This is a genomic window from Olsenella uli, assembly GCF_901212655.1.
GTDB lineage: Bacteria > Actinomycetota > Coriobacteriia > Coriobacteriales > Atopobiaceae > Parolsenella > Parolsenella uli_A.
This window is the reverse complement of record NZ_CAAKON010000025.1, coordinates 30-47805: the sequence shown is the minus strand read 5'-3', so window position 1 is coordinate 47805 and position 47776 is coordinate 30. Positions and strand designations below refer to the sequence as shown.

The window sequence follows — 47776 nt, the reverse complement described above, 5'->3', positions numbered from 1 at the left end:
GTGTTCGGTTGGGATCGGAAATCAACCAGCAGTCGCGAGAGGCCGCAGCCACGCCCTCTTCCTGCGGTATGATACCGACCCGTGCGAACGTTCGCGCTGTTTACGCGACCGCTCGCCGGCTGGGACTTGCCACCCGCACCGGCACGGGGTGGCGCAGACGAAAGGAATAGAGCCGCATGTCAGATAGCACCAGCGCAGAGCAGCGCGTCGAGGCCGAGGCCTCGGAGGCCACGTTCACCAGCGCCGCCGAGCTCGCGCCCATGCACGAGCACTCCATGCATACCAAGACCGCGGGCGAGCTTCGTCGCGAGAACATCGGCGAGGAGGTTACGCTCACTGGCTGGGTCTGGCGTCGCCGCGACCACGGTGGCCTCATCTTCGTTGACCTCCGTGACCGTACGGGCATGACGCAGTGCACCTTCGACCCCGAGCACTCCGGCGGCACCGCCTTCCACGCTGCCGAGGTCATCCGCCCCGAGTGGCCCATCCTCGTCAAGGGTGTCGTGCGCGGCCGTGACGAGGCCACCGTCAACCCCAAGCTCCCCACCGGTGAGGTTGAGGTTCGCGTCGACACCATCGAGGTGCTCAACCGCTCCAAGACCCCTCCGTTCCAGATCGAGGATGGCATCGATACCTCCGAGGACACGCGTCTGCGCTATCGCTACCTCGACATTCGCCGCCCGGAGATGATGGGCCACCTCAAGCTGCGCTCAGACTTCACCTTTGCCATTCGCGAGGCGCTCCACAGCCGCTCCTTCATGGAGGTCGAGACGCCGAGCCTCTTCAAGTCCACGCCCGAGGGCGCGCGTGACTTCCTGGTGCCCTGCCGCATCCAGCCGGGTCACTTCTACGCCCTGCCTCAGTCCCCGCAGCTCCTGAAGCAGCTGCTCATGGTGGGCGGCGTCGAGCGCTACTACCAGGTTGCCAAGTGCTTCCGCGACGAGGACCTTCGTGCCGACCGTCAGCCCGAGTTCACGCAGGTGGACATCGAGATGAGCTTCGTCGAGCAGGACGACGTCATGGGCGCGCTCGAGGACGTGCTCCACGACGCCTTCGCCAAGATGGGCGTCGACATGCCCACGCCGCTGCGTCGCATCTCCTACTGGGACGCGATGGACACCTACGGCGTCGACAAGCCCGACACGCGCTACGGCATGCACCTCGTTGACGTCACCGACGTCTTCAAGAATTCCAAGTTCAAGGTGTTCTCCGGTGCCGCCAACACCGAGGGCTCCGTCGTCAAGTGCATCAACGCCAAGGGCGCAGGCTCCTGGCCGCGCGCGCAGATCGACAAGCTCGAGCCCATTGCTGAGACCTTCGGCGCCAAGGGCCTGGCCTGGATCGCCTTCCGCGAGGACGGCTCCATCAACAGCCCGATCGTGAAGTTCTTCTCCGACGAGGAGATGGCCGAGCTCCGTAAGCGTGCCGACGCCCAGCCCGGCGACCTCGTGATGTTCGCCGCCGGCCCGCGCCTGACCTCAGACGAGATCCTCGGCGGCATGCGCTGCCACATGGCTGACGCGCTCGACGTGCCGCGCGAGGGTCACGACTTCCTGTGGGTCGTGGACTTCCCACTGTTCCACTGGGACGAGGACCGCAAGGCCTACGCCTCCGAGCACCAGCCCTTCACGCAGCCGGTCGAGGCCGACATCGACAAGCTCGACTCCGACCCGCTGGCCGTGGGCTCCCACACCTACGACTTCGTCATGGACGGCTACGAGGCCGGCGGTGGCGGCATGCGCATCCACAATGCCGAGCTGCAGGAGAAGATCCTGGAGAAGCTGGGCTTCACGCCCGAGCGCGCCCGCGAGCAGTTTGGCTTCGTCATGGAGGCCCTCGAGTTTGGCGCGCCTCCCATGGGCGGCTTCGCGCTTGGCCTCGACCGCGTGTGCATGCTGCTCACCGGCTCCGACTCCATCCGAGACGTCATGGCGTTCCCCAAGACGGCGAGCGGCTCGGACCTCATGAGCGACGCGCCGAGCGAGGTCTCCGCCAAGCAGCTCAAGGAGGTCAACATCCGCCCGCTCTAGGTTGTTCTAGCTTGCGGATGAGTCGCCCCGGTTTGAGTCTGCCATCCAATCTGGCTCATTAAGGCGCCGCCTTCGGGCGGCGCCTTTTTTGGATTGAGGTGAGTCGGTTCGCCATTCCGTCCGACTCGTGGCGCTGGGGCCAATGAGCCAATCGGGGCGGCGACGTGGCTCATCCGTGCTCCCTTGCTAGCCAATGCCGCGGGCAATCTCCGGGCGGGCGTCATGCCCATGCGGGTGGTATTCTTTTGCGCTAGATAAACGTCAGGCGAAAGGGCGTGCCATGGGCGAGGACAAGTACGTCGTCAACTCCATCCTGTCGAACTATGGGAGCCTTTCGGATGCCGAGCGTCGCATCGCGGACTTCATCCTGCAGGGAGGGGGCACGATTTCCTCGCTCACGGCGGGCGAGATCGCGCGTGGTTCGAACACCTCGAACACGACCGTCTCGCGCTTCGTGCGCGCGCTCGGCTACGACTCGTTCGCCCAGCTTCGCCTTGCCCTCGCGCGCGAGGAGGTCTCGAAGGAGCGCCCGTTCGACTCCTCCGACGGCATCTCGTTCGACGACGTCGAGGGCTCGGTGCGCTACGTGCTCGCCCGCAAGGTCGAGGAGCTCAACGACACCGTCTCGATGCTGAGCGACGCCGCTCTCGTGGATGCGTGCCGGCTCATCCAGCGCGCGCAGACCGTCATGTTCGTGGGAGCGGGCACCTCGCTCTCCTATGCCCAGATGGTGGCCACCAAGTTCTCGCACGTGGGGGTCAAGGCCATCGCGCCCTCCACGACCGATGCGGCGGCCATTCTGGCGCAGCTGCTCGGCAAGGACGACTGCATCGTGTTCATCTCGAACTCGGCGATGTCGCGCCGCCTCAACATCATCATGGACAACGCCCAAGACTCGGCGATCCCGACGGTGATCATCACGGCGGACCCCACGACGCACCTTGCCTCGCGCGCCGACCACATCCTGTCTGTGGCGAACCGCGACCAGCTGCTCGCAAACAACTTCGCCGTATCCCACAACTCGATCAACTTCGTGGTCGAGTGCATGATCTTGCTGCTGTTCCACGACTCGCCCGACGCCCAGGAGTACCTGCGGATGTTCCAGAAGGCGTTCACGGTCGAGAAGTCCGGTGGCTCCGTGCCTGTCGACTAGCCTGGCATGTCCAATTGGCTCGGCGTGTCCGATTCGGCTTGACAACATACCCAATCAACCCGATGTGCCTGATCAGTCAGGCCACCTCATCAGCAGGGCACGCCCAATCAGGCTGGCCGATCACGTCCAATCAGACGTGCCGAGCACGCCCAATCGTAGCGGCGGAAGAGTTTTCCGTCCTTAATTTCAATCATGCAAACAAATACCGCTCGCCCTCGTATACAGACCACTCGCAGAATGGGGAAGAGCGATAGCGATTCAATAATAGACGTCAACAGCCGAATATAAGCACTGGTATGTAGCCATATCCTCGAAGTACCAGAGTAAGAAAAAGCTTTTCATATCCAATAATCAAATGAAAAACAAATCCCGGTTCGACGTACACTTCCTCTCGAAAAAACGAAAGGGCGGACGTCGAAGGGACGGACGGATGGCAAAGCGCACGAGGATTGTCTGCACGCTGGGGCCGGCGGTCGACAGCGAGTCTACGCTGAGGAACCTCATTGTCGCGGGTATGGACGTGGCGCGCGTCGATGCGTCCATGGGATCGTCTGAGCAGATCGTGGCCCGCATCCAGCGCCTCAAGAAGGTGCGTCAGGAGCTCGATGCCTGCGTCGCGGTCATGCTCGACACGCGCGGGCCCGAGATTCGCACCGGGTCGCTTGCGGGTGGTCACTCGCAGGTTCTGCGTGCAGGCGACCACTTCACGCTGACGGAGCGCGAGGTCGCCGGCACCGACCGGATCGTCTCGCAGTCGTGCGCGGGCCTGGCGGGCTACGTGCGTCCGGGAACCACGATTCTGCTTGACGCCGGCCGCATCGAGCTGGCCGTCGACGAGGCCCATGCCGGCGAGATCGAATGCACCGTCCAGACCTCCGGCGTGCTGCGCGAGAACGTGCTCGTGAACCTGCCGGGCACCACGGTGCCGCTGCCGATCCTCACCGACGGCGACCGTCGCGACATCATCGCCGCGCTGCGCGAGGGCGTCGACTTCGTGGCCGCCTCGTTCGTGCGTACGGCCGAGGACGTGCGTCGCGTGCGCATGTTCCTCGACGCCAACGAGGGCACCACCGTGCGCATCGTCGCGAAGATCGAGACCGCCGATGCCTTTGAGAACCTCGAGGAGGTCGTCGACGCGGCGGATGCCGTGATGGTCTCACGTGGCATCCTGGGCCTCGAGATGACGCCATACGACATCCCGCACGTCCAGAAGCAGATCATCCGCGAGTGCAACCACCGCCACAAGCCGGTGGTCATCGCCACGCAGATGCTCGACTCCATGTGTCGCAGCCCTACGCCCACCCGCGCCGAGGTCGGCGACGTCGCGAACGCCATCTATGACGGCGCCGACGCGCTCATGCTCACCGACGAGACGGCGACGGGCCTCTACCCGGTGCCCGCCGTGCAGACCATGGCCCGCATCGCCGAGGCCACCGAGCAGCATCTCTACCTTGACGGCGCTCCTGTGCCTCGCTCCGAGGGCGGCCCGCTCGTAGCCCCCTCCGTGGTCATGAGCGCCGTGCGCACCGCCGAGAGCGTGGGTGCCGCCTGCATCATCACGCCCACGACCACCGGCCGCACCGCGCGCCTGGTCTCGAAGCTGCGTCCGCGTGTGCCCATCTTCGCCGTGGCCTCCACGCCCGAGGTGATGCGCTCCATGCAGCTCTACTGGGGCGTCATCCCGGCCCTGGGCAATGCGGGTGGCGACATCGGGGCCATCGTGGCAGATGCCGAGCGTCGCGTGCTTCGTGCGGGCCTGGCTGCCGTGGGGGACATCGCCGTCGTCACCGGCGGCGATCGCGCCACGAGCCCGCACCTCGACCGTCGCTTCGCCGGCGAGCAGACGATACGCGCCGAGGCGGACCCCTCGACCTTTGCGCCTACGAACGTGATGTATGTGGTTGAGCTGGCCGACGCCGGCTCCGAGAGGGGGAACGAGTAATGGGAGAGCGCACTTACGCTGCCGTTGACCTGGGGGCCTCGAGCGGGCGCGTGCTGCTCGGCCGCGTCGAGGACGGGGTCATCAAGCTCGAGGAGGTCCACCGCTTCGATAACCTCCAGCACCGGGCCTGCGGCCACGACTGCTGGGACGTCGAGGGACTCTTCGACGAGATCGTCACCGGCCTTGCGAAGTGCAAGTCCGACTTTGGCGCCGAGCCGGTGAGCGTGGGCATCGACACCTGGGGCGTCGACTTCGTCCTGCTCGACGGCGCCGATTGCATGCTCGGTGACTCAGTTGCCTATCGCGACGCCCGCACCCAGGGCATGTACGCCGTCTCCGACGCCATGGTCGACCCGGAGACGGTCTACCGCGCTACGGGTATCCAGCGCCAGCCGTTCAACACGCTCTACCAGCTCATCGCACTCTCGCGCGAGCATCCCGAGCAGCTCGAGGCCGCGCGCACCTTCCTCATGATTCCCGACTACCTCAACTGGCGTCTCTGCGGCGTGAAGGCCAACGAGTACACCAACGCCACCACCACGGGTATGCTCAACGCGCGCACGCTCCAGTGGGATCCTGAGATTCTTGCCTCCTGCGGCATCCCCTCCGGCATCTTTCAGCCGGTGACCATTCCTGGCGCGGTCCTCGGGCGCCTCACCCCCGAGGTCTCGGAGCGCGTGGGCTACGAGTGCGAGGTCGTGCTTCCTGCCACGCACGACACGGGCTCCGCGTTCCTTGCGGTGCCGGTGCGCGACAAGAACTCCGTGATCATCTCCTCGGGCACCTGGAGCCTGCTGGGCGTGGAGCACGAGGGCCCGGTCACCAGCGACGCGAGCCGCCTGCAGAACTTCACGAACGAGGGTGGCTTCCAGAAGCGCTTCCGCTTCCTCAAGAACATCATGGGCCTCTGGATGATGCAGTCGGTCCGTCGCGAGCTCAATGGCGTGGACTACGTGGCGGGCAAGACCTCCCACAAGGCCCAGAGCGACCACCAGTACAGCTTTCCCGAGCTCATCGGCCTTGCTCGCGAGGCCTCGGACTTCGAGGCCTACGTAAACGTCGATGACGACCGCTTCCTCGCGCCCGATTCCATGATCGACGAGGTCGTGGCCACGTGCCGCGAGACGGGCCAGCCCGTCCCCAGCACCGTTGGCGAGATCATGCGGACCGTCTACTGCAGCCTCTCGCGGCGCTACGCCGAGGCCGTCGACGACCTGCGCGCGCTCACCGGGCGCGACTACGACGCCATCAACATCGTGGGTGGCGGCTGCCAGGACATGTACCTCAACGAGCTCACCTCCAAGGCGTGCGGACTCCCGGTCTTTGCCGGCCCCGTCGAGGGAACCGGCCTGGGCAACCTCGTGGTGCAGTTCATCCACTCGGGCGAATTCGCCGACGTGACCGAGGCGCGAGCGGCGATCGCAAAGTCGTTCGATGTGAAGCGCGTCGACCCGAGCGAGTAACCAATAGGTCATAACGTGCGGTTTTCCAGGCTCGCGCACCGGCTGTGGCTCAGATTGCCAGAGCTCCGCGCCCAAGAGACGGCCTGGGGCTGCCAGCAGAAAGGATATGGACATGCTCGTCAACACCAAGGCTAAGGTGGGCGTCTTCTCCATTGCGCTCAAGGCTTACCTGCCTCAGTTCCCGCAGCTCGTTCCCGAGTTCGAAGGCCAGTATGCCGCATTCAAGAAGACGCTCCCCGATACGGTCGAGCTCGTTGACGGTGGCCTCGTAACCACCAAGGAGCAGGCCGCCGAGGCGGGCGACAAGTTCCGTGCCGCCGACGTCGACCTCGTCATCCTTCAGCTGCTCACCTACTGCACCAGCTACAACATGCTGCCTGCGGTCTGCGACCTTAACGTCCCCGTGGTCGTCGTGAACCTGCAGAAGGTCCGCTGCCTCGACTTCAAGACCGCCGGCACCGCCGACTGGCTGGGCATCGCCTACGCCGGTGGCGCCGTGGGCGAGATGGTCGCCGACCTCAATCGCGCCGGCAAGCGTCACGCCGTCATCACGGGCGTCGTCGAGGGTGGCGACGAGGCCGCCCAGAAGGAGATCGAGGACTGGTGCCTCGCCGCGCAGGTGCGTCGTCGCTTCCGCACCACCAACCTCGCGCAGATCGGCCGCCCGTACCCCGGCATGATGGACCTCTACATCGACGAGACCAACCTCTACAACCGCATGGGCGTCTACACCAAGCAGTTCGACTGGGAGAAGATGTGGGCCATCGCCGATGGCGTCACCGACGAGGAGGCCATCTCCGAGGAGGTCGCCAAGATTCACGACACCTTCGACATCCTCGGTGAGTATGACGAGAAGCTCGTCCACGAGATGGCCCGCTACGTGCTCGCCTTCGAGCGGTGGGTCAAGGACGAGAACCTCGGCTTCATCGCGAGCCACTACGACGGCTTCGCGCAGGGCAAGGCCGGCGTGCTCGACTCCATGCTGATCCCGGCATTCTCCATGCTCATCAAGCAGGGCACCGCGTGCGCCGTCGAGGGCGACATCAAGGTCTCCCTGGGCATGAGCATCATGAAGACCATCTCGGGCTCCACGCAGCTTTCCGAGTTCTACACCTTCGACTTCAACGATGACGTCATGCTGATCGGCCACTCCGGCTCCGGCGACGCGGACTTCTCCACGGCGCGCAAGGCGTCGATGGAAATGGTGCCGGTGTTCCACGGCAAGACGGGCGGCGGCTTCACCACGCGCTTCTACCCCAAGCCCGGCCCTGTCACGTTCCTCGCCACCACGCAGGATGCCGACGGTCACTTCAAGTTCGTGGTCTCCGAGGGAACCATCGAGGCTGGTCCCGAGCTGGAGAACGGCGATACCACGTGGCGCACGCGCTTCCCGATGGGCGCCCGCGAGTGGAACAACCGCTGGTGCTCTGAGGGCCCGACGCACCACTTCGCGGCTGCTCAGGGTAGCTGGACTCACACGATTCTCAAGGTCGCCGAGATCATCGACGTTCCCTGTGTGGTCGTCCGCTAGTACGATTCCCTCCCTCCGGGACGCCCGGTAACCCGTGGTCGGGCGCCCCGCTTCTCATTGCGTACGGATACATGAGAAAAGGGATCCGTAACATGTAGTTAAAGCGAAAGGAATTACCACATGTCCATGACCGATCTTGAGTTCGTCAAGGGCTTCGCCCGCCTGTGTGACGACGGCTTCAAGCAGGGTTGGCACGAGCGCAACGGCGGCAACCTCACGTACCGCCTCACCGATGAGGAGGTCGAGGCAGCTCGCTCGTTCTTTGACGAGACGCCGCACGATTGGGTGAAGATGGGCATCAAGGCCCCGTCCATGGCTGGCAAGTTCTTTATGGCCAAGGGCTCTGGCTGCTACATGCGCAACATGCTCTCCGACACCGAGGTCAACGCCGGCATCGTGGAGATTGGCCCCGAGGGCGACACCTACCGCATCCGCTGGGGCCTCACGCTCTACGGAAAGCCCACGAGCGAGTTCGAGAGCCACTTCATGAACCAGGCCGTGCGCTGCGAGCACGACGGCGGCAAGACGCGCGTCTGCTACCACATGCACACTCCGGGCATCATCGAGATGAGCTTCATCGTGCCGCTCGAGGACCGTGCGTTCTCCCGCATCCTGTGGCAGATGATGACCGAGTGCGTCGTCGTGTTCCCGCAGGGCGTTGGCGTCGTGCCCTGGATGGTGCCGGGCGGCCCCGCCATCGCCGATGCGACGAGCGAGAAGATGAAGACCTACACCGCCGCCGTCTGGGCGCACCACGGTCTGTTCGCCACCGGCGCCGAGTTCGACGAGACGTTCGGCCTCGCGCACACGATCGAGAAGGCCGCGCAGCTCTACATTGCCACGCGCGCCGCGAACGGTGGCTCCGACAAGTTCCTGAACGTGATCAGCGACAAGGGCCTCAAGGATACGTGCCACGACTTCGGCATCAAAATCAACGAGGACTTCGTCGACTAGGGTCGGCGGGTGCGGGCCGAGAGGTTGGCACGCGGACGTCGTGTAACTAGTCGAAAACGCTTGATACGAGAGGACGTACCATGGTTGGCACGGTTCGCAAGACGGCGGGGGGACGCACGATCTCGGGCTTCAAGATGAAGCTGTACCCCGGCTTCGCCGAGGAGTACGAGAGGCGCCACAACGAGCTGTGGCCCGAGATGGCCGACATGTTGCACGAGTACGGCGGCCACAACTACAGCATCTTCATCGACGAGGAGACGAACATCCTGTTCGGCTACATCGAGCTCGACGACCCGGAACGCTACGCCGAGAGCGCCAGCACCGAGGTCTGCCGCCGCTGGTGGGACTTCATGGCGTCGGTCATGGAGACGAACGAGGACAACTCGCCGGTCTCGGTCGACCTGCCCTGCGCCTTCCACCTGGATTAGGGCGTGTCGGCCACAGCCGATCGGCCCAGCGTGGACGCCGGCGCCTGTCGGCGAAGTCCGCGGACGAGCCGAGACGTGCCACGCCGGCGTTCGGAATCTACCGGCCGTGCCTCCGTCGACGGTAGCGCCCGGGGTCATGCCGTTGTTTTGCTTGAATATGCCCGAGAAGTGATTCGGGCTCTCATAGCCCACTACCGCCGCGATGCGGTCGAAGGGACCCGTCGTCTCTCCCAGGAGGTGGCGGGCCTCCTTTATGCGCGCTGTCGTCACGAGCTCAGTGACGGTGAGCCCGGTGTGGTGCTTCACGTACTGCGACACGTAGCTTTCGTTGCGGCCGGACTCGCGGGCGACCGCGCGCGCGGACGCCCCGGCGCTCGCCGTGCACGGGCACCGACTATGCCATGAGGCCGATTGTCGTCCCGTGCTCCGGCATCGGCAGAGGCGAACGGTCGATTGCCGTCCTGATCCGGTACCGGCAGAGGCAAACGGTCGAATAGTGCGGGTGAGCGGCATCGGGCGAGGTGCCGCTCACCCGCGCGTTCGTTTGGGGCGATGGGCTTCCCGTAGGACCGATACGGGGCGCTTTGTGCATGCAGGTGAGAAATATCACGTTTACCTGCAGATATGGCGATGAGAAAAGGCCTCGGACGGATAACGGATTTCTCCGCCTTGGCAGTATTGCGATAATGGCATCGGTTCCAATCCCGGCCATGGTGCCGGTTCGCGCACTCGGCGACTCCCCCTCGGTGTCGCAATCGCCTCGCGTAATCATGCAAGGCGTCAACCGGTTTGCCACCCCCCCCTTAGGGGCACCGGGCCACAGAGGCCCGGCATGAGGGTCGCCACGACCCGGCGCACGGCAACGGAGGCCTGCGCGGATGGCAAGCGAAGGAAGGGGACGTCATGGCAAGTTCTGGAACGAAGGCAGTGGAGGCGCAGGCCGACAAGCTGCCGCTTCGCGCAAAGCTCGGATATGGTTCCATCGGCCTGGCGAGCATCGGCTTCGCCATGGTCTCGACGTGGGAGATGTTCTTCTTCACCACGTTTGCGGGCATCGATGTGGCGACCGCCGGCGTGCTTGTCTCGCTCGGCGACATCTGCGCCGCGTTCCTCGCGCCGGTGTGGGGCTATCTCTCCGACCGCATGTATCGTACGGCCCTCGGGCGCAAGGTGGGACGTCGTCGCCTCACGCTCGCGCTCACGATCCCCGGCCTGTTCGCCTTCATGATCCTGCTGTTCACGCCTGGCCTGCCGTTGTGGGCATACGCGGCGTCGAACTTCCTGTACTGGTCGTTCAACGCCGGCTTCCAGACCATCCAGTACGTGCTGCCCTCCGAGATGACCTCCAACAGCAACCAGCGCGCTCAGCTCGCCGGCATGAACCAGATCACGGTCGCCGTGGCTACGATCTCGCTCTCCATCGTCAACGCGTTCCTGTTCACGCTCTGGGGTGACAAGGTGGCGCTCACCTACACGCAGATGGCAGTCATCTACGCCGTCGTCACCGCCGCGTTCACGTTGATTGCCGTCGTGAGCGTGCGGGAGCACCCCTACGACGAGACGACCGACTTCTCCGACGCCGATGCTAGCTTCGAGTCTGCGAAGGTCTCTCCGCTCAAGCGCGTGGCCCTCGTGGTCTGGAACTACTTCTCTGCCTGGAGCCTGCGCGAGTTCCGCAACTACCTCGGCATGTACCTCTCCCAGATCCTGTTCCGCTCGGTGCGCTTCGCGACCCTCACGTACTTCCTGCTCTTCGCGCTCGGCCTCACCTCTGCCGACGTGTCCGTCTCGCAGGGCGTGAGCTTTGGCTTCGGCATCGCGTTCGTGGTGCTGTTCATGTGGGTTAACCAGAAGATTGGCGCCTACAAGGCCTACCAGCTCTCCGCCGTCCAGGCCGCCCTCACGTTCCTTGTGATCTTCGGCCTCGTTCAGGTGCACGACCAGATTGGCCGCGCAGCGACCATCACCGCCTGGATCGTGCTCTCGATTGTGCTGAACTTTGGCCTCACCGGCGTGTTCAACGCCTGTGACTTCGCCTACTCGTTCATTCCCGACGTGGACGAAATCCTCACCGGCAAGCGTCGCGAGGGCCAGTACGCCTCAATCAACTCGACGATCGACAACGTCTTCAAGGCCATCGAGGCCATCGTGATCACCGGCGTCCTTGGGGCTATGGGCTTCGTGACCGGAGCCACCGAACAGCCGCAGTCGGTCACCGACGGCCTGACGTTCATCTTCTGCTTCGTCCCGATCATCTTCGCCGTCATGGGCATCTACTTCTCGAGCCGCGTCAAGCTCAACCCGACGACGCACAAGATTCTGCTCGCAGAGATTGCCCGCCTGCGTGACGGTGGCTCCAAGGCCGACGTGGACCCCGAGACCAAGGAGCTCGTCGAGCAGCTCACCGGCTACAAGTACGAGCACTGCTGGGGCAACAACCGCGTCATGAACTTCGAGCACAAGCCCGAGGTCGAGGACGTGGCGAGCGCAGCGGAGACGGTGTCTGCGAACTAGCGCGTCGAACGCCAGCGCTTGCGGCCCCGGCGTGGCATGTGCCACGTCGGGGCCTTCTTGTTGCGTTGCCGGACGACTCCCTTGGACGTCGAGCCGCCGCCTCTTGCCCGGAAGCGCCCGTGAACGGTCGGTTTTGCCTGGCGAGCGGCAGGAGCGGCGCTCCTGGCGGTCTGAGAAGAGTTTCGATGGCGACAAGTCTGAACTCCGTACGGCGCAGACAGCGTGCGGAGGACACCTTTCGTCTGAAGCTTGATGTGGGCTTTACCTGCGGGTTTGTAGATCACGGCCAACTCGGGTAGAAAAACGGTTTTCGACGAGGCGGCTGCCGTGAAAATGGTACCGGTACCATTTCCGTCAAACGCATCCTGCGCGTACGCCTGTCGAGACTACGCGGTCCCGTGCGATGGCGCTGAGTACCCTCTAAGTGGAAGAGAGGGCAGTCTGCAGGTGGGCTGTGGCTGACGAGGGGCCGTGGAGGCGGCCCATCGCACGGTCGCCAAGAAGAGGAGAGTCTCACATGGCATGGGTCAAGACGGACGGAATGTCCTGCTCGCTTGGCAACGGGCGCATCTCGGTCACCTTCTCCGAGGACGGCAAGGCCACGTCGGTCGTGGTCGACGGCCGGGAGCTGCTCGTGAACCTCTCTGGCGCAGACGCTGATCCGGACCGCGAGCACAGCTTCTACTGCGACTACCACGTGGGCGGCAAGACCCGCAACCTCGTGCCGACCCGCCTCGAGGTCGTCGCCAGCACGCCCGAGCTCGCGCACGTTGCCTACGTGGACGACGAGAGCCCGCTCAAGCTCGCCTACCATCTGGTGATTGCGGACGAGACGCCCGCCGTCTACGGCTACGTCGTGGCGGGCACCGACGAGCCGGACGTGGTGATCAACGAGCTGCGCACGGTCTATCGCTTCGACTCGAGCTTGCTCACAACCGGCTACACCGATGCGCGCGAGGGCCTGCAGCCGCGCGCCCAGTACATGGCCAAGGAGGGGGAGTGGCTCCAGGACGAGACCTATCGCCTCGCCGACGGCACGCGCTACTCCAACTCGAGTGTGTATTCCAAGTACGACTACGCAGGCTACTTCGCCGAGAACGAGCTGTGGGGTCAGTGGAGCGGCGGCCGTGGAGACGACGAGTGGGGCGCGTGGTTCATCCCGCTCGACAAGAGCTGCTATCCCACGGGGCCGCTCAAGCAGGAGCTGCTCGTCCACTATGACTGCATCATCCTCAACTACCTCACGGGCGCCCACTTTGGTACCGGAGACTTCGTGGTGCCCGAGGGCTGGCTCAAGGCCTACGGCCCCTGGTGCCTCTACATCAACCACGGGCCCGACCCGGTGGCGGACGCCCATGCGCGCGCGGCGGCGGAGCGTGCGGCCCTGCCGGCGGCCTGGCTCGACGAGCCCGGCCTCTACAGCGGCGACTACGCGAGCCTCTCCGGCGTGCTGGAGCTCGCGCATCCGGTTGACCATTCGCGTGGTTGGACCGTGGTGGCCACCGACGCTCCGGGAGACTACTTCGACCAGAAGGCGGGCCGCATCTACTACGCAAGAACGGATGGCGCGTCTGTGCCAGACGTCGATCGCTTCGAGCTCACGGGCCTGCAGCCGGGGCGCTACTGGCTCCGGGCTCGCCTCAACGCCACGACCGATGCACAGGAGCATGACCTCGGCACCTTCGACCTCGCCCCGGGCGAGGCGCTCGATGCCGGCGCGATTGCGGTGCCGAACGTGGTGCGTCCGCTCGCGTGGAACCTCGGGCTTCACACCGGCACCACCGAGGGCTTCAAGTTCTCCGACCAGCCGCGCAACTACGTGTGGATGGGCCTCACGCCCAAGAACCACACATATCGCGTTGGGACAGATGACGACTGGTACTACCTGCAGCGCAATGACGGGGCGTGGTCGATTGAGTTTGCGCGGCCAGAGCTGGCGGTCGACCGCTACCTGCTCACGGTGTGCCTCGCCGCGACGACGGCGAGCTCGATGACGGGCGGCTGCCTTGACGTGGCGTTCGTGGCGAGTCTGAACGGGCGTGAGCTCGTGCGCGAGACGTTTGGGACCGACCGCGCCGCCTACCGATCGAGCGTGACGGGTGGCAAGCCCCAGACCATTACCGTGGAGGTTCCGGCATCGGCGTTTGCCGAGCAGAACGTGCTTGCGTTCACCACGAGCGGCATGGTCATGTACGACATGGTCAAGCTTGAGGCCCTGGGGGTCGAGGCGTGATGTCCGATCCGCGAGGCTCTCAGGGTGTGGGCGAGAGGGCGCTGGAGAACGGAGCGCGTGGCGTGGACGAGGTTGCCGGGTCGGGACGTGCGCCGGCGCGGCTTCCCGCAGGCATGCAGGTGCTCGAGCGCGGCTACGAGGGCCCGTGCGCATGGGAGGGCGGCATCTTCCGCGATCGCGAGGAGGTCCTTTCCGTGCGTGCTGCCGAGCGAGGTGCCCGTGGCGGCATCGTGCTCAGGACGCGTCGCGTCGTCGAGGACAGCCCTTCGCTCGACGGGGCGCGCGCCACGGTCGGCACGTTCGATCGTCTCTATGGCCGGCTCGTGCGCGTGCCCTCCCGCTCCGTGAACCTCCGGGTGTCGCTCGGGCTCGCCTCTGTGGACGGCACGGCCTGCCGGGTGCGTCTCGTCGCGGACGGGGCGCTGCGTCAGGTGGTGGACGTGCCGGCGGAGGGCCTCGTCGAGGCTTCGATCGAGGTGGCGCTCACGAGGCGCGGTCTCGACGTCTCGGCTGCGCCCGAGCTCGTGGTGCCGGCGTCTGCCGAGGCGGCATCCGAGCCCGTCGTGCGTGCCGAGGGGACCTGTGCGGTCGAGCTCGTCTCGCTCGAGGCGGCGCCGGTAGCGCAGGCGCCGAGTGTGCCCGCGGCGGCCGGACGCCCGTCTGCTTGCCCAGACGCCGCCTCCTCGGCCCCCGTATCTCTCGCGCGTCCCACCATCTACATCGCCTCCGACTCGCTTGCCCAGACCTACGGCGCCGCCGTGCGTCCCCAGACCGGCTGGGGAGAGGCGCTCGCTCGCTACCTCGGTCAGGGCGCCTGCGTGGTCGAGCATGACGCGCGCTTCGACTACGAGCAGGCCACCCGCTACGTGCCCGCGTCCGGCGCCCTCGTTGTGAACGCGGCCATGGCCGGGCGCAGCGCGCGCTCGTTCATCGCCGAGGGCAAGCTCGCCCAGGTGCTCGCCTGCGTGCGTCCCGGCGACGTGCTCGTCTTCCAGTTTGGTGCCAACGACGCCACGCGCGCGCGACCCCTGCGCTACGCGACGCCCTCCGCGTTCGAGGGGCTGCTCGACCGCTATGTCACCGCGGCGCGCGACCGTGGGGCCACGCCCGTGGCCGTGACGCCCCCGCCGCGCCACAACTTCGACGCTGCGGGACGGCTGACGATCGACTTCGCCGAATACGCCGACGTCGAGCGCGCCTATTGCGCACGCGAGGACGTGGCGCTTGTCGACCTCTCCGCACGTGCGGGGGAGATGGTGGCCGGGCTCGGCCCGGAGCGCTCGCGGGCCCTCTACATGAAGCTCTCAGCCGGCCAGTACGCGAGCCATCCAGACGGCATCGACGACTCGACGCATCTCTCGCCGCTCGGCGCGCGCACCTTCGGGCGCATCGTGGCCCAGGGCCTGGCTGCGGTTGTGCCGGGCCTCTCGTTCACGGACGATGCGCCGTCTGGCGAACCCGTGGCGCCGGCACATCTCCAGGCGCGCGTCGACGACGCGGGTGCCCGTCCCGGCGTGAGGCTCTTCTGGGATGCCGACCCGGCCGCGACCTACTACACCATCGACCGCTTCGAGGGAAAGGACGGGTCCTGCGCCCCCGCTCGCATGACGGCCCTGCTCCCGGACTTCTTCGACGTGGCCGCCCCAGGGCGGGTCAGGCAGGTGCGCTACGTGGTGCGTGCGTGGCGCGGCAACGCCGCGGGTCCCGTGTCGGAGGTCTCCGTCACGCACGAGTTCGCGACGGGCGCCGCTGCCGAGCGCCGCATCACGGGCATGGACCTCTACGAGGTGGACGCCGCGGGCATCGCGGACCGCATCAACTTCTCGGTGCGCTTCAACGCCCGCCCCGGAGTGGACGAATACCGCGTGCTTGCACGCAACGTGCGGACCGGGCAAATCACCGCCCTCGGCACCATCGGGGCCGCCTGCGTGGACGGCCTTCACAGCTACGGCGTGAGCCGCGAGCCGGGGTGGCAGGTCTACGTGGAGGGCTCCTCCGCAGACGGACCCTGTCTCAGCGACGCGGCCGAGCTGCCCTGTCACGCGGTTGACGCTGCGACGGCTCGCTCGAGCTGGGAGGTTCCGTTCTGACGGCCGCCCGCTCCCTGACGCCCGCGGCTCCGAGCTGGAGTCGCGAGTCCTCTGATTGCCCCGCCTCCCTGTCGCGAGGGACGGCAAGTGGGACGGCAAGGACCATCTCCGCTTCACGTCTTGCTTCTCCCGCTTCACGTCTTGAGAGGAACTAGCATGGATCGCACCGATATCGTCCGCACGTATCCGAGAGAGGCCGCCGGCTGGGTCGACGGCACGTACGTGTGGCGCGTGTCCGAGGAGCGCCCGGCACCCTCGGCGCCCGGGGGCCTGGCCGTGCGGGCTCGTCGGCTTGCCGAGGAGTCCGAGGCGCTGAACGGGGACGCGAACACCATCGCCCGCGCCACCTACTACGAGGGCACGGTCGTGCGGCTGACCTCGCTTGCCGCCCGCGACTGGCATCTTGTGCTCGAGCTTGTCGGCGCCGCGGAGGACCAGCGGCTTGCGGTTGTCGCGAACGGCGTGGCCCGCGCGCGCCTCTCGCTTGCGGCAGGCGCACGCCGCACGGTCGAGCTCGACGTGCCGCTCGACCGTCGCGAGCTCGAGCTCACGCTCGTGCCGGCCGAGGGTGCCGACGACGCCACGACCGCCTGGAGCGACCTCACGCTCGCCTCGCTCGTCTGCACGCCCGTCGAGCACGAGCCGGCCAGGAGCCCGCGCATCCTCATCGCGGCGGACTCGACCGTCCAGACCTACTTCGACGAGGAGCGTCCGCAGTCTGGCTGGGGCGAATGGCTCTACTGGTACCTCTACGAGGGCCATGTCGCCACGGTGAGCCACGATGACACGAGCGCCGTGCGTCAGGCGCGCGTGTTCGAGGGCAACGGCCCCACGATCTACAACAAGGCCCTCGGCGGCCGCGCGTTCAGGTCGTATGCGGCCGAGCATCGCTTCGAGAAGCTGCTCGAGGTGCTGCGTCCCGGCGACGCGGTGCTCATCGCCTTTGGCATCAACGACACGTCTAAGACGCGTCCGATGCGCTATGCCTCGCCCGAGGACTTCGCGGTCTGGGTCGACCGGTATGTGGCGAGCGTGGCAGACCGCGGCGCCACGCCTGTGCTCGTGACGACGACGCCGCAGTATTGGGCCGCCGGCACCGAGCGCCCCGCGACCGAGCTCGATGACTATGCTGCCGTCGCTCGTGCCTATGCCGCAGAGCACGACGTGGCCCTCGTCGACCTACGTGCCGAGGCACTTGGGTACCTCCAGGCCCTGCCGGACGAGGCGCGCGAGGCGATCTTCCTGCGTGCGGACCCGTTCCAGTACGCGAGCCATCCCGATGGCATCCGCGACTCCACGCATCTCTCCACGCTCGGCGCGTTCAAGTACGCCGGCATCGTGGCTCGTGGTCTTGCGAAGGCGTTTCCGTGGGTGACGCTCGCGAGCGACGTTACGCCCGAGGCGCCCGCCGTGCCCGGGCCTGTTGCGCCTGGCGCCGTGCGCGAGCTCGAGGCCGAGAACGTCCGCAACAACATCGGCCCCTCCGTGCGGCTGCGCTGGAAGGAGCCGGCGGGAGGCGCGGACTACTACGTGGTGGAGCGGGCGAGCGCCGAGACGGGCCGCGTCTACACGCGCTCGGTTACCATCAAGCCCGAGTATCTCAGCCTGCCCCTGCCCGGCCAGAGCCGTCATGTCACGTACGCGGTGTGCGCCTGGACCGACGGCGTTGCCTCCGAGCCGGTCCGCATGTCGCACGACCTGCCCGTGGACGATGACCCCGCCGTCGAGCTGAGCTAGCGAGCCCGCCATCTCCCGCCTGCGCCCCCTTGGTCGCGGGCAGGCCTTTAGGTCCCTTGCCCCCATTCCGCCCTTGCCCAGGATCTCTCGCCCCACGGGGCGATTCCCGAACGTTACGCCATCTGTCAGAAAGGTCCCATCATGCGCACCGAGTACAAGCCCGAGGTCGAGCTGCCATCCAAGGAGACGCTCGAGAGGTCTGTGGACCTCCTGCTCAACTGCCTCACCAAGATCGACGACACCTCCGGCGAGTTCCTGCTCGACTTCGACGGCCTCAAGGTCGACGACAAGAGCTGGTGCGTCTGGAACTGGCCGCAGGGCGTGGGCCTGTTCGGCACCTATATGAACTACCGAAACACCGGGAACGAGAAGGCGCGCCGCATCGTCACCGAGTGGTTCGAGGCCCGCATGCGTGAGGGGGCGCCGAGCAAGAACATCAACACGATGGCACCGCTGCTCGCCATGGCCTGCCTCTACGAGGACACGGGCGACTCCCGGTACCTGCCGTACCTCGAGCGCTGGGCCGATTGGTGCATGAACGACCTCACGCGCACCGACGAGGGCGGCTTCCAGCACGTCACCTACGGCCCAGCCAACACCAACCAGATGTGGGACGACACGCTCATGATGGCCGTGCTGCCGCTCGCCAAGATTGGCATGCTGCTGGGGCGCAAGGACTGCGTGGAAGAGGCTCGCTACCAGCTCATGATCCACATCAAGTACCTCGTGGACCGCAAGAGCGGCCTGTGGTTCCATGGCTGGAGCTTCGAGCGTCGCGACAACTACGCCGAGGCCCTGTGGTGCCGCGGCAACTGCTGGATCACCATCGCCTTCCCGGTGATCATCGAGGTGCTCGACCTGGACGAGGACGATGAGCTCTACCGCATGCTCGTGCAGGTGCTCCGCGCGCAGATTGCCGCCCTCGCCAAGTACCAGGATGCCGAGACGGGCCTGTGGCACACGCTCGTGAACGACCCGAACTCCTACGTGGAGACCTCCGGCTCTGCCGGATTTGCCTACGGCATCCTGAAGGCCGTGCACAAGCGCTACGTGGACCCGAGCTACGAGGACGTGGCGAACCGCGCCATCAACGGCGTGCTCGCGCAGATGGGCGACCACGGCCAGCTCGCGAACGTCTCGGTGGGAACGCCGCTCTTCGAAGACCTCGACGGCTACCGCAACGTTGGCATCACTGACATGCCCTACGGTCAGTCGCTCTCGGTGCTCGCGCTCACCGAGGCGCTCGTGAGCTACTGCTAGGAGGCCGGCATGGAGTTCGGTTGCAGGGCGCATGACCTCACGGCGCCGCGAACGCCCGAGGAGCTGGGGGCGGCCTGCGAGGCGCAGGACGTACGGTACGTGCAGCTCGCGCTCGCCAAGTCGTTCCCGGACATGGCGAGCGGGGCGCGCGAGGTGAGTCCCGGCATGGGTGCCCACGTGCGTCGCGTGCTGGCCGCCCATGGCGTGGAGGTGGCGGTCATGGGCTGCTACTTCAACATGATTGACGCCGATGCGGTGGCACGCGAGGTGGGCATCGAGAAGTTCGAGGCCTATCTCGCGAACGCCCGACACTTCGGGGCGCCCATTGTGGCGTCGGAGACGGGCTCGGTGGACCCGAGCTTCCGCTACACGGAGGCCAACTTCACGACGGAGGCCTTCGACGAGGCCGCCGCCGTGATCGAGCGGCTCGTGGCCGTGGGCGAGCGCATGGGCACAATCGTGGGCATCGAGCCGGGCGTGAACCACCCAATCCACGACGCCGAGACGTGTGCGCGGCTCGTCGAGCGCGTGGGCGGCTCTCCCTACCTGGGATTCATTCTCGACCCAACGGCGCTCGTGACGCCCGAGCTCGCCCCGCGCCAGCTCGAGGTCACCCACGAGATGCTTGGTCGCCTCGCGCCGCGCATCGTGGCGACGCACCTCGTGGATTGGCGCGTCGAGGCCGGAGAGCTCGTGCGCGTGAACCTCGGCGAGGGCTCGATGGACGTGGACGGTGTGCTCGCGGCCGTGACCGCAGCCAAGCCGCATGGCTACGTGCTCACCGAGTTCACGGAGAACGACGCGATCGGCCGGTTCGTCCGCGCGCACGCATAGGAGAGCTCGCTGCCTCTGGTGACCCAATGGGTTAGGCTTCTGGCGCTACATCGGTGATACTACGTACCTACGTATGTCGGATATTCGCCCGGCGATGCGGCCGGGGCCGGGCGTGCCGTAGTCACGCAGGCAGGATGCTCATGGCTCCTCCGAGAGGTGGGGGAGCAATGGAGGAGATTGGGATGGCGGTAGGCAGTCTGGTCCACAACGAGTTCGCGTCGTTCGTCGACCCCTCTACGGGCGCGCGCCTGGAGCGGCTCACCTCGCCCAAGGTGACCTGCCACCTGCCCAAGCACACCTGTCGGTACACCTCGGCCGACGGCTCGCTGTTGCTCTATGTGGGCGAATACGGCGAGACGCGCCAGCTCTATGCGATGAACCTCATGACGGACACCTCGGTGCAGCTCACGGGCGGACGCGGCCTGTGCGAGTACGGGGGCATCTGGCTCGATGTGGACGATGCGCACGTGCTCGTCCTGCAGGGCGACGAGCTGAGCCGCATCGACCTCGAGACGCTGCTGCGCGAGCGCGTCTACACCTGTGCGCCAGGATGGCTTCCCCAGTGCTTCACGCTCTCCGAGGATGGCCGCTACGTGGTGCTCACGGAGTACGAGCACACCTCCGTGCCGGTGAGCGTCGAGGAGTCCGACTGGAGCTACTTTGCGCTCACGACGATTGCCTCGCCGCACTGTCGCATCGTGCTGCTCGACCGCCAAACGAACGAGTGCCACGTCGTGCGCGACGAGCACTGCTGGCTCGGCCTCGCGACGCTCCGTCCCGGCGACCCCACCACCATCCTGTACTGCCACGAGGGGCCGTACGACTACATCGACGATCGCATGTGGCTCGTGAACAGCGACGGCACGAACGTGCGCTGCGTGCGCGAGACCTCCGAGGGCGCAATCGTGGTGGGGGAGTCATGGGCCAAGGACGGGTCGGGGCTCTATTACGAGTATCTGGATGAGGAGACGGTCAAGGATGGCGCAACGTCTGGCCAGGGGGCGCGCATCTGCGTGACGGACTTCGAGACGCTCGAGTCTCGTGAGGTCACGAGGTGTCATTTCTACGCGCACGCCTCGGGCTCTCGAAACCATCGCTGGATCGTGGGCGATGCCTCGAACGGCGTGCCGCTTCATCTGCTTTCCGACGCCGCCCCTGCCGCGCCCGCCGAGGTTGACGACTACCTCTACCTCATGGGCGTGGGTGCGTGGCGGGAGCTTCGCCTCTGCCATCACGGCACGAGCTGGGGTCACCAGTGGGGGACGATTCAGGACACGCATCCGCACCCGGCGTTTTCCTCCGACAACCGTTGGGTGCTCTTCAATTCCGACCGCGACGGCCACCCGGCGATCTATCGCGTGGACCTGGTGCGCTTCCTGTGGGAGCGCGGCCGAGTGCACGGACCGTTCGAGCCCGGCGAGCAGGGCCTGCCCGACGCGGCGTGGGGCTTCCCGGCGACGTTCGCCTCGTGAGTGCGGGGCCGTGCAAGACTGCCGCGGCGGGCGAGCGGCGCGATTTCTCCGGTGAGCGGAATCGCGGCTGTTCCAGAGGGCGAAGGCCTGCCGCCATTGGGTCTGATAGGCGGACGCACGTGCCGAACACCCGGCACCCGTCGCATCGCCTTTTCTCTTGAGCAAGCAATCTAGCTGCGATTATGTGGCTCAGTGCCGTACGGGTATGAAAACGCATTCCATCATGTCGTGAGTTTATGGTTATGGAACCGGTTCCATTTTCATATGGGGTGCCGTTCGGTGCGTTGGTCGGCGCGTTCGCCGCCATCAAAGACTGCCTCCTTATTCTGAAACCACGTCAAGCGGCATGCGACCGCGCGCGTCCGATGCCCGCAGAGGGCATGCGTTCTCCCGTCACCCGCACGATTCGGACGGGGTCGCACTGAATCAGAAGGAGAGTCCTATGGCAAACGCGACGAAAGACGCAAAGGAGCAGCTCAGCGCCAAGCTTCCCCTGAGGGCAAAGCTTGGCTACGGAACGGTGGGCATCGGCACCATAGCCAACACCTTCCTCGGTCTGTGGCAGATGTTCTTCTTCACCACCTTCGGCGGCATCGACATCGCCTCGGCTGGCATGATCGTCTCGGTGGGCACGATCGTCGCGGCGTTCATGGCGCCGGTGTGGGGCTACATCTCCGACCGACTCTACAGCACGGCGCTCGGACGCAAGTTTGGCCGGAGGCGCGCGACGCTGCTGCTCACGGTACCGGTGCAGGTCGTCTTCATGCAGGTGCAGTTCATCCCCGGCCTGCCGATGTGGTTCTACTTCCTCTCGAACCTGCTGTACTGGACGGCTAACGGCGGCTACTCCACAGTTCAGTACGTGATGCCCTCCGAGATGAGCAACAACTCCACGCAGCGCGCCCAGCTCGTTGGCGTCAACCAGATCGCGACGGCCGTCGCCTCGATCGCCCTGTCCACGATCAACACCTATCTGTTCCTGGCCTGGGGCGAGTCCGACTGGCACGTCTACTTCAACATGAGCCTTCTGTACAACGTGTTCTTCGCCATCGTCATCGTCATCGGCCTCTTCACGATCCAGGAACGCCCCCACGACGTCACGACCGACTTCTCCGGTGCCGACGCGCATGACGGCGAGAAGGTGCCGCTGCTCAAGCGCATCCCGCTCGTGGTGTGGAACTACGTCTCCACCTTCGCCTGCCGCGAGTTCCGCAACTACCTGGGCATGTACCTCTCCGAGACGATGTTCCGTGCCGTCCGTGGCGCCATCCTCACCTACTTCCTCATCTTCGTGCTTGGCCTCACCTCGTCGCAGGTGTCGCTGCAGACGGGCATCTCGTTCGCCGTGGGCATCGCGCTCGTGGGCTTCTTCATGTGGCTCAACGCCAAGATCGGAAGCTCCCGCTCGTACCGCGTGGGCGCCGTCGAGGCCATCGTGGTCTTCCTCCTCATGTTCGTTCTGGCACATGTGCACGAGCAGATCGGCCAGGCCGCCACGATCGTTGCCTGGATCGTGCTGGCACTCGCGCTCAACTTCGGCATCACGGGCGTCGTGAACGCTACCGACTTCGCCTATAGCTTCATCCCCGACGTCGACGAGATTCTCACCGGCAAGCGTCGCGAGGGCCAGTACGCCTCCGTCAACTCCACGATCGACAACATCTTCATGGCTATCGAGAAGGTCGTCATCACTGCCGTGCTCGCCGCCGGAGGCTTCGTGAGCGGTGCCGACGTGCAGCCTGACGGCGTCGTGGAGATGCTCACGAACATCTTCGTCTTCGTGCCGATCTTCTTCTGCCTGCTCGGCATCTTCTTCACCTTCCGCGTGAAGCTCGACGAGGAGAAGCGCGTCGTGCTCCAGGCAGAGATCGAGCGCCTGCGTGCCGGCGGCTCCAAGGCCGACGTGGACCCCGAGACCCGCGCGCTTGTGGAGGACCTCACGGGCTTCCCGTACGAGAAGTGCTGGGGCAACAACCGCGTCGTGAACTTCTCGAACAAGGGCACCGACGATGCCCAGAAGGCCACTCCGGCCGCCTAGCGGGTCCCCCGTTCTGCCCCCGAAGCTCTTCGCGGTGCTCCTGCCCCGCTTTGGTCGCGTGCCCTTCCCTGTGGGGGGCGCGCGACAATCTTTACCCAAGATGGCCTGCATGCGGCGAATGGTCATGGGGGAGCGACTGCGGTAGCAAGAAAGGCGCAACAAAGCATTTGCGAGACGCCCGGGCGCAGCGTTCGCATACGAAAGGAGCACCATGGCGATCGGCACCATCATCCACAACGAGTTCACGACCTACGTGGACGAGTTCACCGGCGCGCACGTCGAGCGTCTCACGAATCCCGACATCACGTGTCACCACATGTACTTCTACGCGCACATGACCACGGCCGATGGTCGCTGGCTGCTCTACTCGCCCGAGATCGGGGGCGAGCGCCAGATCTTCCTCATGGACCTCACCACCGGCGACGCGACGCAGCTCACCGAGGGTGAGGGCGTGGACGACTGGGGCGCCGAGTTCACGAGCGACGAGCGTCACGTGCTCTACCACCAGGACAACGCGATCTGGCGCCTCTCCCTCGACGACCAGAGCCGCGAGGAGGTCTACCGCACGCCCGAGGGCTGGCAAGGGCGTGACATCGGCGTGTCGCGTGACGTGCCCGCGCTCACGATCGTGGAGGTCAAGACGGACACGATGGCCTCGGCGATCGGTGGCACGAACTGGGACTTCTTCAAGCAGAACTGCCTGGCCAAGCCGCTGTGCCGCATCGTGTACGTGAACGTGGAGACCGGCGAGCACGAGGTGGTCATCGAACGCAGGTGCTGGCTCGGCCACTCGCAGATTTGTCCCGGCGACCCGGACACGATCATGTTCTGCCACGAGGGCCCCTACGACGTGATCGACGCACGCATCTGGCTCGTGAGCCGTGACGGCTCGAACGAGCGCTGCTGCCGCGAGCAGCCGAGCGACCTGATCCTCACGCACGAGTTCTGGGAGCCGGACGGCAGGCACCTGGCGTTCGTGTACCGCGAGATGGACGGCTCGGGCGTCGAGGAGATCCACGAGATCGACCCGGACACGCTCGAGGAGACCGTGGTGATGCCGTGCCAGACCTTCGCGCACTGCATCTGCGACCACGCCGGCCGCTTCTTTGTGGGGGACGCGCAGGGAGATACGACGCCAATCCACCTCCAGAAGGAGGCCGACATCGAGGCGCGGCGAGCGAGCGGCAAGATCCTCAACGACTTCCTGTACCTGATCGACCTTGAGAGCCGCAAGGAGGTCAAGCTCGCCTATCACGGCACAAGCTGGAGCGCGCGCTGGGGCACGCCGCAAGACGCGCACCCGCACCCGTGCTTCACCGAGGACGGCAGGTACATCCTGTTCGTGACGGACCGGTTTGGCCACCCCGCGATTCACCGGATCGACCTCTTATGCTGAGGCTTCGCGAGGACCGGCCGCTCTGGGTGGGCGGCGTGCGCAAGTGCTGCACGCTTTCGTTCGATGACGGCACGGTCGAGGACCTGCGCATCACGGACATGCTGCGCGAGCGTGGCCTTCGCGCGACGTTCAACCTCAACACGGGGCTGTTTGGCCACAAGGACCATCTTGAGCAGGCCGGCTTTGCCGTGGAGCACGAGAAGCTCGCGGCCGATCGCATCGCCAAGACCTACGATGGCTTCGAGCTTGCCGTGCATGGCTACACCCATGCCCACCTGGGGCGCGTTCCCAGCTCCATGGCGGCCTATGAGATCGTGCGCTGCAAGAGCGAACTCGAGCAGATCACGCATGCGCCGGTGCGTGGCATGGCGTGGCCCATCAGCTTTAGCTTCCCGGACGTGGCGGGCGTGGTAGAGACGGCCCGTGCCTGCGGCATCTGCTACGGTCGCACCACGCGCCGCAGCTACGATTGCGTGGGCCTGCCAGCGGACTTCATGACCTGGGACGCGGCGTGCAGCTATGTGCAACCCGAGCTCGACGGCGTGGTGGACAAGTTCCTGGCGCCCATCGAGAGCTACCGGGACCCGTACCTGCTCTACGTGTGGGGGCATGGCTATGAGGCCACGGGCAGGGCGGCCTGGGGTACGCTCGAGCGCTTCCTCGACCGCGTGAGCGGCAAGGCCGACGTGTGGTATGCCTCGAACATCGAGGTGTACGACTACGTGGAGGCGCTGCGCTCGGTCGTATACTCGGCGAGCGGCGACTACCTCTACAACCCGAGCAGGCTCGACGTGTGGCTCGAGGTGGACGGCAGGGCGGTGCGCATCCGCTCGGGCGAGACCGTCGAGATTCCGGCGTGGGAGCCTGAGGTGCGGTAGGGGTCCGAGCGCGTCGACGCGTCGTGCGAGGCCATCTCGCCCGAGGCTTGGGAGTCGCCTCTCTCTTGCGCGCCTCGTAGGGGACGACTCGAGCTCCGGTGACGTTCACGCCCTTATTGGTGACGTTCATGCCCTAATCCCCGCCGTATGACACGACCCCCGTGCGAGCACCTCGCGCGGGGGTCGTGTCATAGACATGTGCCCGCGGGCGGGCCCGGTCTTTAGAAACGGTTGTACTTGTTCTCGAACTCGATGCCCTTCATGAGGTGGGTCTTCAGGTAATCGAGTGCGCTCATAACCTTCTTGGCCACGACTCTCGCCTCCGTGTCGTTCGCGGTTGTTTCTTCAAAGCTGTTCATCCAAAGCGCTCCCCGGCGCTTCGCGACACACTTTGACGCGTCGTCCTCAAGAGTGCAAGTAAGAATCACGAATATCGAAACATTTCAATAGAAATGTAACGAGAATCCTTAGGCGGTAGCTATTAGACGGCGAACGGTATATTGAACGCCCTATTGACGTGCTCACGAGCCGGTCGACGTGCGCCGAACGAGCTCGCAGGGTATGCGGGTGAGGCCGGAATGCGGCTTTCCGTGGATGGCGTCGAGGATGTAGCGGGCCGCCAGGCTCCCGACGCGCTCCGCTCCGTTGTCCATCGTCGTGAGGGGCACCTCGGTATCGAGCAAGAACTCGTCCCAGTTGTCAAAGCCGACGATCGCCACGTCGTCGGGTATGCGCACGCCGTGGCGCAGCAGCATCTCCTCGGCTCCGCGTGCGATGCGGTCGTTGAAGCAGAAGAGGGCGTCGAAGTTCGCGTGGCTGTCGAGCAGGCGCGCCGTTGCCGCGCGGCCCCACGAGCTCGACCAGTCGCGATAATGAACGGGAGCCGCGAGCTCGAGGCCGAGCTCGTCGAGGGCGCGCTCGATGCCATGCAGCCGCTCCTGGTTCGCGCGGGCGTGCTCGACGCCCCCTATCACGGCGATACGGCCCCTGCCTATGGCGGCGAGGTGCGCGATTGCGTCGTGGGCGCCCTGCTCGTAGTTGGAGACGACGGAGCAGTCGCGTGGGTCGGTCGAGGGGCTTATGGCGTAGACGACGGGCACGTCTCGTATGAGCTCGGGGTCGAGCGGCGCGCGTGCGTCGGCAGAGGGGCCCGAGACGATGAGCCCGTCCACCCCGCGAGCAAGCAGCTGCTCCACGCGCGAGCGCTCGAGGCGGGCCTGGCCGCGCGAGCTGGTGAGCAGCACGGCGTGGCGTGCGAGCCCCACGACCTGCTCGGCCCCAAAGAGCAGGGGCATCGAGGGCTTGCCGTAGACGTCGCAGGTCACGAGGCCGATGAGCCCGGAGCGCCAGCCAGCGCCGACCTTCCTGGCCCCGCGCGGCTCGTAGCCAAGCTCGGCGGCGATGCGACAGACCTCCACCTTCGTGCGAGCCGAGACGTCTCCGTTGTCGTTGAGCGCCTTGGAGACCGTGGCGACCGAGACGTTGGCCGCCTTGGCAATCTGGCGCAGCGTGGGGCGACGCCTGGAAGGTGTCTGGTCGGCCATGTCGCTCCCTCGTTCCGAAACGTTCGAAAAAGTATAGGGCAAGTGCGCGGCGGGTCTCGGATGGATGAAACTGGAAGTGTGTGCCGGCAGGCTTGGGGCCGCTGGCCTCGAGGCCCCAGTTCGGAAAGCCATCCGCTGTGCTTGGCGTAGGTGTACCGGGTGCTATATCGAATGCCGAGCTCGGCGCAGGCGCGTCTGGCGCCGGCCTGCCCAGGCGTTGGGCCCGACGTGGGCGCGTCTGGAGGTGCTCCGAGTGCCGGACCCAACGAGATGGCCTGCCTCGTAGGCTGGTATCGGTCTCATTCTTGTTCGGTGGGCACCTTGGGCCATTCGCAGCGAAAAGTTTCGTGAACGTTCCGGCACCACGTTCCCGTGCAACCGACCGCATACGCTACGTATCGAGGCAACCCTTCTCAAGGTCGTGACCGGCCGTTTCCCCACCTACCCCGGCCGGTCGCGGAGCGCGGCGGTCCATGTGGCACCGCCTGCGTACGACCTCGCGGGCGGGTGGTGGCCATGCGCCTGCCACTCGTCCTTCGCTTACGGTTCGATGGGGCGCGCCCGACTCGGCTGGGCCAGGAGCTGCGTGGCGTCCGTTACGGCCCAGCCCGAGCGCACCCTACCAGAAGGGAATCCCGCATGGACTATCCGATCACGGACTTTGGTGCTGTCGCAGACTATGTGGACGAGGTACCACTGCCCTGCGACGCCACGCCCGACTCCCCACGTGCTACCAACAACCGCTTGGCCATCCAGGCCGCCATCGACGCCGCGCACGTGGCCGGTGGCGGACGCGTGGTGATCCCGACCGGCCGCTTCTTTACCGGCTCCCTTGTGCTCAAGAGCAACGTGACGCTGTTCCTCGAGGAGGGCGCCTGGCTCGTGGCGAGCCTCGACCTCGCCGACGGCATAGACTTCGCGGCCGAGTTCGACGACGACACCGAGAACGCCGGCTGGACCGGCGGGTGTTTCCTGTTCGCCCGGCACGCCCAGAACATCTCCATTGAGGGCGCGGGCACCATCTACGGCCAGGGCGACAAGGTCTTCTACGACGACGGCGCCGATGGCGGCTTCCACGAGTGCCCCAAGAACGTGCGCGTACCCGCGTGGGAGCGGCCGCGTACGACTTTCTTCGAGGACGTCGAGACCCTCACGGTGCGCGGGGTCACCTTTCGCGAGGCGGCATTCTGGACGCTCCACATGGCAGGCTGCCGGCATGTGCTTGTGGACGGCGTGCGCATCCTCAACGACCAGCGCGGTGCCAACAACGACGGCATCGACCCCGACACCTGCTCCGACGTTGTCATCACCAACTGCATCGTCAAGGGCGGAGATGACGCGATCGTGGTCAAGAACACGCCGCCGATGGCCGAGAAGTACGGCGTGTGCGAGAACGTCGTGATTTCGAACTGCGTACTCTACAGCCACGATTCGGCGCTCAAGATCGGCACCGAGACGGCACGTGGCATTCGCAACGTCATGCTCTCAGACTGCGTGTTCCGCGACTGCTCGCGCGGCGTGGGCATCTGGGCGCGCGACGGGGCGACCATCGAGGACATCCACGTCCACCACGTCTCGGGCAACACGCGCCACTTCGCCGATTGCCCCGGGCGCGAGTTTGCCCCGCGCTGGTGGGGCATGGGAGAGCCGATCTTCATCTCGGCCACGCCGCGGCGAGTGCCGACCGCAAAGGAACCCGGCCATATTCGCAACGTGACCTTCGACCACGTCTTCATGGAGTGCGAGGGCGGCGTCTTCATCGCGGGGGAGGGTGACGTCTCTGCCGGCGACGAGCCGCTCATCGAGGGCGTGGAGGTCTCCGATCTTCACCTCACCCAGCGGGTCGTGGGTACGCAGCCGCCGAACGTCTTTGACGAGCAACCGAGCGTGCGCGACGTCTACGAGCACGAGGTGCCGGCCGTCTACGTGCGTGCCGCCGCCGACGTTCACATTCGCGGGCGCGTGCGCCGGGAGGGCGTCTTTGCCGAGGGGGCGCTCTCGCAGGTGGAGGCGTCGGCCGAGGTGACCGTCGAGCTGGCGGAGCGGTAGGCGTGGGTCTCTGCGAGCCCGTGGCCATTGGCTGATGCTGCGGGTGGACGCCCGAGATACTGTGGCGCCCGGAGTGCCGAGAGGCGACCGTGGGCACGCCCGAGGGCCATGGGCGGGACGCCATGGCGCCGCGGCGCTGTGACGTGGCACGAGATAAGGGAAGCGATGACACATGACGGCATATGTGGAACGGGCCTCGTACCGCGCGGTGCTGAGGGATGACGCGAGCGAGGAGGCGCTCGAGGCCGCAGTTGCAGCCGCCGCGTCTGACGCGCGGGTGCGCGTGCACGAGGGCGAGCTTCTGACGGCGGGGCTCTATCGCTACCACAACCAGCTGTTCCTCTACCTCGAGCATATCTATGAGGGACAGGGTGGCGGGGAGGATGGTGTGGCGAGCAGGCCGAACCTTGTTCCCAAACGCTGCGCGCTGCCGGATTTCGCGGCGATTCGGCGAGCTCCGGCCGTATGGCGCTGGCTCGACGGCCTGCTCGTGCCGTTCCCTGGCCTGCGTGGGCTCGAGCCTTGGGCCTACATGTGCCCGGTGTTCTGGTTTGACGAGCCTACGACGCCCGAGAGCTACCTGCGCAGGCCCGCACCCGACGAGCGCTGCGGGCGCATCGCCGTGCTGCAGCCGGACAAGCTCATGGACTACGTGTGCCATCACCAGGCAATCGTGCGCGAGGGCAGGCTCGTGGGCGACCGGTTCCAGTTTATTTCGATTCACGACGACGTGCTGTTCAGCTACTTCGAACGGCCGCGAGACCGAGGGAAGAGAAACATCACGGGCTCGCAGCGGCCCTCCTCAGAGATCACGCGCTGGCTTGCGGTGGATCCGACCTCGCACTTCGACCACTTCCCGGAGGCGAACGGGGACGACTTCCTCGTGATAGAGCCGCTGTTCTCCTGCGGGCGCTAGGGGCGAGCCCGACGCCCAGGAGTACCTGCGTATGTTCCAGAAGGCGTTTACGACCTAGCTTTTCTCGAGGACGAGGTAGCGGTTGAGGGCGCCGGTCTTTCCGTCTGCCGAGAAGCGGGCGACCTCGCGTGCCTTGGGGGCTACGGCGCGCGCGAGGGCGCCGATTTCCTCCTCGCTGAAGTGGTGGCAGTAGCGCAGTACCTGCGCATCTCCTTGCCAGCCGAGGTAGTGATCGCCGGGCTCGAGCGCGGGCATGGTGACGCCTGCGTGGAAGGGCGCGGGCGGGGCCTCGAGGTGCGTCGCGGTTCCGGGGGCTGGGGTTCCAGGGAGCGGGGTGCTCACGGGTGCGCGCATGGCTGCCGCCTGGGCGTCCGCGCGTATCACCTTGGCCTGCAGCCGCTCATCGTTCATGAACTGCCAGAACGAGAGGGCGATGATGCCGCCCGGGCGCGTCGTGCGTACGAGCGCGCGGAGGAGCGTGCGGCGCAGCCCCTCGCCCGGCACGTGGTGCAGGAAGCCGAAGCACGCCACGAGGTCGAAGGAGCTGTTTGGGACCGGTAGCTTGCCGCCCGCAAGGAGCGTCTCCAGGATGTCGAGGTCGAGCGTGCGGACTCGCTGCTGCGTATCGCCCTCTGGGGGCCGGGCCTTTCGATGCGTGCCACCCGCTGGGGGGTGGGCCCTCTCTCTCGCGTCGCCCTCCAGGGCCTGTGCGCCTGCCCGCATGAGCTCCTCATTAGAGTCGATGCACAGGGCGTCGAGTGGGATGCCTGGCTGCTCACGTACGAGAAATCGCTCGAAGCGCAGGTTGCCGCAGGCGGCGTCGAGGATGCGCAGGGGCCTCGCGTTGCGGACGCCAGACCCGTGAGCGAGCTCCATGACCTTGCGCCAGCCGGGCCATCCGTTCTCGCGCGTTGCAGAGAACGAGCTTGCGTGCCGCTCGTAGAAGCGGCGGTTGAGCTCGATGAGCGTTCGTATGCTTGCTTCGTCCACGTGTGCCTCTTGGTTGGCGTGCCTGCTTGGGAATGGTGGCGGGGTGGTGCCGGGCCCGAGTGCCGGCGCTGTGGCTTGCGCTGGCGTGTTGTCCCCGGTCTGCCCAAGTGCCCACGGCCGGCCTGCGCTCGCAAGCCGACGCCTCGGCCTACCCGTCTATACTGTCCCGCATGGAACACATCATCCTACAGATTCTCGAGCGACTGCGGAGCGGGCAGGAGGTCGATGATCGCGAGCTGCTGCGCATCACGCACGCGGCGCTCAAGCTGAGCGGCATCGGCGACTCGCGGGCCTATGCCAAGCGGCTGCTCACGCCCTACTACGAGCGCGTGAAGGCGACGGAGCCTGAACGCTGGAAGAGCTGGGACATAACGCCTGAGCTCGAGCGGCGCCTGCTCGCGGTGCTGCGGGTGAAGCCGCGCCGCACCGCCTCGGGCGTGGCGCCCATCACCGTCATCACCAAGCCCTGGCCCTGTTCCGGCGCGTGCCGGTTCTGCCCCAGCGACGTGCGCATGCCCAAGAGCTACCTCTCGGCAGAGCCTGCCTGCGAGCGGGCCAAACAGAACTACTTTGATCCCTATCTGCAGGTTCGCGTGCGCCTGGCGGCGCTTGCGCGCATGGGGCACGCTACCGACAAGGTGGAGCTCATCGTGCTGGGCGGCACCTGGAGTGACTATCCCGAGGGCTACCAGCTGTGGTTTGCCCGCGAGCTGCTCCGGGCGCTCAACGATGCGGACGACTCTCCCGAGCGGCTCGATGACGAGGCGTTTCTTGGGCGCCTGGCGCACTATGAGCGGGGTCGTTCGGGCGCGTATGCGCAGGAGCGCACTGGCGGGCACGCGGATGCGCGTGCGGGTGAGTTCGCCGGGCCAAGCGGCTACGGTCCCGCGCTCGCCGATGCCGACGCCGTGGCCGAGGCGCAGCGTGCCGTCACTGCGGGCGAGCTCTCGTATAACGCCGCCGTGCGCAGGCTCTATGGGGCTGGGGAATCCGGGGCCGGGGAACACGGGCCCTGGGAACCCGGGGGTGGGGCCCGCGCCGCGCGTGAGGACCTCGAGCGCGAGCAACGCATCAACGAGACTGCTCGCCACAGGGTCGTGGGCCTCGTGGTGGAGACCCGTCCCGATGCCGCCACGCCGGAGGCGCTCACGCTCATCCGACGCCTGGGCGCTACGAAGGTGCAGATGGGCGTGCAGAGCACGAGCCAGCGCGTGCTCGACATCAACCACCGCGGCGTGCGGGTGGCCTGCATCGAGGAATCCTTCGAGCTCCTGCGGGCATTCGGCTTTAAGATCCACGCGCACGCGATGGTGAACCTTCTGGGCTCCACGCCCAGAGAGGACATCGCCGACTACCGTCGTCTCGTGAGCGCGTCGGCCTTCCAGCCCGACGAGATCAAGCTCTATCCCTGCGCCCTCATCGAGAGCGCCCCGCTCGCGCGTGACTACGCGAGCGGGGCCTGGTGCCCCTATACCGAGGACGAGCTCGTGGATGTGCTGGTTGCGGACGTGCTTGCTACGCCCGCCTTCTGCCGCATCTCGCGCATGATCCGAGACTTTGCCGCGAAGGACATCGTGGCCGGCAACAAGAAGTCGAACCTTCGGCAGCTGATAGACGAGCGCATGCGCGAGGCGGGGGAGGCCAGCTCGCGTGCCGCCGGAAAGGGCGATGGGCGAAACTTTGGCGGTGCGCTTTCCCCTGGCTCCCCTGCGAGCGCCGGCTTGGCGTGTCTTCCGGCGGCAGGCCCCGATGATGCCTCCTCGGCCATCGATTCGGCCGCCGCGCCTATCCGCGAGATTCGTTCCCGTGAGGTGGCGCTTGGCGACGTGGATGTGTCGACGCTTACGCTCGACGTGCTGACGTACGAGACGACGAACACCTCGGAGCGGTTCCTTCAATGGGTGACGCCGGAGGGGCGCATCGCGGGCTTCCTCCGCCTCTCGCTGCCGCGCGAGGACTACCTGCGCGCCCATGCGGGCAGGTTGCCCGTGAGGCCGGGCGAGGCCATGATTCGCGAGGTGCACGTCTACGGCACGGTCTCGCGCCTTGGCGAGCAGACGGGCTCTGCCCAGCACCTCGGCCTTGGGCGCGCCCTCGTGGAGCGTGCCTGCGAGCTTGCTCGCGAGGCGGGCTACGGGCGCATCAACGTCATCTCCGCCGTGGGCACCCGCGCCTACTATCGCCGTCTCGGCTTTGTTGACAACGGCCTCTACCAGCAGCGGGTTCTCTAAGGGCAAGGCTGGGCCGGATGGGGCGGAGGGAATGGCGTGGGCGAGCGTGGGGGCACGGAGCGCGGCGTGCGGGTGCGCTAGTGCGCCGTGGGGGTGAGCCAGTCGCTGTCGGGTCGGCAGACGATGCGGGCGTCTATGTAGGCCTGCTGCATGGTGAGGATGGTCTGGCCCTGGTAGTTGCCGGATTCCATGAGCTCCACCACGAGCGCGGCGTCGGCCCGAGCGTCATCCATGAGGCAGAGGGGGAGAAGCAGGCTCATCACGTTGGCGCGCGGGTAGTACATGGGGATGGCCGTGCGCCAGTTCCAGCGCACCCGCTTGCGGGCGAGCTCGACGGCGTCGTCCAGGCGTCCTCGCAGGTAGCGGAAGGCGGAGGGGTCCGAGCGAAGGCGCTCGCGCACCTCTTCGAGCGAGGTGACGTGGTCCGTGCGCAGGCCCTCCTCGATGAAGGCGAGCGGCAGCCTGCCGATGTTGTCCACGAGGACGTGGTCGTAGTTGATGACGAGGTTTCGGTCGAGGTCGAAGAGCAGGTCCTCCTTGCGCTCGAAGTAGGACGCCGGCTGCGGCAGGGGGTTGAAGCGGCGCACGAGCTCCTTGCCGAGGCGGCCCTCGCCCTGCGTGCAGAGGCCGTCGAAGACCCATGGCATGCGGCCGGGCATGTAGTTGGGCTTGAAGCAGACGTAGATGTCGTCATAGTGGCGGTCCACGAGGCCGGAGTTGAAGGCCGCGAGCCGGTCTGTCTCGGAGACGCACACCTTGCCCTCGCGCTGGAGGCGGTAGAACGTGGTGGCGATGTAGCTCTTGAGGATGGGGTGCAGGTGCGGCTGCAGCGGCCCGGCGCCGGCAATCGCGCTTTCGCCTGCGGCCGCGTCCTGCGTGAGCTCGGGCTCGTTGGCAATGCGCGCGCCGCCAAAGTCCCAGCGCTCGGGCAGGGCCCGGTCTGCGAGCTGGGCGAGGAAGTCATTCCAGCGGCCGAGGTAGGCAAAGTCCGTGAGCGCGCGCGAGGGCGAGAGCTCGCGGGGGAGGGCCTGTGGGCGCGGCACCCTCGGCGCGGGCGAGGGAATCGCGGGCGAGGAGCCCGCTGGCGTGTCACCTGCGGGCGTGGGCCTTCTGCCTTCCGCGGCTCGGCTCTCGTCAGTGTCCATGCGGCCCCCTTGCGTCCGTCTGCTCTGCGACGTTTCCCATGGTAGCGCCTGGGTGGCGGGAGGGCGTGTCGGTTGGGCTGTGCTCGGACTCTCTGGGCTCCAAATCGATACCCATGCCGAGCCTAGTCGGTCCAAACTTGCTGCTTGGCCTTCCTGGACTCCCCCCGGGTTCGACTCACGCGCCGGGCACGGTGGGCCGTCCGGCCTCGCTACTCGGCCCGCTCGCCCTCGTCCGTGCCCGCTTTCGCTACGGCTGCCGGTTCCTCTCGAACGGCAGGCTTGTCCTCGCGGCGGAAGTGCAGCGCCTTCATCGTCTCGGAGAGCTCCGCGTGGATGGAGAGGTACTCGGTCACGAGCAGCACGAGCAGGATGCACATGACGATGAGATATCCCAGCACCGCGCCCGTGAGCCCCGTGAACCCGATGAGCAAGGGCGGGATGAACAGGGAAAAGCCCAGCGTGAGCAGGTAGACGCGGGTGACGGCCTTCTGGCGGCGCAGCACCGTGATGATCTGGTACAGGAAGTCGATGGCCGCGCAGACGCCGCCGGTGGCGATCATCACGTAGCAGAGCCCCCTGAACTGCTCGAAGTCCACGCCGTACAGGAAGCTCGTGATGGGGATGCCGATGGTGCCCATGAAGGCGGCCACGCCCAGCGTGAGCAGCACGATGATGGTGAGCACCGCCAGCACGATGAGGTCGAAGCGCACGCGGCGCTTGGGGTCGGCCCAGATCTCGGCCAGACGCGTGAGCTGCGGCTTGTAGATGAAACCGATCGCCATGATGATGATGTGCGCCGGGCTGAACAGGGCGTTGAAGTAGAGCTGGTCCGCGTAGGGGAGCGCGCCCTCCATCGAGAACTTGGGCATGTTGTCGATGAAGTTGTAGAGGAACAGCGCCACGAACAGCGGGAAGCACTGAACGAACAGGTCCTTCACGCCCGAGACCGTCGGGCGGGCGCTCCTCGGCGTCTCGAAGTAGGTGAGCGGCAGCGTGAGCAGCACGAAGCTCGTGATGGCGCCCACGGCCATGGCGATGCCCGCGATGCCCAGGTCGTGCGTGATGAAGATGAGCACGGTGTAGCCCACGATGACGGCCGCCGAGCGCACCGCCTGCGAGACGCCGGCGAGGTAGAGCTTGTCCATCTGCTGAAGGCGCCCCTCGTAGACGTCGGCCAGGCCGTCGATGGCGCGGTAGAGGAACATACCCATGGACAGCGTGAACATCTGGGCGTCGTAGCCGCGGAACTTGCAGTAGGCGAAGCCCGCGGCGAGCATGGCCAGGCAGGTGGCGATGCGGTTCACCTGGTAGTCCCAGAACGAGTGCGTCTCGTCGATGTCGGAGACCTGGTAGGTGCGCACGCCGTAGTTGGCGATGAAGAGCAGCAGCGTGCCGGTGACGAACGCCATGGAGAAGCGGCCGGCGGCATCCACGTTCACGAGCTGCGTGGTGACGATTGAGAGGATGGGGAACACGACGCCCCAGGCGCCCAGGCCCACGGAGTTCCAGATGTAGTCCTGCGTGGTGTTGTGGGCGGCGTACTGCTCGGTCTGGCTCGAGAGCGAGCCGGAGTAGACGGCGCCGATGAGGCGGTTCCACCAGGCCGAGATGAGCAGGGCGAGCTTGTTGGGCTTGCGGGGCTTACGCGGACGCTGGGCGCGCTTTCGGCTGAAGCGCGTGCCGAGTGAGGCCGAACGCAGGTTCGAGCGCGGCTGCGCCGGTGCTGCGCCAGCGGCGGGGCGGGGCAGGGTGGCGCCGGCAGGCTCCACGAGCGGGGTTGTGGCTTCGGCGTAGGGGCTTGGCGCTTGTGCGCTGGCCCGGTGTGGGAGGGAGGCTTCGGCATGCGTGCCGGGCACGTGCGGGGCGGGGCTGGCTGCCTGCTGCGGGACGCCGGGCGCCGCGGCGCGGGCGCCTCGTGCTTGCGGGAGAGGGGATGCGGCCTGCTGCGGGACGCTGCCTTCGCCTTGGCTGGCGGAAGCCTGCTGAGGCGTTGCCCCGGCTCCGCCTCGTCTGCCGATTGGCGCCGTGATCTCCCTCTTGCCCTTGCCAAACGGACCGATTGCCATATGTCCCCCTCATGGCCCGCCATGGGGCCCTCGACGTTGGCCACCTATTCTATCGAAGGGGCGTTACGCGCTTGTGAAGGCCGCGTCGCGTCGAGCGGGCCACGAAGGGGCGAGCGTGGCATGCTTGGGGGATATCGGTTGACGATGCGGCAGGCTCGTCCGGCGATGCGCAGAGTGGGCTTGACGCGCTGGCGCTCGCTACGCCTCGGGCGCCTGGAGGCTCGTGCTCGCGCGAATCTGAAGCTCGGTGGGGATGAGGCACGTGCGCTTCTTGCCTGCCGGGTCGTTGATGCGCTCGAGCATGAGCTTCGCGGCCTCGTAGCCCATCTGGTACGGGTTGGTCTCGAAGGTGGTGACGCCTCCGGCGAGCGTGCTCGTCCAGTCCCAGCCCATGCGGTGCGCCCAGCCCCAGTCGTCGGGGCCGCAGAGGCCCACCTCGCCGGGGACGCGCGCGCCAAGCTCCTCGAGCGCGTTGTTGACGGCAATCAGCGTCACGGTGTTGGTGGCGTAGACGCCCACCGGCCCGTCGCTCTCCTCGAGCAGGCGGCGCATCACCTCGCGCATGGCGCCGGGGTTCCAGGGGTCGGCCAGGTAGACGTCCGCCTCGGGGTCCTGCGCGCCAAAGAGCTCGAGGTCTCCCTCGACGAAGGCGTCGCGGCGCGTCTCGCGCGGGGAGTTGTTGCGGTACTCCTGCGTCACGAGGGCGGCGCGGCGATAGCCCGCCTCGCGCAGGTGGCGCATGAGGGCCAGCGTGGGCTCCCGATACTCGCACGCGGAGATGTCGAAGTTGTAGTCATTGATGTAGCGGTCCGCGAGCACCACGGGCGTGCCCGAGTTGGCGAGGGCGATGAGCTCGGGGTTCTCGGCGCACGTGGTGTTGACGATGAGGCCGTCCACCTGGTGGCTCACGAGAGACTCGATGAGCGCGTGCTCGGTCTCGGGCGAGTCCGCGGCGTCGGCGAACATGGGCACGTAGCTGCCCTCGCGCAGGCCCTGGCTGATGCCGTTCAAAAGCGAGGTGGCGAACGGCGTGGTGATGTTGGCCACGACGACGCCCACGAGGCAGGAACGCTGGGTCTTGAGGCTGCGGGCCACGGCGCTGGGGCGGTAGTTGGCCAGCTGGATGGCCTTCTCCACGCGGGTGCGAGCGCTCTCGGAGAGTAGGTCGAATCGGCCGTTGATGTAGCGCGAGACGGTGGTCTTGGAGACACCCGCCGCGGTGGCGATGTCTGAGATGGTGGCCTTCTTGGCAGCCATGGTGGCTCCTTTGCGGTGGGACCGGTTTGCGAGCTGGGCGTTCGAGGGCCACACATGCGAGTTTGCAGGTGAAATGGGCTATCTGTAACCGTGGGACATCATCGGCGCCAAGCTTATGGAAACGATAACAGAATAAAGGTCAAAACGTGAAGATATGGCAAACCGATGAAAACGGTACCATCTGCCGTTTACCGAGAACCAAATGAAATCGGAAATCAGATTCCAGCGAGAGCTTCCAGCGAAATGCCTGTTGTAGAACTATAAACACCGAGAAAAAGGCCATATTGTGACTTGATTTGCATGCGCAGAGGCTTCACTATGTCAAGCCGAGAGGTGCGTAAAGCACCACTTGGAACGAAGAAGCTATGAAAACGGTTTCAAACAAGTGCCGCTAACAAAGGCGACGCCAGGACGGGAACTCCCCAGGTCGGGAACTCCCGGTTGGGACGCGAAGCCGGGGGCACCCCGGCCAGACGAAGGAGCGCAGACGTGAAGCAGTTCATGGACGATCAGGACTTCCTGCTCAGCACAGAGACGGGCCAGCGGCTCTTCCACGAGTTCGCGCATGGCACGCCCATCGTGGACTATCACTGCCACCTCAACCCCCAGGAGATCTGGGAGGACAAGCGCTTCAGCACCATCACCGAGGTCTGGCTGGGCGGCGACCACTACAAGTGGCGCCTCATGCGCGCCAACGGCGTGGACGAGAAGTACATCACCGGCGACGCCGACCCGCGCGAGAAGTTCCAGAAGTGGGCCGAGACCCTCGAGCGCTGCGTGGGCAACCCCGTCTTCGAGTGGAGCCACCTCGAGCTCAAGCGCTACTTCGGCTTCGACGGCGTGCTCAACTCCAAGTCCGCGCAGGAGGTCTGGGACCTCGCCAACGCCAAGCTCGCCGAGCCCGAGATGAGCGCCCGCAACCTCGTCAAGAACTCCGGCGTGCGCCTCGTCTGCACCACCGACGACCCGGCCGACTCCTTCGAGTTCCACAAGAAGCTCGCCGCCGACGACTCCTTCGACGTGAAGGTCGTCCCGGCCATGCGTCCGGACGCGGCCCTGCGCGTCGAGCGTGGCCCCGAGTTTGCCGCCTACGTGAAGAAGCTTGCCCGTGTCTCTGGCATCGCCATCAAGACCTTCGCCGACTTCAAGCGCGCTATCTCCAAGCGCTATGACGTGGCCGCCGAGCTGGGCTGCGTTGCCTCCGACCACGCGCTCGACTACGTGATGTATGCCCCGGCCACCGAGGCCGAGGTTGAGGCCATCTTCAAGAAGGGCATGGCCGGCAAAGTTCCCACCGAGCGCGAGGTCCTGCAGTACAAGACCGCCTTCATGCAGTTCGCCGCTGCCGAGTACGTGCGCCTCGACTGGGCCATGCAGCTCCACTTTGGCTGCAAGCGCGACAACAACCGTGCCATGTTCGCCAAGCTCGGCCCCGATACCGGCTACGACTGCATCTCCAACTACACCCCGGCCGACCAGCTCGCCGACTTCCTCAACTCCATCCAGGAGAAGAGCGGCCTGCCCAAGACCATCCTCTACAGCCTGAACCCGGTCGACAACACCATGATCGACACGGTCATGGGCTGCTTCCAGGAGGCTCCCGTCGCCGGCAAGATCCAGAACGGCTCCGCCTGGTGGTTCAACGACAACGAGGTGGGCATGCGCGAGCAGCTCACGGCGCTCGCCAACGAGGGCGTGCTGGGCAACTTCGTGGGCATGCTCACGGACTCCCGCTCCTTCCTGAGCTACCCGCGCCACGAGTACTTCCGCCGCGTGCTCTGCGGGCTCATCGGCGAGTGGGTGGAGGCCGGCAAGTATCCCGCCGACTTCGAGGTGCTTGGCAAGCTCGTGAAGGACATCAGCTACAACAACGCCGTCCGCTACTTCAATATGCCCCTCGAGCTCGAGTATTAGGAGACACTCATATGAACACGCTGAGCTACAAGACGCTTGAGGAGATTGGCTACAAGGGGTTCCTGCAGCCCAAGGACGCGCCGGAGAAGGTGCTGCAGTTTGGCGAGGGCAACTTCCTGCGCGCCTTCGTGGACCGCTTCTTCGACATGGCGGCCGAAAAGACCGGTTGGTGCGGCAAGATCGCCCTCGTGCAGCCCATCTCCGGCGGCTATGGCTTCGCCGACGGCCTCAACGCCCAGGACGCCCTTTATACCGTGTGCGTTCGCGGCCGCGAGAACGGCGAGGTCGTTGACGAGACCCGCGTAATCTCCAGCGCGAGCCGCTGCCTCAACCCGTACCGCGAGGCCGACTACGCCGCCATCATGGAGCTCGCCGTCTCCGACGACCTCGAGTTCATCGTCTCCAACACCACCGAGGCCGGCATCGCCTACGACCCGGAGTGCGCGGCCACCGACCAGCCGCCCGCGTCCTTCCCGGCCAAGCTCGCCCAGGTGCTCCACGTCCGCTGGGCCGCCAAGAAGCCTGGCGTCATCATCCTGTCCTGCGAGCTCATCGACCACAACGGCGCCGAGCTGCTTCGCATCGTGAAGCAGTACGTGGCCGACTGGGGCTGGGAGGGCGAGTTCGCAGAGTGGCTCGAGCACGACTGCACCTTCTGCACCACCCTCGTGGACACCATCGTCCCCGGTCGCATCCGCGACCCCAAGGAGGCCGCCGCGGTGGCCGAGCGCCTTGGCTACGAGGACCCGTTCCTGGCCGTGCGCGAGCCGTTCCAGATGTGGGGCATCCAGGGCTCCGAGGAGCTTGCGGCCAAGCTGCCCTTCACTGCGGCGGGCCTGCCTGGCGTGTTCGTGACGCCGGACGTCACCCCGTACAAGAAGCGCAAGGTCCGCATCCTCAACGGCTCGCACACCGGCTTCGTGCCGGGCGCGTGGCTCGCGGGCTTCGACATCGTGCGCGACTGCATGCATGACGACGTGGTCTCCGGTTTCATGGGCAAGCTCCTGAACGACGAGGTCATCCCCACGCTCGCCGCCGACCTGGACGTCGAGGACTGCAAGCGCTTCGCCGCCGCCGTCGAGAGCCGATTCGACAATCCCTTCATCGACCATCAGCTGCTCTCCATCTGCCTCAACTCCACGGCCAAGTGGCGTGCCCGCGACCTGCCGACCCTGCTCGACTTCGTGGCGAGCGAGCACAGGCTGCCGAGCTGCCTCGTGACGAGCCTGGCCGCGCTGATCGCCTTCTATACCACGGGCTTCGAGGGCCGCGAGGACGACGGCCTGCACCTGCGCCGTGCCGACGGCTGCGCCTACACGGCTCAGGACGACGCCTACGTGCTGGACTTCTATGCCGCCCACCACGCCGATGGCGACGCCGCGCTCGTCCATGCCGTCCTCACCGACGGGCAGATGTGGGGCCAGGACCTTACGGACGTCGAGGGCCTCGAGTCCGCGGTCGTCGCCGCGCTGGGCACCATCCGCGCCGAGGGCACCAAGGCCGCCTTCGCCGCCTGCCTCTAAGGACATCCATGAACTCCTTTGTACACATCAATCCCGCCGACAACGTGGTCGTGGCCCTTCGCCCGATCGCGAAGGGCGAGACCCTCGAGGTGCCCGACGGCGTGGGCGCCGTCACGGCGGTCGAGGACATCCCGCAGGGCCACAAGATGGCCGTGCGCGCGCTGGCCGCCGGTGACGCGGTCGTCAAGTACGGCCTGCCCATCGGCCACGTCATCGCCGATGTCGTGCCGGGTACCTGGCTGCACACGCACAACGTGAAGACCAACCTCTCCGGCGAGGTGGAGTACAGCTACAACCCGCCGGCGGGCGGTCCCGTGGAGCCCGAGCACGTGGATTCCGAGACGTTCATGGGCTTCCGTCGCCCGGATGGCCGCGCCGCCACGCGCAACGAGATCTGGATCATCCCCACGGTGGGCTGCGTGAACGAGGTGGCTCGCGCGATGGTGGAGAAGTGCTCGGACCTCGTGCATGGCTCCGTGGGCGGCATCCGCTACTTCCCGCACCCCTTTGGTTGCTCGCAGACCGGTGCGGACCACAACCAGACCAAGAAGTTGCTGGTTGCCCTCTCGCGCCACCCCAACGCCGGCGGCGTGCTGTTCCTGTCGCTGGGCTGCGAGAACTGCACGCATCAGCAGGTGCTCGACGAGCTGGGCGAGTACGACCCCCAGCGCGTGAAGTTCCTCAACTGCCAGCAGGTGGTTGACGAGCAGGAGGCCGGCCGAGCGATCATCTCAGAGCTCGTGGACTACGCGGCGCAGTTCGAGCGCGAGCCGATTCCGGCGAGCGAGCTCGTGCTTGGCATGAAGTGCGGCGGCTCAGACGGCCTCTCCGGCATCACGGCCAACCCCACAATCGGCCGTGTGTCAGACAAGCTTGTTGCCCGCGGCGGCACCACCGTGCTCACCGAGGTGCCCGAGATGTTTGGCGCGGAGAGCTTCCTGCTCAACCGCTGCGTGAGCCGCGAGGTGTTCGACGCGGCCTCCGGCATGCTCAATGGCTTCAAGGACTACTTCCTCGACCACGGCGAGGTGGTCTACGAGAACCCGAGCCCCGGCAACAAGGACGGTGGCATCACCACGCTCGAGGACAAGAGCTGCGGCTGCGTGCAGAAGGGCGGCTCCGCCCCCATCGTGGACGTGCTGCCGTACGCCGGTTGCGCCACCAAGCACGGCCTCAACCTGCTGTGCGGGCCCGGCAATGACATGGTGTCCACCACGGCGCTCACGGCCGCGGGCTGTCACGTGATCCTGTTCTCCACCGGCCGCGGCACGCCCTTTGGCGCGCCGGCGCCCACGCTCAAGGTGTTCACCAACTCGCGCCTGAGCAAGCAGAAGCCGGGCTGGATGGACTTCAACACCGGCGTGGTGGCCGATGGCACGCGCACGCTCGACGAGGCGGCCGACGACCTGTACCAGCTTGTACTTGCGTGCGCGAGTGGCCAAGAGACGAGCGCCGAGCGCCGCGGGTGCCATGAGATAAGCATTTGGAAAGACGGCGTCACGCTCTAACCGAGCGGAATCGTGGCGGGCATCTTGCCGTTCAGGCTTCGGCTTGCGTACCTAAAGTACGCGGCGCCTCGCCTTCGCGGCAATCTGCTCCGCCACGATCCCGCTCGGGGGTGGCTCCGCGCCGGGCATCTTGCCGGCGGGGCCTCGGCTTGCCTGCCGTCCATCTATGGGTCCGTGCGCCTCGGCGCATGGGCCCTTTTGCCACTTGTATCTGTTGTTGATTGGAGGCCTGATGTTCGAGCTGCTTGTCTCGTCTGACGGATCGGGTGATACGCGGACGATTCGCGAGGCGCTCGACCTCGTGGCGAGGCGCGATGCGGACGCCGGCGTGAAGCCGGGCGGCGCGATGCCGGAGCCGGTGACGATTCACCTGGCTGCCGGTACGTATCGCGAGCGGGTGGAGGTCCGTCGCCCGCGCCTCTCGCTTGTGGGCGAGGGGCGGGAGGCTACGCGCATCGCGAGCGGCCTGGGCGCCAAGATGCCTGCCGGCGACGGCATGCTGCTTGGCACCTTCCGCACCTATACGATGCTCGTGGACGCGCCCGACGTCACGCTGCGGGGCCTCGCCGTGGAGAACGACGCGGGCGACGGGCGCGAGGTGGGGCAGGCCATCGCCCTCTATGCCGACGGCGACCGCCTGCGTGTGCTCGACTGCGCGCTGCTCGGGCGCCAGGACACCCTGTTCTGCGGCCCGCTGCCCCCGCGCGAGATTCAGCCCGGTGGGTTCATCGGCCCCAAGCAGTTCAGCCCCAGGGTCGTGGGGCGCCAGTACTATCGCGGCTGCCTGATCGCCGGTGACGTGGACTTCGTCTTCGGTGGCGGCCGCTGCTTCTTTGAGGGCTGCGAGATTCGCTCGCTGGGCCGCGGCGATGACCCGAACGGCTACGTGACCGCTGCCTCCACGCCGGAGGGCGAGCCCTATGGGCTCGTGTTCTCCCGGTGCCGCCTCACGTCTGAGGGGTGCGCCAATGTCACGGTCTACCTCGGGCGACCGTGGCGCGACTGGGCGCAGACGGCCTTCGTGGACTGCGAGCTTGGGGCGCACATCAAGCCCGAGGGCTGGTTCGACTGGAAGAAGCCGCATGCGCGCGAGGCGTCGCGCTACGTGGGCGCGGGGCTTGTGGGGCCTGGCGCCGCAGGCGTTGCGTGGCCGGCGTGGACGTCGGTATTGGGCGAGGACGAGGCGACCGAGGAGTTCTCCCGCGAGCGGGTGCTCGCGGGCGAGGACGGTTGGGATCCGGAGGCGTGCGATGAGTGAGGGTTGCTGCGGCGTTGCGGGCGAGGGCTTGTGCGGGACGCGGGGCGTGACCTCCGTGGCCCGCGAGGGCGTGGGCCCTGCGACCGACGGGGAACTCGGGAGGGCGCACGGGGAGGCGACCGTCCTCGTCCCCGGTGGTGCCATCGAGCTCGCCGAGGGCGGGCGCACGGCACATGTCGCCGAGTATCTCGGTAGCCTGCCCACGATGCGGCGGGTGTTCGACCGACTTGCCCGCAAGCGGGCGTTTGCCGGCGGAGATGCCCACGCCTGGCTTGCCTGGCGCGATGACGCCCGGACGCGCTTGCGCGGGCTGCTCGGCCTTGACCTCATGGAGCCATGCCCGCCCGAGGGCCGCGTGACCGAGCGGGTGCGCATCGCCCGCAACGGCAGCGCGGTGGCTGAGGGGTCTCCGGATGTGTTTGCCACGCGCGAGCGCATCCTCGTGCAGGTGCAGCCGGGCGAGTGGATGCCCACCTACGCGCTCATCCCGGACGACCGCCTGCGCGCGGCCGACGGTAGGGCCCTTGTCGTCCTCTGTCCGCACGGGCACCAGGGCGCCGGCAAGCTCGCCGTGGCCGGCGTGCGCGGCATCGGTGCGGTCGAGGACGCGCTCGCCAAGTTCGACTACGACTATGGCCTCAAGCTCGCGCGCCTTGGCTACGTGGCGCTCTGCCCAGACGCCCGTGGCTCCGGCGAGCGCCGTGACGCCGCGTGCCAGGGCGACGAGGATCAGAAGTTCATGCGCTGCTCAGACGTGCAGCTCGCGCACATGGTAGAGCCCCTGGGCCTCACGGTCATCGGCATGCTCACGTGGGACCTCATGCGTCTTGTCGACTACGTGGGGACCCGTCGCGAGTGGAGCCTCGAGGACCTGGGCTGCGTGGGCTTCTCGGGCGGCGGCATGCAGACGCTCTGGCTCTCGGCGCTGGACGAGCGCGTGCGCTGGGCCATCGTCAGCGGCTACCTCTACGGCGTGCGGGACTCGCTGCTCGAGCTCAACAACAACTGCAGCTGCAACTATGTTCCGGGGCTGTGGCGCAGCTACGACATGGGCGATGTGGCCTCGCTCGTCGCGCCGCGCCCGCTCGTGGTGCAGAGCTGCACGGAGGATCACCTCAACGGATGCCGCGGCGTGGCGAACGCCGACGAGCAGGTGGCCGTCGCGCGTGCCGCATACGAGCTGCTTGGCGCGGCTGGGTCATCATCGGCGGATTCCGAGGGGCCGTCGGTGGTGACGGGGTCCCTGCGCCACGACCATCACCCGGGCCCGCACCACTTCTGCGGTGACCTGCTCGCGGACGAGGTGGCGTGGGTCAAGGCTCGCCTGGCGGGCGAGGGCCGGACGGCGGGCGAGGGCCACGTCTCGGCGCGAGGCCACGGTCCTGCGCCTGCGACCTCCGAGTCCTCCTCGATTGACGCCTTGTTTGACCCGGCGGGTTGCGGCTCCGTCTCAACGTCCAATTCCCCCGCATCGCACACTCTCAACGAAGGGAAGCAAGCCATGCGTGTGTTCATTGCCGGTGACTCTACCTGCGCCCCCAAGCTCGGCACCAAGCGCCCGGAGACTGGCTGGGGCGAGCGCCTCGGCTGCTACTTCGACAACGAGGTGCAGGTCATCAACCATGCTCACAACGGAGAGAGCACCAAGAGTTTCATCGCCTGCGGGCGCTTCGATGCCGTGGCGGAAGACCTTGCCGCCGGCGACTGGCTCTTCATCCAGTTCGCCCACAATGACGAGCACGCTCGCCCCGTCCAGCACACCGAGCCCTATGTCGACTTCACGGCCAACCTCACTCGCTTCGTGGAGCTTGCCCGCGAAAAGGGCGCCCATCCCGTGCTGCTCACGCCCATAGCGCGTCGCAAGTTTGGCGAGGATGGCGTGCCCGAGGACACGCACCGCGACTACGCCGATGCCACGCGCAAGCTCGCCGCGAAGCTCCAGGTGCCACTGATCGACCTGACGGTTTCGACCACGAAGCTGCTGGCAGAGCTTGGGCCCGACCGCTCGGTTAGGCTCTTCAACCATGGCGAGCTGGGGGAGTACTTCAACTATCCCGAGGGCGTGGACGACCACACACACCTCTGCCCGCACGGCGCATTCGTGATTGCGGGCCTGGCGGCTCGGGGCGTGCGCGAGGCGGGGCTCGAGCCGCTGGCAGCACATCTCGTGGAGAGCCCCGTGGAGCCCGAGCCCGAGACCGGCGACGGCGCCTTTCCGGTGGACCAGCACCAATTCGAGGTGAGCCGCGGGCAGACGGCCTCGTTCGAGCGGGCCGACGGCGAGCCCACGGCGTAGGATGGTCGTTCGCGTTTTGTGATGGAGGTTGCTCATGCTGTGCGAACACATAGGTCTTGGCGGGGCCACGCTCGACGCCTACCTGCTCGAGCGCATTCCCGCCGTGGCGGCCACGCAGGCGCGCCCGTGCGTGGTGGTGCTGCCGGGCGGGGGCTACGGCCACCTGTCTGCCCGCGAGTCCGAGCCCGTGGCGCTGCGCTTCTGTGGCGAGGGGCTGCATGCCTGCGTGCTGCGCTACAGCGTGGCGCCGGCACGCTGGCCCCAGGCGCTCGTGGAGGCCGCCGGCGCACTGGCCTTGCTGCGCGAGCGGTCGGCCGAGTGGGGGATCGACCCGGCCCGCATCTACGTGGCCGGCTTCTCCGCGGGCGGCCATCTTGCCGGGTGCCTCGGTGCGTTCTGGAACCAGCCCTGGCTGGCCGAGCGTGCGGGACGCCTGCTGGCCACCGTGTCGGTACCTGAGCGCGAGCTGGCGCCGGGGAAGGGTCCGGCGCCCCAGGCTGCGCCAATGCGTGGCGCCTGCGCCCCCGTCTGCGAGGACATTCGACCGAGCGCGCTCGTGCTGGGCTATCCGGTCATCACCTCGGGCGCATTCGGGCACCATGGCTCGTTCGAGACCCTGTGCGCCCCGGGGCTGCCGGATGCCGCCGACCCCGCGTCGCTTGGGGCGAGCTCGACGGGCGAGCTCGTCAGCCGGCTGTCGCTCGAGCATCGCGTGACCGAGGCCTGGCCGCCCACCTTCCTCTGGCACACCTTCGATGACCAGAGCGTGCCCGTCGAGAACAGCCTCCTTTTGGCGGCGGCCCTTCACGAGAGCGGGGTTCCGGCGGAGCTCCACGTGTTTCCGCATGGCCCGCACGGCAGCGCCCTCGGCGTGGCCGAGACCGCCATGGACAAGTGCGGCGAGCTCGTTTGCGACCCGGCGAGCGGCCGCGTCACCTCGCGTAACAACGCGCAGGTGCAGCCGGACACCATCGCTACCTGGCCTGACCTCGCGCTTCGCTGGCTCCGGAGCCTCCCTGTGCGCTAGCGTTGGCATGATTCAAAAAAAGTTGCGCCCTTTGGATGACGATGGGTGCAAAGAGTGCTATAGTACTTCCTTGCGCGAACGCGACATGAGTCGCATCAC

Annotated in this window: 31 protein-coding genes and 1 pseudogene; 26 read left to right on the top strand and 6 right to left on the bottom strand. The window is 66.7% G+C overall.

Annotation, left to right across the window (positions count from 1 at the left end):
- Nucleotides 1-260: 260 nt before the first annotated feature.
- The 7 genes from aspS to rhaM all read left to right on the top strand — a co-directional run bounded on the left by aspS (nt 261) and on the right by rhaM (nt 9501).
- Nucleotides 261-2030 (top strand): aspartate--tRNA ligase, encoded by a 1770-nt coding sequence (gene aspS, locus EFAMC2_RS05870; RefSeq protein ID WP_154027916.1) that lies wholly within the window; start codon nt 261-263, stop codon nt 2028-2030.
- Between the two features lie 280 nt (nt 2031-2310).
- Complete coding sequence (locus tag EFAMC2_RS05865; protein WP_187325180.1) at nt 2311-3183, top strand: MurR/RpiR family transcriptional regulator; 873 nt, start codon at nt 2311-2313, stop codon at nt 3181-3183.
- 430 nt (nt 3184-3613) lie between these two features.
- Entirely contained in the window at nt 3614-5125 is a 1512-nt protein-coding gene (pyk, locus tag EFAMC2_RS05860) for a pyruvate kinase (protein ID WP_154027914.1), read from the top strand.
- Entirely contained in the window at nt 5125-6588 is a 1464-nt protein-coding gene (locus EFAMC2_RS05855) for a rhamnulokinase (RefSeq protein WP_154027913.1), read from the top strand. Before pyk ends, EFAMC2_RS05855 begins: the two co-directional genes overlap by 1 nt.
- Before the next feature lie 112 nt (nt 6589-6700).
- On the top strand, nt 6701-8119 hold the full coding sequence (locus tag EFAMC2_RS05850; RefSeq protein ID WP_154027912.1) for an arabinose isomerase: 1419 nt from the start codon (nt 6701-6703) through the stop codon (nt 8117-8119).
- A gap of 120 nt (nt 8120-8239) precedes the next feature.
- Complete coding sequence (rhaD, locus tag EFAMC2_RS05845; protein ID WP_154027911.1) at nt 8240-9073, top strand: rhamnulose-1-phosphate aldolase; 834 nt, start codon at nt 8240-8242, stop codon at nt 9071-9073.
- Between the two features lie 80 nt (nt 9074-9153).
- On the top strand, nt 9154-9501 hold the full coding sequence (gene rhaM, locus EFAMC2_RS05840; protein WP_154027910.1) for an L-rhamnose mutarotase: 348 nt from the start codon (nt 9154-9156) through the stop codon (nt 9499-9501).
- Between the two features lie 132 nt (nt 9502-9633).
- Here the strand turns inward: rhaM and EFAMC2_RS10545 are convergent.
- A pseudogene (locus EFAMC2_RS10545) lies at nt 9634-10014 on the bottom strand (helix-turn-helix domain-containing protein); the annotation flags it as partial.
- Between the two features lie 390 nt (nt 10015-10404).
- Here EFAMC2_RS10545 and EFAMC2_RS05830 point away from each other — a divergent pair.
- The 10 genes from EFAMC2_RS05830 to EFAMC2_RS05785 all read left to right on the top strand — a co-directional run bounded on the left by EFAMC2_RS05830 (nt 10405) and on the right by EFAMC2_RS05785 (nt 25953).
- Nucleotides 10405-12015, top strand: a complete 1611-nt coding sequence (locus EFAMC2_RS05830; RefSeq protein WP_154027909.1) for an MFS transporter — start codon at nt 10405-10407, stop codon at nt 12013-12015.
- 517 nt (nt 12016-12532) lie between these two features.
- On the top strand, nt 12533-14248 hold the full coding sequence (locus EFAMC2_RS05825; protein ID WP_154027908.1) for a polysaccharide lyase family protein: 1716 nt from the start codon (nt 12533-12535) through the stop codon (nt 14246-14248).
- Entirely contained in the window at nt 14248-16338 is a 2091-nt protein-coding gene (locus tag EFAMC2_RS05820; protein WP_154027907.1) for a GDSL-type esterase/lipase family protein, read from the top strand. Before EFAMC2_RS05825 ends, EFAMC2_RS05820 begins: the two co-directional genes overlap by 1 nt.
- Before the next feature lie 156 nt (nt 16339-16494).
- Complete coding sequence (locus EFAMC2_RS05815) at nt 16495-18075, top strand: GDSL-type esterase/lipase family protein (protein ID WP_154027906.1); 1581 nt, start codon at nt 16495-16497, stop codon at nt 18073-18075.
- 141 nt (nt 18076-18216) lie between these two features.
- Nucleotides 18217-19335 carry a glycoside hydrolase family 105 protein gene (locus tag EFAMC2_RS05810; RefSeq protein WP_154027905.1) on the top strand — a complete coding sequence of 373 codons (1119 nt, stop codon included), beginning with the start codon at nt 18217-18219 and terminating at the stop codon, nt 19333-19335.
- A gap of 9 nt (nt 19336-19344) precedes the next feature.
- Nucleotides 19345-20169: a sugar phosphate isomerase/epimerase family protein gene (locus tag EFAMC2_RS05805; protein WP_154027904.1), complete on the top strand. Its 825-nt coding sequence runs from the start codon at nt 19345-19347 to the stop codon at nt 20167-20169.
- 182 nt (nt 20170-20351) lie between these two features.
- On the top strand, nt 20352-21641 hold the full coding sequence (locus EFAMC2_RS05800; RefSeq protein WP_187325179.1) for an oligogalacturonate lyase family protein: 1290 nt from the start codon (nt 20352-20354) through the stop codon (nt 21639-21641).
- Nucleotides 21642-22083: 442 nt separating this feature from the next.
- Nucleotides 22084-23679, top strand: a complete 1596-nt coding sequence (locus tag EFAMC2_RS05795; RefSeq protein WP_187325178.1) for an MFS transporter — start codon at nt 22084-22086, stop codon at nt 23677-23679.
- A 211-nt stretch (nt 23680-23890) separates the two neighbouring features.
- Nucleotides 23891-25075: an oligogalacturonate lyase family protein gene (locus tag EFAMC2_RS05790; protein WP_154027901.1), complete on the top strand. Its 1185-nt coding sequence runs from the start codon at nt 23891-23893 to the stop codon at nt 25073-25075.
- Nucleotides 25069-25953 carry a polysaccharide deacetylase family protein gene (locus tag EFAMC2_RS05785; RefSeq protein WP_154027900.1) on the top strand — a complete coding sequence of 295 codons (885 nt, stop codon included), beginning with the start codon at nt 25069-25071 and terminating at the stop codon, nt 25951-25953. Before EFAMC2_RS05790 ends, EFAMC2_RS05785 begins: the two co-directional genes overlap by 7 nt.
- A gap of 521 nt (nt 25954-26474) precedes the next feature.
- Here the strand turns inward: EFAMC2_RS05785 and EFAMC2_RS05780 are convergent.
- On the bottom strand, nt 26475-27497 hold the full coding sequence (locus EFAMC2_RS05780; protein WP_187325177.1) for a LacI family DNA-binding transcriptional regulator: 1023 nt from the start codon (nt 27495-27497) through the stop codon (nt 26475-26477).
- Between the two features lie 639 nt (nt 27498-28136).
- Here EFAMC2_RS05780 and EFAMC2_RS05775 point away from each other — a divergent pair.
- Together EFAMC2_RS05775 and EFAMC2_RS05770 are read left to right on the top strand one after the other, a co-directional pair.
- Nucleotides 28137-29546, top strand: coding sequence for a glycoside hydrolase family 28 protein (locus tag EFAMC2_RS05775; protein ID WP_154027898.1), 1410 nt, complete (start codon nt 28137-28139; stop codon nt 29544-29546).
- A 172-nt stretch (nt 29547-29718) separates the two neighbouring features.
- Nucleotides 29719-30462, top strand: coding sequence for a hypothetical protein (locus EFAMC2_RS05770; protein ID WP_154027897.1), 744 nt, complete (start codon nt 29719-29721; stop codon nt 30460-30462).
- A 54-nt stretch (nt 30463-30516) separates the two neighbouring features.
- Here the strand turns inward: EFAMC2_RS05770 and EFAMC2_RS05765 are convergent, their stop codons facing one another.
- Nucleotides 30517-31452, bottom strand: coding sequence for a class I SAM-dependent methyltransferase (locus tag EFAMC2_RS05765; protein ID WP_154027896.1), 936 nt, complete (start codon nt 31450-31452; stop codon nt 30517-30519).
- A gap of 170 nt (nt 31453-31622) precedes the next feature.
- On the opposite strand from EFAMC2_RS05765, the gene EFAMC2_RS05760 reads away from it, so the two are divergent.
- Entirely contained in the window at nt 31623-33683 is a 2061-nt protein-coding gene (locus EFAMC2_RS05760; RefSeq protein ID WP_261980127.1) for an elongator complex protein 3, read from the top strand.
- Nucleotides 33684-33760: 77 nt separating this feature from the next.
- On the opposite strand, the gene EFAMC2_RS05755 is transcribed toward EFAMC2_RS05760, so the two are convergent.
- From EFAMC2_RS05755 to EFAMC2_RS05745, 3 genes are all read right to left on the bottom strand, one after another.
- Nucleotides 33761-34828, bottom strand: coding sequence for a DUF3825 domain-containing protein (locus EFAMC2_RS05755; RefSeq protein ID WP_154027895.1), 1068 nt, complete (start codon nt 34826-34828; stop codon nt 33761-33763).
- A gap of 209 nt (nt 34829-35037) precedes the next feature.
- A complete protein-coding gene (locus EFAMC2_RS05750; protein WP_187325176.1) occupies nt 35038-36597 on the bottom strand; it encodes a lipopolysaccharide biosynthesis protein in 1560 nt (519 codons plus the stop codon).
- A gap of 495 nt (nt 36598-37092) precedes the next feature.
- Nucleotides 37093-38151, bottom strand: coding sequence for a LacI family DNA-binding transcriptional regulator (locus EFAMC2_RS05745; protein WP_154027894.1), 1059 nt, complete (start codon nt 38149-38151; stop codon nt 37093-37095).
- A 489-nt stretch (nt 38152-38640) separates the two neighbouring features.
- Here EFAMC2_RS05745 and uxaC point away from each other — a divergent pair, with 489 nt between their 5' ends.
- The 6 genes from uxaC (at nt 38641) to EFAMC2_RS05715 (ending at nt 47677) form a co-directional block, all read left to right on the top strand.
- Entirely contained in the window at nt 38641-40065 is a 1425-nt protein-coding gene (uxaC, locus tag EFAMC2_RS05740; RefSeq protein WP_154027893.1) for a glucuronate isomerase, read from the top strand.
- 11 nt (nt 40066-40076) lie between these two features.
- Nucleotides 40077-41588 (top strand): tagaturonate reductase, encoded by a 1512-nt coding sequence (locus EFAMC2_RS05735; protein ID WP_154027892.1) that lies wholly within the window; start codon nt 40077-40079, stop codon nt 41586-41588.
- 8 nt (nt 41589-41596) lie between these two features.
- Complete coding sequence (locus EFAMC2_RS05730; protein ID WP_154027891.1) at nt 41597-43096, top strand: UxaA family hydrolase; 1500 nt, start codon at nt 41597-41599, stop codon at nt 43094-43096.
- A gap of 232 nt (nt 43097-43328) precedes the next feature.
- Nucleotides 43329-44354 carry a pectinesterase family protein gene (locus tag EFAMC2_RS05725; RefSeq protein WP_154027890.1) on the top strand — a complete coding sequence of 342 codons (1026 nt, stop codon included), beginning with the start codon at nt 43329-43331 and terminating at the stop codon, nt 44352-44354.
- Complete coding sequence (locus tag EFAMC2_RS05720) at nt 44347-46650, top strand: GDSL-type esterase/lipase family protein (protein ID WP_154027889.1); 2304 nt, start codon at nt 44347-44349, stop codon at nt 46648-46650. Before EFAMC2_RS05725 ends, EFAMC2_RS05720 begins: the two co-directional genes overlap by 8 nt.
- A gap of 34 nt (nt 46651-46684) precedes the next feature.
- A complete protein-coding gene (locus tag EFAMC2_RS05715) occupies nt 46685-47677 on the top strand; it encodes an alpha/beta hydrolase (RefSeq protein WP_154027888.1) in 993 nt (330 codons plus the stop codon).
- The last annotated feature ends 99 nt before the right edge of the window (nt 47678-47776 follow it).

Excerpts from the sequence above, each read along its gene's own strand:
- aspS (WP_154027916.1), top strand. The coding sequence starts at position 261 with ATGCACGAGCACTCCATGCATACCAAGACCGCGGGCGAGCTTCGTCGC.
- EFAMC2_RS05865 (WP_187325180.1), top strand. The coding sequence starts at position 2,311 with ATGGGCGAGGACAAGTACGTCGTCAACTCCATCCTGTCGAACTATGGG.
- pyk (WP_154027914.1), top strand. The coding sequence starts at position 3,614 with ATGGCAAAGCGCACGAGGATTGTCTGCACGCTGGGGCCGGCGGTCGAC.
- EFAMC2_RS05855 (WP_154027913.1), top strand. The coding sequence starts at position 5,125 with ATGGGAGAGCGCACTTACGCTGCCGTTGACCTGGGGGCCTCGAGCGGG.
- EFAMC2_RS05850 (WP_154027912.1), top strand. The coding sequence starts at position 6,701 with ATGCTCGTCAACACCAAGGCTAAGGTGGGCGTCTTCTCCATTGCGCTC.
- rhaD (WP_154027911.1), top strand. The coding sequence starts at position 8,240 with ATGTCCATGACCGATCTTGAGTTCGTCAAGGGCTTCGCCCGCCTGTGT.
- rhaM (WP_154027910.1), top strand. The coding sequence starts at position 9,154 with ATGGTTGGCACGGTTCGCAAGACGGCGGGGGGACGCACGATCTCGGGC.
- EFAMC2_RS05830 (WP_154027909.1), top strand. The coding sequence starts at position 10,405 with ATGGCAAGTTCTGGAACGAAGGCAGTGGAGGCGCAGGCCGACAAGCTG.
- EFAMC2_RS05825 (WP_154027908.1), top strand. The coding sequence starts at position 12,533 with ATGGCATGGGTCAAGACGGACGGAATGTCCTGCTCGCTTGGCAACGGG.
- EFAMC2_RS05820 (WP_154027907.1), top strand. The coding sequence starts at position 14,248 with ATGTCCGATCCGCGAGGCTCTCAGGGTGTGGGCGAGAGGGCGCTGGAG.
- EFAMC2_RS05815 (WP_154027906.1), top strand. The coding sequence starts at position 16,495 with ATGGATCGCACCGATATCGTCCGCACGTATCCGAGAGAGGCCGCCGGC.
- EFAMC2_RS05810 (WP_154027905.1), top strand. The coding sequence starts at position 18,217 with ATGCGCACCGAGTACAAGCCCGAGGTCGAGCTGCCATCCAAGGAGACG.
- EFAMC2_RS05805 (WP_154027904.1), top strand. The coding sequence starts at position 19,345 with ATGGAGTTCGGTTGCAGGGCGCATGACCTCACGGCGCCGCGAACGCCC.
- EFAMC2_RS05800 (WP_187325179.1), top strand. The coding sequence starts at position 20,352 with ATGGCGGTAGGCAGTCTGGTCCACAACGAGTTCGCGTCGTTCGTCGAC.
- EFAMC2_RS05795 (WP_187325178.1), top strand. The coding sequence starts at position 22,084 with ATGGCAAACGCGACGAAAGACGCAAAGGAGCAGCTCAGCGCCAAGCTT.
- EFAMC2_RS05790 (WP_154027901.1), top strand. The coding sequence starts at position 23,891 with ATGGCGATCGGCACCATCATCCACAACGAGTTCACGACCTACGTGGAC.
- EFAMC2_RS05785 (WP_154027900.1), top strand. The coding sequence starts at position 25,069 with ATGCTGAGGCTTCGCGAGGACCGGCCGCTCTGGGTGGGCGGCGTGCGC.
- EFAMC2_RS05780 (WP_187325177.1), bottom strand. The coding sequence starts at position 27,497 with ATGGCCGACCAGACACCTTCCAGGCGTCGCCCCACGCTGCGCCAGATT.
- EFAMC2_RS05775 (WP_154027898.1), top strand. The coding sequence starts at position 28,137 with ATGGACTATCCGATCACGGACTTTGGTGCTGTCGCAGACTATGTGGAC.
- EFAMC2_RS05770 (WP_154027897.1), top strand. The coding sequence starts at position 29,719 with ATGACGGCATATGTGGAACGGGCCTCGTACCGCGCGGTGCTGAGGGAT.
- EFAMC2_RS05760 (WP_261980127.1), top strand. The coding sequence starts at position 31,623 with ATGGAACACATCATCCTACAGATTCTCGAGCGACTGCGGAGCGGGCAG.
- EFAMC2_RS05755 (WP_154027895.1), bottom strand. The coding sequence starts at position 34,828 with ATGGACACTGACGAGAGCCGAGCCGCGGAAGGCAGAAGGCCCACGCCC.
- EFAMC2_RS05745 (WP_154027894.1), bottom strand. The coding sequence starts at position 38,151 with ATGGCTGCCAAGAAGGCCACCATCTCAGACATCGCCACCGCGGCGGGT.
- EFAMC2_RS05735 (WP_154027892.1), top strand. The coding sequence starts at position 40,077 with ATGAACACGCTGAGCTACAAGACGCTTGAGGAGATTGGCTACAAGGGG.
- EFAMC2_RS05730 (WP_154027891.1), top strand. The coding sequence starts at position 41,597 with ATGAACTCCTTTGTACACATCAATCCCGCCGACAACGTGGTCGTGGCC.
- EFAMC2_RS05725 (WP_154027890.1), top strand. The coding sequence starts at position 43,329 with ATGTTCGAGCTGCTTGTCTCGTCTGACGGATCGGGTGATACGCGGACG.
- EFAMC2_RS05720 (WP_154027889.1), top strand. The coding sequence starts at position 44,347 with ATGAGTGAGGGTTGCTGCGGCGTTGCGGGCGAGGGCTTGTGCGGGACG.
- EFAMC2_RS05715 (WP_154027888.1), top strand. The coding sequence starts at position 46,685 with ATGCTGTGCGAACACATAGGTCTTGGCGGGGCCACGCTCGACGCCTAC.